Here is a 57,671-nt window from a genome sequence, read left to right as displayed (position 1 = left end):
AAGGGGAAGTTTTTAGAACTCAGTTAGAAGGCTTAGGGTGGAGTTATAAAGATGGGGTATATAGAAAAATAGTTAATGGTGATACATATACCCTAATGGTTCTAGATTATAAGAATAATATTGAGCTTGAGTTATATGTTGAGAAATAATTTAAATATTTTATTTGTATAGTTATAACTTTTGGATATTAAGCTATGATGTAATGTAGTTAGTGATTTAGAGAATTGAATATACATACAATATATTTAGCTGTTTTTGTTATCCCTAGTAAAATAACAGATAGCTGATTAACATCAATCAGCTATCTGTTATTTTTTATTTATTGTTGCATATATCGAATAACTCCTATTAAAATCTCCAGATTTTAACGAATTTATGAGTGTTTTATGATAAAATAAAAGGTATGAATACTTCAACAACTCGGTCTATTACCTACAATGGTGACACAATTGAATATGAGTTAACAATCAAGCGTGTAAAGAATATAAACATGCGTGTACACAAGGATGGTAGTGTCCATGTTTCGGCGAATGCTTATGTACCAGATCATCGCATCGATGCGTTTGTTATCGAAAATATACCTTTTATTGAGCGGGCTCGTTTTAAATTAGAAGCATTAACGGCACAACGGATAGAGGCATTACAATATGTAACGGGTGAAACCGTATCTATTTTGGGCATGCCTGTTACGCTAGAGGTGCTAGAAACATCTGGCAAACCGCATATCAAGTTTGATGGGTCTAATCGTATGGTGCTGTTCGTTAAATCTGGTTATACCTATGAAGACAAGCATAAATTAATGCAAACCTTTTGGCGCCAGCTAGGAGAAAAGGTGTTTACCCATTGGGCGAAGGTCGTATATCAACGCTTTCACCAGCAACATATTGATGTACCCATGCCAACGGTAAAGCAACAGCGCATGAAGAGTCGTTGGGGTTCTTGTACGCCATCAAAGCAGCTTATTAAGATGAATATGCGTTTATTAGAAGGGCCTCAGGCCTATATTGAATACGTTATGGTCCATGAGTTTGCCCATTTTAAATACTTGGATCATTCTAAGAACTTTCACAATTTAGTGGCTCAATTTTTACCAGATTGGAAAGCCCGTAAGAAATCATTAAATATCTATTTTGCACATAGACCGTAAGGAGGTGTACCATGAAGCCATTTGTACATTTACATAGTCATACGGAATTTAGTTTATTGGACGGCATCAGCCGTTTACCGGATATGGTGCGCCGCGCGAAGGAACTGGAACAACCCGCCCTTGCCATTACGGACCATGGCAATATGTATGCAGCCATCTATTTTTATAAAGAATGTGTGGCACAAGGCATCAAACCGATTATTGGGTGTGAAGTATATGTCACAGAAGGTAGCCGCCTTGATAAACCAGAAGGACGTAGCCGTGAGCGATTAAAACATCTTATTTTGCTAGCCGAAACGATGGAAGGCTATCGAAACCTTGTTAAAATCGTGTCGAAGGCCTCTACGGAAGGTTTTAATTATAAGCCCCGTGCTGACCATGATTTGTTGCGTCAATACAGCAAGGGCATTATTGCTCTTAGTGCGTGTATTCAAGGGGAAGTACCTCAATATATTCTCCAAGATAATATGGAAGGAGCTCGCCGTGCTGTTGAATGGTACATTGAAACCTTCGGTAAAGACAATTTCTTTTTAGAAATTCAAAATCACGGTTTACCTGAAGAGTTACGTGCTCAGCAAGTGCTATGCCAATTAGCTGACGAATATGGCCTAGGCATCGTGGCGTCCAATGATTTCCACTATGTTATGAAAGACGACGCTGATGCTCAGGATATCCGCGTTTGTATTCAAACGGGCCGACGTCGCGCCGAAGTAGATCGTTTGAAATTCCCTAATGATGAGTTTTATCTCAAATCTGGGGACGAGATGGCAGATCTCTTTGGACACATCCCTGGGGCCTTAGAAAACACATTAAAGATTGCAGACCGATGCAATGTAGAATTTAATTTTGATGAACATCATTTGCCGCACTTTGACGTGCCTGAAGGAGAAACGTCTAAGACCTATTTGCGCAAGGTTTGTGAACGAGAAATACCTCGTTTGTATGGCGATACATCAGAAGAACTTAAAAAACGCCTAGACTACGAACTCGATGTTATCGGGACGATGGGCTTTGAAGACTATTTCCTTATTGTATGGGACTATGTGCGCTATGCGCGTGAACACGATATCCTTGTAGGCCCAGGCCGTGGCTCTGCAGCCGGTTCTGTTGTAGCCTATTTACTAGGCATTACAGGGCTCGACCCATTACAATACGATTTGCTCTTTGAACGATTCCTAAATCCAGAACGGGTAAGCATGCCTGATATCGATATCGACTTCTGCTATGAAAAGCGGGGCGAAGCTATCGATTATGTAACTCGAAAATATGGACAGGCTCGTGTGTCTCAAATCATCACCTTTGGTACAGAAGCGGCCCGCGCCGTTATTCGTGACGTAGGTCGTGTGCTCGATTTACCATTAGCTGAGGTCAATCGCATTGCGAAGATGATACCTAATGAATTGGGCATCACCTTAGAAAAGGCCTTAAAGGGTAAAGATTTAAAAGCCTTATATGATACAGACCCTAATGTAAAAGAGCTATTTGATTTTGGCCAAAAGCTGGAGGGTATTGCTCGTAATTCGTCCACTCATGCAGCAGGCGTCGTAATTTCCGCAGATCCTCTAGATGACCATGTGCCTGTACAAAACTCTAATGAAGAAGGCTTTGTCACTCAATATGATAAGGATAATATCGAAGAATTAGGCCTGTTGAAGATGGACTTTTTGGGCCTCCGTACATTAACCGTTATGGGGGATGCCCTTAAGTTAATCAAGGCAAACCGAGGGATTGACCTTGATTTAGATGCCATCCCATTAGATGATAAAGCGGCTTGCGATATCTTGACTAAGGGCGATACATCCGGTGTATTCCAGCTTGAATCCGATGGGATTACCAAGCTCGTTATGGATTTGAAACCTGAGCATTTTGAGGATCTCATTCCTCTTGTTGCACTCTATCGTCCAGGTCCTTTGGGGTCTGGCATGGTGGCGGATTTTATCGATCGCCGTCATGGTAAAAAAGAGGTAACCTATTTACATCCGATTTTGGAACCGATTTTAAAAGATACGTTCGGCGTTATTCTCTATCAAGAACAGGTTATGCAAATTGCGTCTGCCATGGGTGGGTTCTCCCTGGGGCAAGCGGACTTGATGCGCCGTGCGATGGGTAAGAAAAAGGAATCTGTCCTCAAGGCGCAACGGGAATCCTTTATACAAGGTTCCATTAACAATGGCATCGAAGAGTCCATTGCAAACGAAGTATTTGACTTGCTCGTTTACTTCGCCGGTTATGGCTTTAATAAATCCCATAGTGCGGCCTATGCGTATATTGCGTACCAAACAGCGTATCTTAAGGCGCATTATTTTCCAGAATTTATGGCCGCTACCATGACAAGCTTTATGCAAAATATGGATAAGCTCACATACTATATCAATGCTTGTAAAAAACATAATGTGCAGGTCCTCGGTCCCGATGTAAACCATTCCTTGCGTAGCTTTGCCGTACAAGGTAATGCCATTCGCTTTGGTCTTGGGGGCATCAAGAACGTAGGGGATAATGCCATCGATCGACTCATCGCCGAACGTGAGGCCAATGGGCTCTATACGAGCATTACCGATTTTTGTCGCCGCGTAGATAGCAAGGTCGTTAATAAACGATTGCTAGAAAGCTTAATCCGCTGCGGTGCGATGGACGGATTCGAGGAGAACCGGAATCAGTTATTGCATATGTATGAAAGTGCACAGGCTGTAGGGGCTAAGCAGCAAAAGGATGCTGCCATGGGTACTATGAGTCTCTTTGGTGAAAGTACAGATGACGTCGATATGATTCCGGTACCGAATTTACCTGATTTATCGGAAGATGATAAATTGAAGGATGAAAAGGACTACACCGGGTTCTATATTACGGGCCATCCATTGCAAGGCTATAACAAGGAACTGAAAGGCCTATTTGAATTAGGGCAACTCCTTGAAAACCCAGAGCGTTTTGATGGTCAAACGATTACCTTTGGTGGTCTCATTGCTGAAAGAGGGGATAGACCTACAAAACGGGGCGATGTCATGAGTATTCTTCGCATCGAAGATTACTCTGGTTCGGCTCAAGTGGTGGCATTTCCGAAGGTATTTGCTCAGAGCCAACAATTCTTGGCTGTCGATATGGTCGTTAAGGTGCGAGGCCGTGTTGATGCGGATGAAAAGGGTGTGCAGATTATTGCTGATCGCATTGCACCGTTAAAGGTAAATTACAACAATGCACGACAAATCGCTATCCATATTCGAGGTGCCTATGATACGCCAGAGAATAGTAATGCGTTGAAGGAAATACTTTCACAAGCAGAAGGGCAAGTACCGACAGCATTATATTTACACAAACAACGAAAACGAATTAATTTATCACCTCAATTATGCTTTGCACCGACAGATGAAATCATCGCATGCATTGAAGCGGTATTAGGTGAAGGTGCCGTAGAGGTGCAATAGAGTATATTAAATACCATCCCATTTAGGAGGATATATGAAACGTACAAAAATCGTATGTACCGTAGGTCCGGGCACGGATAAATTCGGTATTTTAGAAGATATGATGCGCGCTGGCATGAATGTAGCTCGTTTTAACTTCTCTCATGGTTCGCATGAAGAGCAAGCGGAGCGCATGCAAATGGTGCGTGATGCGGCGATGATTGTCAATAAACCAATCGCATTATTGCTCGATACAAAGGGCCCTGAGGTTCGTCTTGGCCTATTTAAAGAGGGCAAGGTGTTCCTCGAAGCGGGGCAACAATTTACATTGACTACGGATGATGTAGAAGGCACGTCAGAGATTAGTGCTGTAAACCATAAAGGTTTAGTAGGCGACGTGCATGTTGGCGATACGGTTCTCTTAGCTGATGGCCTTGTTCGATTGACCATCGATGCTATCGAAGGTAATAACATCATTACCACCGTTCAAAATAGTGGCGAAATCGGCAATCGCAAACGGGTGGCCGTGCCAGGCGTAGCGCTTAGCTTGCCACCTGTATCCGAGCAAGATGAATTAGATTTGCGTTTTGGCTGTCAACAAGGCGTGGACTTTGTGGCCGCATCCTTTATGCAACGTGCTAAGGACGTGGTGGCCATTCGTCGCATCTTGGAATCTGAACAAAAGGATATTAAGATTATCGCCAAAATTGAAAATGCAGAAGGGGTTAATAATATCGATGAAATCCTCGATGTAGCGGATGGTCTTATGATTGCTCGTGGTGATTTGGGCGTAGAAATTCCTGCCGAAGAAGTACCGGTATTGCAAAAGATGATGATTGAAAAATGTAATCGTCTTGGTAAACCTGTTATTACGGCTACACAAATGTTGGAGTCTATGATTCAAAACCCTCGTCCAACTCGTGCCGAGGCGAGTGATGTGGCCAATGCCATCTTAGATGGCACCGATGCGATTATGTTGTCTGGCGAAACGGCTAATGGTTCATACCCTGTAGAAGCTGTTACAACGATGACACGCATTGCAGAGGTAACGGAGCAATCCGTCATTTATGATCATAAGAGCAGAACGCAGGAAAGCGATGATGTGACAACCACTGAGGCTGTATGTTTGGCCAGTGTGCGCGTTGCGAGTGATCTTGGGGCAGCAGCTATTTTGACATGCACCGAATCTGGGCATACTGCAATTAGTGTGGCTCGTCACCGTCCAGTTTGCAAAATTATCGCTATCACACCGCATGATGAAACAATTCGTCGCATGCAATTATGCTGGGGTGTTGAAGCCATCAAGGGCCGTGAAAATATCAACTCTGATGAGATGGTAAAACAGGCGATTACCGGTGCACTTGGGGCAAATGCCATCAATTCTGGTGATTTAGTTGTCGTTACCGCTGGCGTACCTTCTGGCTCTACAGGTACTACGAATATGATTCGCGTTCATATTGCAGGCAAGGTATTGTTGTCTGGCAATGGTATTTTGCGTAAATCCGCTACGGGTCGCGTATTTATTGCGGCTAATCATAAGAATGATTATGAAAGCTTCCAATCCGGCGATATTCTTGTAGTAGGGACTATGGAACCAGAATTGATGAATATTGCTAAACGCGCTGGCGGTATCATTTCTGTTGAAGATGGATACACATCGGATAGCGCTATTGCAGGTATTACGTATGGTATTCCTGTCATTTTAGGCGCCAAAGACGCTTATGACGTATTGCTTGAAGGCGCAGAGGTTACCATCGATGGTGAACGGGGCAAAGTCTTTGCAGGCATTGCGAATGCTAGATAAGCAATATATAATGTAATTAGGTTGGTCATAAAAAGGAGTACGACTATGGATGATAAAGAATGGCGTACCTTTGTAACCGTTGTAGATGAAGGTAATATAACAAAAGCAGCTGAAAAGTTATTTGTTTCACAACCTGCTTTGAGCTATCGACTGCGTCATTTAGAGGATAGTGTAGGATACTCCTTGTTGCTTCGCACCACAGAAGGTATTGCATTGACGCCACAAGGTGAAATCTATTATGACTATTGCAAACGCATGCTACATGATAGAGAGGCCTTAGACCATGCATTGACATCGTCTACTGGTAAGATTCAAGGTACCTTGAAGATTGCATCATCCATCAATTTTGCAGATTATGAATTACCAGCTTTGTTGAAATCGTTCCGCGAACAGTATCCAGATGTACATATTCAAGTTAAGACAGCTTTCAGCCATCAAGTTGTAAAGATGTTTAATACCGGTGATTGTATGGTGGCGTTTGCACGCGGTGGATATGAAGTATCAGGTAATTCAGAATTGTTATTGGAAGAACCGTATTGCTTGGTATATAAAGAGTTAGTACCACCAGAATCGTTAGAGAAGGTGCCCTTTATTCGATACCAAACTGATGCATCGGTAGCTAATATCATTGAAAAATGGTGTGCCGAGCATTTTGAAGAACCTCCTATTGTGGCGATGGACGTCAATTCCATGAGTACATGTCGTCATTTTGTGCGGGCCGGTCTAGGATGGTCTATTCTAACCTATATGGGGCTTGGATCTTGTAAAGACAAAGATATTTATGTTAGCCCATTGCGTAGCAAGGATGGCACGTATATTACGCGTGATACCAATATGGTATACACAAAAGAGTCGGCCAATTTAATTGCTGTCAAAACATTTATCGAGTACGTACGAGATTACTATAAAAAACACACTGTCGTAGACGATAGTATTTTTAGAGAATATAAATCATAACATGTAAGTGCATGTATACATCTTGTTAGAGGTGTATGCATGCATTTTTTTCATTTACACCTAAAAATCTATGAGAAAAATGCATAAAAAGTATGAATGACAGTTATAAAAATTTTTATGACCCCTATAAAGGTAATCTATTTTTCAGAAAATGATTATCAACGTATAATGAAATCATACTAAATACAAGAATTCATAAAGTAATAGTCGCGTATTACGAATTACTTGGGTAGTGTTAGGATGAACAGTATATGCCTATGTTTATAAGAAAGGAAAAAACATGGAAAGACTTGTAAAATTAGCCGTTATCGTGCTAATTCCAATTATCCTCTGGTTTACAACTCCACCAGCAGGACTATCTGCGGAAGCGTGGCGCCTATTTGGTTTCTACATCGCAGGTATCTTAGGTTTGATTTTAAAACCATATCCAATTCAAATTATTTTATTATCTGTATTAGCTGCTTCTGCCTTATTCATGGACAATGCAAAAGATATTTTGGTAGGTTATGGCTCCACAGCATTGTGGATGATCATTGCAGCCTTCTCCTTGAGCGTTGCATTTGGTAAAACTGGTCTTGGTCACCGTGTAGCGTACCACTTAATCCGTGCATTCGGTTCTACCGTATTGCGTTTAGGCTATGTAACAGCGCTTCTTGACTTAATCTTGTCTCCAGCAACACCTTCTAATACAGCACGTGCAGCTGGTATCGTATATCCTATTAACTTATCCATTGCAGAATCTATCGGTTCTTACCCTGGTGATACTGCAAAACGCGGCGGTTCCTTTATCTTGATGAATGGTTACTTCGTAACAAAGATTACGTCCTTTATGTTCTTAACAGCTATGGCTCCTAATGTGTTGGCACTGGATTTCGTTACTAAGATTACAGGCCTTACTATGAACTGGGTCGAATGGGCAGTGGCTTTGGCCATTCCTGGCCTTGTAATGTTGATTTTTGTTCCTCTTGTAGGCTACTGGATTGACCGTCCTGAAGCTGTAAAAATCGACAATAAGAAATTGGCAGACGAAGGCCTTGCAAAATTAGGGGCTATGAAAATGTCTGAAAAAATCTTGGCTGTTGTATTCATTCTTGCTCTTCTTGGTTGGGCATGGCCTTCTATTGGATATTTTTTCCCAGCTATCGCTTTTGATTTGAGTCCTACAGCAGTAGCATTAGTTGCTATGACTGTTGTTTTCTTATCCGGCATCATCACATGGGAAGATATGGTTCAAACAAAAGCTGTTTGGAACACATTCATCTGGTTCGGTGCTATCCTTGGTTTATCTACAGCTTTAACAAAAGCTAAATTCTTTGCTTGGCTTGCTACATTCATGCAAACCAACTTGGCACTCGATGTATCTCCACTTGTAGTAGTATTAATTCTTTCCGCTATCAGCGTTGTTATTCGTTACTTATTCGCTTCTAGTACCGCATATATCGCATCCATGCTTCCTGTATTCTTAACAGTAGGTATGGCAGCCGGTGTTAACCCTGTTATGTTTGGTTTAGTATTGCTTGCTACAAATGCATTTGGTGGTCTCGTAACTCACTACGGTGCATCCCCTGGTCCTATTATCTACTCTGCAGGTTATAATAACTTGAAAGAATGGTGGACTGCTGGTGGTATCTTAGCGGTATTAAGCTGGATCTTACTCTTTGTAATAGGTATCCCTTGGTGGACTTTCATTGGTATGATTTAATCACCATATAATTTTATAATCATCATTGTTTTTACGGCTTAGGCCAGACTTCGCGACGGTCTGGTCTTTGCCATTTGATATATTTTTTAGTGAAAGGATGTAACATGGCACAATTAGTGAAAGCTGCGCAAGCAGGCTTCGACGAAAAAAATGATGCATTAGTTACGGTAGAACCGATTGCTAGCGGCATCGAAATCGAATTGACTTCCAAAGTTATGCGTCAATATGGCGACCAAATTAAATCTGTTATCTTGAATACAGTTAAAGAAGCTGGTTTTGATGGCGTAAAAGTAACTGTACAAGATAAAAACGCTTGGGATTACACAATTAAAGCTCGCGTGTTGGGCGCATTAGAAAGGGGGAGCAAAGCATAATGGCTAACGATAAAACATTTCCAGAAGTAAAAACTAATCCGCTTACAGAAGCGGCTAAAAAACGCTTATCCCGTTCCATGATGTTCGTTCCTGGTAATACACCAAAAATGATTAACAGTGCTGATATCCACGGCTCTGACTCCATCATGATCGATATCGAAGATTCCGTGCCTATTACAGAAAAAGACACAGCTCGTCTTTTGACTGCAGAAGCATTGAAATCCCGTAAATTCCACGCTGAAACAGTTGTTCGTATCAACCATCCTACACAAACTCCTTATGGTTATGATGATCTTGATGTTATCGTTCCAGCTAAACCTGATATGATTCGTTTACCTAAAACTGAAGACGTATCCGAAGTTGAAATCGTAGCGAAGAAAATTGAAGAAGTGGAAAAAGCTAATGGCTGGCCAGAAGGTACAATCAACATTATCGTAGCTATTGAATCCGTTCGTGGCTTGTACAATGTTCGTGAAATCTGCCATGGTCCTCGCGTAGTTGCTATCGCTCTTGGCGCTGAAGACTACCGTGCCGATCTTCGCACAGGTAAACATAAACCAGCTGTTGAATTGTTGTTTGCTCGTCAAACAATCCTTCATGCAGCACGCGAAGCAGGTATCCGCGTAATCGATACTGTATTCTCTGACGTAAAAGACCCTCAAGGTTTCCGCGAAGAAGTTGAATTCATTAAAGCATTGGGTTATGACGGCAAATCTTGCATCCACCCAAGCCAAATCAAAATTATCCACGAAGTATTCACTCCTGATGAAAAAGAAATCGCTCATTCCGTTAAGGTATTGAACAGCTATGCTGATGCATTGCGCAACAATAAAGGCGTAATTTCCGTAGATGGTAAGATGATCGATGGTCCTATCGTAGTTCGTGCACAACGCGTAGTTGATAAAGCTCGTGCAGCAGGCATTAAAGTTGAATTAGAGGAAGGAGCAGAATACGATGTTAAATAAAGTAGGTCGCGATATCCCAACAAATATCCCAGCACTAGAAGGTCGCGAAGTATATCAAGGTGAATTCGCAATTGAACCTAAGGCAAAACGTGCAGGTAAACCTGTTCATATGAGCCGTGTTGGTACTAATAAAGTTCTTGCTTCCATCGATGAAGCAATCGAAAAAGCTGGCGTAAAAGATGGCATGACATTGTCCTTCCATCATCATTTGCGCAATGGCGACTATGTTATGAAAATGGTTATGGAACGCGTTCAAGCGAAAGGCATTAAAGATATTACAATCGCTTCTTCTTCCTTGTCTCCATGCCATGACTTCTTGGTAGAAATGATTCAAGACGGTACTGTTACAGCTCTCGAAACATCTGGTCTTCGCGATCGTCTTGGTAAATTCTTAACACAAAACCCTGGCGTATTAAAACGCCCTGTAGTCATTCGTCCTCATGGTGGCCGTGCTCGTGCTATCGAATCTGGCGAAGTTCATATCGACGTAGCTTTCATGGCTGCTCCTACAGCTGACCCTCGCGGCAATGCAACTGGTCGTATGGGTAAATCCGCATGTGGCGCACTTGGCTATGCTAAGGTTGACTCTCACTATGCAGATACAACTGTTATCATCACTGATAACTTGGTTGACTATGTACACAACTATGCCATCCCTCAAACAGATGTAGATTATGTTGTTCCTGTTGAAAGCATCGGCGATCCAGAAGGTATTGCTTCTGGTGCAATTGGCTTCACTAAGAACCCTATTCAAATTAAAATCGCTGAACTAGCTGGTGAATTCCTTGACCAAGCGGGTATCATCAAAGAAGGTTTCGTATTCCAATTGGGCGCTGGTGGTGCTCCATTGACTGTAGCAAAATTCATCGCTGAAAAACTTCGCAAACGCGGTGAAGCTGGTGGCTTTGCTATCGGTGGTGCTACTGGTATCTTAACTGGTATGCTTGAAGAAGGTTTGATCAAAGCTATCTATGATACTCAAACATTCGATACTACTGCAGCTGCATCATTGGATAAAAACCCTGCACATATCGAAATGTCTGCTTCCATGTACGCTAACCCATGGACAGACTGCACTACAAACTACCTAGACGTAGTATTCCTTGGTGCTACTGAAATCGACCTTGATTTCAACGTAAACGTAATGACAGACTCTAACGGTGTATTGATGGGCGCTTCTGGCGGTCACTCTGATACAGCAGCAGGTGCTAAATGCACGGTTATTACTTGCCCATTGATCCGTGGTCGCTTGCCAATGATCCGTGATAAAGTAGCAACTGTAATTACACCAGGCTCTTCCGTTGACGTACTCGTTACTGAATACGGTATTGCAATCAACCCAGCTCGTACTGATTTGATTGAACGCTTCAAAGATAGCAACTTGCCTATCTACACAATTGAAGAATTACAACAATTAGCATTCGACTTAGTTGGTAAACCACAAGATATTCCTGTATCTGACAAAGACGAAGACATCATCGCAATCGTAGAATACCGCGATGGCTCTATCATCGACGTGGTTCGTAAACCTCTATAATTGAGTTGGTGATGTGGAGCACGGTTAGATACTGTGCGGTTCCGCTGGTGGTATCACCATCCCACGCTGATTAAATAATACAAAGACCCTCTCCATGGTCCTAGGACTCACACATGCCTGAAGTTCCTCTACGGACCACGGAGAGGGTCTTTTTGTATTTTTATGAATTATAGGACTGTAGGGAGGGGGTAATGTGAGATTTTTACATATTAAATATGATGCTATGGGTGAAAATTTGGGCATTTATAAAGTTATAATATCTATATAAAAGAATGTGGTTATATATTAGGGGGATATCTATGTATCAATATAGGGCTAATGTAGAATTTGATATAGATGGATTAAAGGATTTTTATATAGATGACTTAATGGAGCAAGAATTAAATATTTACTTAATGGTTGAATGTTGGATTCGAGATTATATTGATATTAATGATATGTATATTAGAATGGTTGAAGATGGACATGAAATACTAGAATGGGAATCTTTTCTTCCGAGTGCATTATCATATCGTAGTTTATTTGTGGCTAGCAATTATAAACTTGGATATAAAAATCAGTGTATTGATTATTTATATGCAAGATTTAAACAAGTTGTTGAAGGGGAACTTATAAGAAATTCTTTAATAGATAGATTAGAAATTGAACGAGTATATCTATTACAAAACTCTATGCAAATTCTATTAAATTGTAATTATAACATTGATTTTGAGAAGTTTGTAAAACGATGGATGGCGATTTGTAGTACTGAATATCATCCTGTATACTATAAATTAAAAGGTAATGTATTTATTGTATGAAGTTTGTATTATTTAATTTGGAGGTTAATGCCATGGGAACTGTGTGGAGATTACAAACAAGAACAGATAGTAGCAGTGGAGAAAAAATTTCAAAGTATTGTTTAGATAATGATGTTGCTGCTTTAGGGTGGAGTATTAAGGATGACCACATAAAGAATTATAACCCTGAGGCTATAATTGAAATACAAGAAAAACGTAAAAATATAGAAGATATAAATCAGTATTATGATGTTGTTAGAACTTATGGTTTATATGGGATAAATCGTAAAAAACGGTTGATTGCTGTTGATATGCTAACGGAAGTTGAAAAGGGTGACTATATTTGGATGCGTGATAATGGTATTTATTATCTAGGGCATGTAACTGAAAAATCTGAGTATATTTATAACAGCGATGATGATGCATTAGATTTTGATGCTGCTAATCAAATTACAGAGGTTAAGTGGGAACGGATTGGTGATGAAAGCCAGGTACCAGGTGCAGTAGCAACAGCTTTTATTCGCGGTCGAACTATTCAACGTATAAATAAAGACTATATGTTTGAGTATGCTGAATATGCATTTTGGGGAAAACCTTTGATATTAGAGAATTCAAAAGAAGAATTTTTACAACAATTATTTTATGATTGTTTATCTCCAAATGATTGTGAGGATTTAGTTTGTTTATATTTATATGATCGTAAAGGTTATGTGACAATCCCATCTACGAATAAAATTGCAACTGAGCTATATGAATGTGTATTAGTAAATCCAGAAAATGGGATGCTTGCATATCCTCAAGTTAAAAAAGGAAATGTTGCTTTAGATTTTATTAAGTATATTGATTTGGTAGATGATCAGAAACGAAAAAAAGAAGTATATCTATTTACATCGGAAGGTGAGATAAAAAATTCCAATATTCAAAGTGATTCGATTCATATTATTGCTCCAAATGACTTATATCTATGGGTAAAGTCTAAGATGGAAAGTGTAAATTATCTAATCCCTGAAGGTATTGTAAAATGGTATAAATTAATACACTCGTCAGAACAATAGTTAAAAATTAGGAGAGAGCATATGAGCCAAGTATTTAAGCAGGATTTAACGGATACTTCAGATCGTCCTGGTGGTATCTTTTTTGTTGAGTTGCTGATGGCGGAGCATTGTGATATACTTGACCGTGAGCATATGGTTGAGGTATTTACAAAGCACTTAGGCACTGTAGATTGTTTTAGTTATGGGGCGGATTCAGCTGGTTTTGCACCTCAGAATTATAAGGTGCATTATGAGGATAATGATGCAGAGGTTCCTCCAACATTGATGATTACAAAATGTGAGAAAATTGATAAGCCTGTATTAGACGATTTTGATCGTAGTCAGGTATGGAATTGTCCCAATGTAGATGACTTGTTGGCAGAGTGCGAATATAGAGTATTTGCTACGGATATGTTAGCTGCTGGTTTAGAGTCAAAACAGCGTGCTGATATGCTCGTAAAGTATGTAGATGCTTTGTTAGAATTATATCCGGCTTGTAAGGCCGTTGTCTTTGGTCCATCTCGTAAGTTTTTAAGTCGTGAATCGATTGAAAATTATCCAGATAAGGCTGTAACTCGTTTTATTGATTATGCAGTTAATGTGCGATATTTTAACATTCAAGGTACAGAAGATATGATGGTTGACTCGGTGGGGATGAGCACCTTATTCTTGCCTGATGTACAGTATCACTTTCATGGTATGAATCCTGATGATGTAGTTATTCATGCATATAATATGCTGTATTTTATTTTAGAAAATGACAATCCTGTGGGTGATGGTGATACTATTAGCGGCCTAGAGAATGGAGAATTGGATTCAAATGTGCAATGGACATTGCATTATGAGGATTCTCTAATTCAACCGGTGAGAGCAGTGCTTGATGTAAATATGGGTGAATATGCTTCAGGAACTCGTTAGTCGTTAATTGATGAAAGGTGAGGGTATTATGAGTAATCAACGTGTTTTTGATATGGAACTTGTGAAAGTTGAAAGTTTGGAGAATGCTGTTAGGACGCCATTTTATCAAACTGATTCCACAGGTGGTTCAGTATGGGTTATTAAACCTGGTCAAACCTTACCAAAACATTATCATCATCACTCTGATGATATATGGGTTATATTGCAAGGCAAGGGTGTATTTTATCCAACACCTGATACAGAGGTGCCTTTTACAAAGGGGCAAGTTATAGTATCTAAAAAGGGTGAATGTCATGGTGCAAAAAATACTGGAACGGAAGATATTGTCTTTGTGAGTATCGTTGCTCCGGTGCCGTCTGATTATGATCCTGTTACTACTAATTAATATGAAAGTACTTTATAGTATTTTCTTATCTTGTGATAGAGATATATTCATACTATAAAGTGTTTTTTTAGGAGCGATAACAGAAAGTGGGTCACTAGTGAGGTAGAAGGACTCAAATTCTTTATGATTTGGTTTTATACAATGTGTTTTTATGGCGTTGAATAAGAATTTTTAGTATAATATATAGATAGATAACAAACTATATAAACTACAAATAGCAAGGAGGTTCTTATGAATCCATATATGACACAAACGCCAAATGCTAATGATGTAGCATTGGTAGAAAGTATTGTATCTCAACGGTTAAAGGGCTCTATTTTATGGATGGTTGTTGGTTTATTGACCACATTGGGTATTGGTATTGCGACGCTAATGAATCCGTCATGGGCGCGCTTTGCAGCTAGCAATTTTAATATTTTATTGATTGCAGAAGTAGCGGTGGTATTCTTGTTTAGCATGCGCACGTATAAGGCCAATGTTATGTCCCTATATGCGATGTTCTTCATCTATAGTGCATTGAATGGCGTTACCTTATCACTTGTTTCGTTAGCATATGGCATCATGGAAGCTACTGTACCAGCATTGATTGGAGCATTGGCGTTCTTCGTTGCCTTTTCTATTGTAGGCCTTACAACTAAGAAGAATTTAGCCGGATTAACACCGTACTTAGTGGCTGCTATATTTGGTATGATTATCGTAAGTCTTGTATTTATGGCAGCATCGTATTTTTCGATTCCATATCTTAGTTCCATTAGTTATAGTACAATTAGCTTGATTCTTGGCTACATTGGGGTCGTGGTATTTTCCATTTTTACGGCTGTTGATATGAACATGATTAAAAACAGTGTTACTCAATTGGCACTATCTGAAGATGAAACGATTTTAGATCGTATTGAAATTGCTGGTGCACTTAGCTTGTATCTCGATTTCATTAACTTGTTCTTATCTTTGTTGCGTATCTTTGGTAACAGACGCTAATATCTGAATAGTGTATGTGAAAGCACCTTATATACTGTTAGAAATCTTTATGGAGATTTTACATAACAGATATAAGGTGCTTTTTGTATGTTACATATTCTAATTCGTTATTCCTATATTCTATATAATATCATTGACAGAGGACATTTGTTTTTTTAATATATTATGGTACGTATCATATAGTAAGTAGAAAGGATTCATATGAACTCATCATCTGTACCAGAGCCTCAAAGTGGGGCCATCGATTTTAAGGATTTTACAAGGCGGCGTATGTTGCATGTCATCCTACCATTATTTATTGTTTCTATTATTGCCTTTTTAGACCGTGTAAATATCGCCTATGCAGGCTTGACCATGAAAGAGAATTTACCATGGTTAACACCAGAAATATTCGGTATGGGCGCAGGTATATTCTTTATTGGCTATGTTTTATTTGAAGTCCCTGCATCTCTGTTAGCAGCGAGATTTAATGCGATGCATTGGGTAGCGCGTATCATGTTTAGTTGGGGCATTGTGTGTGTCCTCATGACAACAATGACGACAGAGTGGGAGTTCTTCTTATATCGATTCCTGTTAGGTTTATGTGAAGCGTCATTATATCCAGTTATTTATTCCTTATTAATACCTAATTGGTTTTTACCGAGAGAGCGGGCAAAAGCGATTTCCTTAATGCTTACATCTCTGTTATTCTCCAATATTATTGGTGGTCCATTAGCCGGCGTATTGCTCGATACGACCTTCTTTGGTTTACACGGATGGCGCACATTGTTTATTGTAGAAGCAATACCAGCCGTTGTGTTTGCTTTCATTTTTGCATTCTGGATGAAAGAAAAACCAGAAGAGGCTGCTTGGGTAACTGCTGCGGAGAAAGCATATATCAAAGAAGAGCTTGCCAAGGAAGAAGCTGAAAAACAATCCGTAAAGAAATACACAATTTGGCAGGCCTTGAAAGATCCAAAGGTATTGCGATTAGCATTGATTTATTTCTTGTGGGTTATTGGGTTCTGGGGATTCAGTTTCTGGATGCCACAAGTGCTTAAAAGCTTATCTGGATGGCCACCAAGTGTTGTAGCGTGGTCGATTGCTATTCCAATGAGTGCCGCCTTATTGGTACAAGTGTTCTGTGGCTACTCCTCAGAGAAACGAAATGAAAAACGTTGGCATGTGGCGACCACATTATTTGTTGGTACCATAGGTTTTATTGCTACACCACATAGTCCATCACCTGAAATTAGCTTGTTATTCATCTGTTTAACGGCTGTAGGCGTATATGGCGGCATGGGCGTATGGTGGACAATGCCAACTACATTCTTATCGGGTGCAGCTGCAGCAGGCGCTATGGGACTTATTAATTCCTCTGGTAATGTAGGCGGTTGGGTAGGCCCTTATATGCTTGGTTTTATCAACGGACATACTGGTAGCTTTGCAATGGGCTACTATGTAATGGGCGCTTGTATGTTCCTCGCAGGTCTATTGATTTTAACATTACCAAAATCAATGGAACATAAGGATAACTAAATATAGAATTAATTGGCAAATAAAAAGAGCTATATCTTTAATACACTTATACACATGGTATCGGTGCTATCTATAGATATAGCTCTTTATTCTATTTCTTTACATCAGGCACTTTTCCAGGGTTCATATCTAGGTTGAGATCTGTCGATTTCAAAGGGTTAGGATTCCCGTCAGGAGGAATTACCTTGAGTTCTGGATGTAACCATTCTAATTGTTTGAGTTCCCAGTCATATCTGGCACCATCATTTTGTAATTGACGGATATATGTTTCTAGTTCCTCAATTTGATCGGCGTGTTTATTGGCCATACCTTCTAAAATATAAAGTCGACCAGCGACACTTTCGATAGAGGATCCATCATGATCTTCATCAACGCGCCATTGTAATTCTGATATTTGGATTTGCTGAATAATGATAACGGTGATTAGAATCAAAATAACAGCCCACATAGGCGTTTCTTTAGCTTTCAAAAGGGCCCGCAATTTTGCTGCGAGCCCAGATGGTTTATTCATTATTTGTGGCCCTCCAATTGTAGACCAGGTAATGGTAATTTGGAGTTAACGAAGTCTAACCACAAGCGAGAAGCATGGGAGAGGTAGTGACCTTTTTTCCAGATAACATATAATGTATGGATGATTTCTGGAACAAGAGGGCGTACTACAACCTTGGAACCAACCTCTGTATTTTCACCTACCTCAGGACAGAGGCGAGATGGTAGTAAGGCGATGGCAAGATCAGCACTAACAGTTTGTAACATGAGATCACGTTGGCTCGTTTCAAAAACGATATGAGGTTGGAAACCTGTGTGTTTACAAGCTTTGATAATTTCATCATGTAAATTGAAATCGTCTTTATGGAGAACGAAGGATTCCTCTGAAAGCATTTCTAAACGAATTTCCGGTTCTTTAGCTAGTGGACTAGTTTTAGGAAGGATTACGGACAATGGATCAGATGTAAGATAAAAAGCTTCAAATTCTTTAGGATTTGGTTTTGTACAGATGATACCAATATCGATTAGACCTTCTTGAACACTGATTTCAACCTTCTTAGAACCTTGTTCGTATAATTCTAAATCAATTTGTGGATATACCTTTTTAAATTCGCCTAATAATTGTGCAAAAATTGGTGCGTCCGTAATAGGAGGGATACCAATACGGATGGAATCTTGCTCCAAACGAAATTCGTTTTCAAAATCTGTTTTTAAATGTTCAAACATGAACACAACACGTTTTGCATGAGTTAAAAAGATGGTACCACCATCAGTGAGTTCTACGGATTTGGCATTACGCATGAAAAGGACAACGCCTAATTCATCTTCTAATGCTTTTATTGTGCGGCTAATCGCGGATTGTGAGATATGTAAATTTCTTGCTGCTTTACTAAAGCTCTTTTGATCAGCTACTTCTACGAAGTATTTTAAATGGTGAAAATCCATAACTAACCCCCTGTAAATAAAAGGATGTGATATAAAGGAAAACCTTAAATGAGAATAGTTATTACTAAAATGCAATCAGCTATTACATTAAGTAAAGTATGGATAGCGATATTGGCAAGGTACCAAGCGCTGTATGTATTGCTTTGATATAGCTCGCCACGTTATAATGAGTTTATAGGGCTATATCAAGTTATGATATTAGGAATTATGGTTGTGCCCACTACAAAATAGTTTGTACTTCATAATGCCATATTTATATATAACATATATATTATTGCATTATTTTTTCATGTACGCAAGTTTGTAATGGTTGTTATTCCTAAACATAATGATAGATTAAGCAAGTGTTCTATTTTTGCTAAATGCTTAAGGAGGCAATAATCACATGAGTCGTAAATTTAAAACTATGGACGGCAACCAAGCGGCTGCTCACGTTTCTTATGGTTTTACAGAAGTTGCTGCGATTTACCCAATCACACCATCTTCTCCAATGCCAGAACACATTGACGAATGGTCTGCTGCTGGTCGTAAAAACATCTTCGGTAACACTGTACAAGTTGTAGAAATGCAATCTGAAGCAGGTGCCGCTGCCGCATTCCACGGTTCCTTACAAGCTGGTGCATTGACAACAACTTTCACATCTTCCCAAGGTTTGTTATTGATGCTTCCTAACTTATACAAAGTAGCAGGCGAATTACTCCCAGGTGTATTCCAAGTAGCTGCTCGTGCATTAGCTGCACATGCATTGGCTATCTTCGGTGACCACCAAGACGTAATGGCTGCTCGTGCAGCTGGTTGCGCTATGCTAGCTGAATCCTCCGTACAAGAAGTAATGGACTTGTCTGCAGTTGCTCACTTGACTGCTATTAAAACTCGTGTACCTTTCATCAGCTTCTTCGACGGTTTCCGTACATCCCACGAAATTCAAAAAATCGAAATCTGGGACTATGAAGATTTGAAACCATTAGTTGATATGGAAGCAGTTCAAGCTTTCCGTAAAAACGCTTTGAACCCAGATGCTCCTGTAACTCGTGGTACTGCAGAAAACCCTGACGTATACTTCCAACATCGCGAAGCATCCAATAAATTCTATCTAAACGTTCCTGACGTTGTAGAACACTACATGAACGAAATCAACAAATTGGCTGGCACTAACTACCAATTGTTCAACTACCATGGTGCTCCTGATGCAACTGATGTAATCGTAACTATGGGTTCTTCCGCTCAAGTTGTACAATCCACTGTTGATTACCTCAACAAATTGGGTCGTAAAGTTGGTTTCATCAACGTTCACTTGTTCCGTCCATTCGCAACAGATCGTTTGTTGAAAGCACTTCCTCAAACTGTAGAACGCATTGCAGTTCTTGACCGTACAAAAGAACCAGGCGCTTTGGCTGAACCATTGTTCTTAGACGTTCAAGCAGCTGTAGTTGACGGTGGCCGTAACGTAAAAGTTATCGCTGGTCGTTATGGTTTGAGCTCCAAAGACGTTATCCCTGCAGACATCGTAGCTGTATTCGATAACTTAAACGCTGAAAATGGTAAGAAATTCTTCACATTGGGTATCAATGATGATGTTACATTCTTGTCCTTAGATCGTGCTGAAGGCGTAGAAGTTGAAACTCCTGGTTTGACTGAATGTAAATTCTGGGGCTTCGGTTCTGACGGTACTGTAGGTGCGAATAAATCCGCTATCAAAATCATCGGTGACCACACTGATATGTATGCTCAAGCATACTTCGATTACGACTCCAAAAAATCTGGTGGCGTAACAATGTCTCACCTTCGTTTTGGTAACAACCCAATCAACTTACCTTACTTGATTACTGAACCTCAATTCGTAGCATGTCATCGTCAATCCTATGTACATGAATACGACTTGATTCGCGGTATCAAAAAAGGCGGTACATTCTTGTTGAACTGTACTTGGTCCCCTGAAGAATTGAGCGAACATTTACCTGCTAAATTACGTCGTGAAATCGCAGAAAAAGAATTGAACTTCTACATCATCAACGCTGCGAAAATCGCTTCCGAAATCGGTTTGGGCGGTCGTATCAACATGGTAACTCAAGCTGCATTCTTCAAATTAACTGAAATCATCCCTGTAGATGATGCTATCAAATACTTGAAAGAATCCGTAGTAACTTCCTACGGTAAAAAAGGTCAAAACATCGTTGACATGAACAACGCTGCTATCGACCAAGGCGTTGGCGCACTTGTAAAAGTTGACGTTCCAGCTGACTGGAAAAACGCTGTTGATGAAGGCGGTCACGCAGTTAAACCTGGTTGCGAATCTTGCCCATCCTTCGTTCAAAACATTGCACAACCAATCAATGCACAAGCTGGTTATGATCTTCCTGTATCCACATTTGTTGGTTACGAAGATGGTACATTACCTGCTGGTACTGCTAAATACGAAAAACGTGGTCCTGCATTGTTCGTTCCAAAATGGTTACCAGAAAACTGTATCCAATGTAACCAATGTTCCTTCGTATGTCCACATGCTACAATTCGTCCAATCTTGGCAACTGAAGCAGAAGTGGCTGCGGCTCCAGAACATTTCGATACAATCCCTGCTATGGGCGCTAAAGATCTTCAATTCCGTATCGCAGTATCCCCATTAGACTGCTTGGGTTGCGGTAACTGTGTTGATATCTGTCCATCTCCAAAAGGCAAAGCTATCGTAATGACTTCCATCGACACTGAAATTGAACAAGCTGAAGCTTGGAATTACGGTGTTAACCTTCCTGTAAAAGAAAACCCTATGAAGAAAGAGACCCTTAAAGGTTCTCAATTCGAACAACCATTGTTCGAGTTCTCCGGTGCTTGCGCAGGTTGTGGTGAAACTCCTTACGCTAAATTGTTAACTCAATTATTCGGCGACCGCATGATGATTGCCAATGCAACTGGTTGTTCCTCCATCTGGGGTGCTTCCATGCCTGCATCTCCATACACAACTAACCAACAAGGTCAAGGTCCTTCTTGGGCTAACTCCTTGTTCGAGGACAATGCTGAGTATGGTTATGGTATGTACATCGGCGTTAAGAAAGTTCGTCAACAATTAGCAGAAGTGGCTGCGAAAGCTGCTGAAACTGCTACTGGCGAATTGAAAGAAGCTTTAGAACAATGGCTTGAATTCGCTAACCTTGGTGCGGCTACTCGTCAACGTTCCGAACGTTTAGTAGCAGCTATCGAAGCTGAAGGTGCTACAACTCCTGAGTTGAAAGAACTTCTTGAGAAAAAACAATTCTTGATCAAACGTTCCCACTGGATCTTCGGTGGTGACGGCTGGGCATACGATATCGGTTTCGGTGGTGTTGACCATGTATTAGCTTCTGGCGAAGACATCAACATCTTCGTATTCGATACTGAAGTATACTCCAACACTGGTGGTCAAGCTTCTAAATCCACTAACATTGCAGCAGTAGCTCAATTCGCGGCAGCTGGTAAACGTACTAAGAAAAAAGACCTTGGCATGATGGCTATGTCTTATGGTTATGTATACGTAGCACAAGTAGCTATGGGTGCAGATAAAAACCAATTGATGAAAGCTATCACAGAAGCTGAAGCATATCCAGGTCCATCCTTGATTATCGCTTACAGCCCATGTATTAACCATGGTATCAAAGCTGGTATGGGTAAAGCTCAAGAAGAACAACGCAAAGCAGTTGCTTGTGGTTACTGGGATCTTTACAGATACAATCCACAACTTAAAGAAGAAGGTAAAAACCCATTCTCCTTGGATTCTAAAGAAGGCAACTACGAAGAGTTCCAAAACTTCCTTAAAGGTGAAGTTCGTTACGCTTCCTTGGCTAAAGCAGCTCCAGACGTTGCAGAAGAATTGTTTGCTAAAACTGAACAAGACGCTAAAGAACGTCGCTTAAGCTATGTTCGCTTACAAAAAGGTTTCGAAGACATTAAATAATTAGTCTCTTCAAACGTCATATAATAATAGGCATCCTCTTATGAGGATGCCTATTTTGCGCTTATCATGCTTATCGATAAGGGATAAGGTGTATAAAATCCATGATTTTGGTATAATAAATAGTATATGTGTATTATCCATATGTTATTTATACGATACATGTGCATTTAAATATAGAGGACATTATGACTACAAATACAAATGACGTACAACAAATAATTTATAGTGAATTAGGATATAAATCGATGCCTTTCCCATATACGACCCCTGCTACGCTTGAAGCCTATGCAGGATTGCTTGGAGTTTCTGCGCCAAATCCAAAAACTGCAAGGGTATTAGAATTGGGTGCAACCTATGGTGGCAATATTATTTCTCAAGCCTTATTTAATCCTGAGGCGACATTTGTAGGTGTTGAACTTTCACAAGAACAAATTGAAAAGGGCAATGAAGTTATTGCCAATGCAGATCTAACAAATATTTCCTTGATTCAATCTGATATTGCATCTATTGGTAGTGAATTGGGGACATTTGATTACATTATTGCTCATGGTGTTTATTCCTGGGTGGATAATGATGTAAAGGATGCATTACTACGCCTTATTGATGAACATTTAGCAGAGGATGGTATCGCTTATGTGTCCTATAATACCTATCCAGGATGGCATACAATGGAAGAAGTCCGTCAATTGATGCTGTTTAGCAACCGTGATAAAGCACAATTTAACCATAAGGAAAAGGTACTTCATGGTAAAACAGTGGGAAGTATTGTAGGCAGCCAAATCTTAAAATACGATAATCTAAAAGAGCGAAATAGTAAGTTCTTAGGTGCCCTTCGTTCTGTTATGCAAAAGGACGATTACTATGTTGGTCATGACCATTTAGAACCTAATAATGATCCTGTATATTTCTATCAATTTAATGATCATTTAAAAGCGCATAATTTAGCATATTTATGTGATGCTGATTTAACATTATCCATGGTGCGTAGTTTTGATTCTGATATTGCAGATACATTAGAGAAACTTGCCCCGAATGATCATGTAGCTCAAGAACAGTATTTGGATTTTATGTTGGATACAACATTTAGAAAATCTATTATCTGTAAGGCTAATCACGGACAAACTGTATCCTATGATATGGGAACCCCTGAACTTGTAAATTCAGTACCTATGCGTACTATTATTAATAGTTTTACCTATACTATTCTCTTTGATGAAGAAGCTCTATCCATATTTGAGAATGATATTGTGCGCGATACATTCCGATCTATTATTAAAGACGGTGGCCAGTTCAATATGATTGAGGCGTTAGCGATTGTGAAAGCTGCTAATGATGCTGCCAAGGGTGATGATGAAAGTCTAGAAACTGCTGTTAATGCATTATATGTTGCTATGGCAGAACATATTGTACGAGGTGGCTTACGTTTCTTTAAACATCCATATGTAAAATCCTTCTATATGGAGGGGCAGTCCTTCGTACCTGCTAGATTTACAAAATTTGTGAAAGCCATTGTTGAAGGTGGTTCAGAGCTTATGTATGGTGCAACCTCCGATAATGATGCGGTAGACAATTTATCCGATGAAGATTTGATGTTTATGGAGATTCTAAATAAGCCAAAGGCAAAATCTACCATTATTAATACTATTAAAAAGAATATTTTCGGTGGTAATCAAGGTGGGCAAGCGAAAAATCAAACGGCTATGGCCGAGGCCTTTTATACTGAATTGACTAAACGTATGGAAACATTAGGATACTTAGAAAATAAAATTAAATAAGTAATATGTATAAAGACTAATTCTTACCATTAAGGATTGGTCTTTAATTTTTTATTTTTTATATTTTCAAATTATTTTATAAATATTACATTTAGTTATGATAAGTTGCTAAAAAAATATAGGAAATATGAAGAAATATATGAAAAATACATGAAGTAAAGATGACTTTTGTGATATACTTTATATGAGTGATTTTGTGTACATGTATATAAGATGTGGTTGTAATACACCATGTTTTATGTTGTTAGTAAAAGTATATTGTAAAAGGAGTTGTTCCCATGGCGTCTAAAAAGGCTGTGCTAGTATATATACTAGAAATCCTAAGAGATGAAACAGATGCAAATCATACGCTCTCCCAAGAAGAGATACGTAGCATCTTAGCAAAAAAATATGAATTGACGGTAGACCGTAAAACTTTGGGCCGTCATCTAAATGATTTATATGAATCTGATAATTTCAATATTAAGTGTGAAGAGTCTGCATTAGGTGCAGATGGCTCTATTCGCCGCACTAATTTTTATATGATTCATCCCTTTGAAGAAGCAGAATTACATCTGCTAATTGATGGCTTATTGGCATCTCGTCATATCAACCCTAATCAGCGCCAAGATTTAATTAACAAGGTTTCATCATTAGGTAGCCGTTACTTTAAATCTCATGGAGGGCAAATTAATAGCACTTCTGGCTATCTCATGAGAAGTCAGGAGTTATTCCTAAATATTGATCTCATTGAAAAAGCAGTTACGGAAGGGAGAAAGATTTCGTTAGTATACTATCAGCCTGATGTAGATAAAAAACTTCATCCAAATCTTGATGCAACAGGTAACGAACGAAATTACATTTTTAACCCATACCAATTAGTGGCCAGTCGTGGTCAATATTATTTGGTTGGAAATCACGATAACCACGATGATATGTCTACGCTTCGGGTGGATAGAATTGGACAGATTAATGTACTAGATATACGTCGTAAGCCATTGCGAGATATTCAAGGTTATCACAATCAAAATACCTTCAATGTGCAACAATACATGAATGAACATATTTATATGTTTGGTGGTGAATCAGTAACCGTATCCTTTGAAGCGAAGCGGAGTATTGTAAATCAAATCCTCGATTGGTTTGATGGAAATGTAACATTTACAAAGGTGACAGATCACAAGGTGGAATGTCGAGTTCATGTTAATCGAGAAGCATTTAAATATTGGGCACTACAATATATGCAAAGTGTGAAAGTGTTGTCACCTTCATCATTAGTGTTTGATGTACGTGAAGCTATTCGAGATGGATTAGCACAATATGTGTAAAAAAGGAGCTATTGAGTAATCAATAGCTCCTTTTGCATGCTCTTATAGAACATGCATTTTTTCTGCTTCTTTATAATCTTTTAATACAGAACGTGGAGGTAATTTGTCTAAGATGCTGACAATGTAAATCGCAATAGAGGAGAAAATAAATCCTGGTACGATTTCATAGAGGCCTAAGAAGGCAAATTGTTTCCAGATTAAAACGGTAAGACCACCTACAACGATGCCCGCAATACAACCACGGCGTGTCATGCGTTTCCAAAACAGGGAGAAGAGTATGGCCGGACCAAAAGCGGCACCAAAGCCAGCCCATGCATAAGCAACCATAGTCAAGATAAGACTATCAGGGTTTAATGCTAGGAAAATAGATACTGCAGCCACTAATAAAACAACGATACGACTTACAAGAACGAGTTCTTTATCGGATGCTGTTTTATGGATGATATTAGCATAAAAGTCATTAGAGATAGCAGAGGCTGTTACCAATAATTGTGCAGATGCAGTACTCATGATAGCTGCTAGTACAGCGGACCAGATAAGGCCAGCTACAAATGGTGTAAATAAACGTTCAGTCATAACGAGGAAGATTGTTTCTGCATCAGTGCCAACTAATCTTTCTGGTAACATATATACATTGCCGATGAGACCTACGAAGATGGCAGCTAATAAGGAGAGGATAACCCAAACCATAGCAATATTCGTTGATTTTTTTAATTCCTTAGCATCGGAAATGGCCATGAAACGTACTAAAATATGTGGCTGACCGAAATAGCCAAGGCCCCAACCTAGAGACGAAATAATACCGATAATGAGTGCAAACATATCGCTCGTATCACCAAATAGGTTTAAACCTTGTGGGAATTCGCTTTGAATCAGTTGCATCGTTTCAATCGGTCCGCCTAAGTACATGGCTGCAGTAATCGGTACTGCTAAGATAGCAAAGAACATCAAAGCACCTTGAATGCAATCTGTCCAGGATACGGCGAGGAAACCTCCAAGGAAGGTATAGAAAACTACGATGCCTGCTGTAATAAATAGGGACAATGTGTAGTCTAAACCAAAGATGGTGTTAAATAATTTACCACCTGCCACAAATCCAGAGGATGTGTAGATAAGGAAGAAGATTAATATAAACAATGCGGAAATAACAGCTACTGAATGAGATTGATCGTGGAAGCGATTCTTTAAATAATCCGGTAGCGTTAAGCTGTCACTAGCTACCTCGGTGTGGTTGCGCAGTCTACGGGATACGAATTTCCAGTTAGCCCAAGTCCCCAAGGTAAGACCTACGGCAATCCAAAGGCCTGAGATACCTGTCGTATAGGCTAAGCCAGGTACGCCCATAAGCATCCAACCACTCATGTCTGATGCCTCGGCACTTAATGCGGTAATCCAAGGGCCTAGCTGGCGACCGCCCAGTATATAGTCCCCAATACTATTAGATTTGCGATAGTAATAGACGCCAATGTACATCATCAGTCCCAAATACAAGGCAAAGGCGATTATAATCATTAAATTGTCTTGTGTCATGCCTATATAAAACCTCCTTAAGATTGTATCATCAAGATTGTATCATCACGTTAAAATACATAATAGTTATTGTACCATAAATTATGATTCTATAGGATAAAGAAATAAAGGAATTTATACAATGGTCATGTAAATTTTGCTAAAAATGAATGAGATAAATCGATGATATTAAATGTAAAATGACTAAAAAAATGATACAATATATAGATACAATAGTTTGTTTTCGGTAAATTCTATGCTACATTAAGTATATTTTTATAGTAACGATAGTGAAAGGAGGAATACGATGGTGACTAATAATCTACGTAACCGTGCCTTGCAATTATTGCAAACCTACTTTGGGTATACCTCTTTTCGCCCAGCTCAGGAGGCACCGGTAGCATCTTTATTACAAAATGAGGACGTAGTAGCTATTATGCCTACAGGCGCAGGGAAATCGATATGCTTTCAAATTCCAGCCCTCTGTAAATCGGGCATATCCATTGTGTTTTCACCCTTAATATCGCTTATGAAAGATCAAGTAGATAGCTTGGTGGATCAAAATATACCGGCTGCATTAATCAATAGTACACTAACGCAAACTGAATTTAATAAGACCATGTACGAGGTGCGTAGTGGAAAGATTAAATTACTATATATTGCACCAGAACGACTAGGATCTAATTTCTTTTGTAATGTATTACGCTCTATGCCGATTTCCCAAGTTATTGTCGATGAAGCACACTGTATTTCACAGTGGGGCCATGATTTTAGACCGTCCTACAGATTGATTGGCGATTGGCTATCTAGTTTGCCTAAACGTCCCGTAGTAGGGGCTTTCACAGCGACTGCTACGAAGGCAGTAGAAAATGATATTAAAAAATTATTAGGCTTAGATTGTGCAAATGTGTATGTTACGGGATTTGATAGACCTAATCTATCGTTTTCTGTAGTGCGTACACCTAAACGGATGGATTATATAGTAGATTATGTGCGTCGTCATAGCAATGAAAATGGGATTATCTATTGCTCTACTCGTAAAGATGTAGAGCGGGTCTATGATAATTTGACGCGTGCCGGCATCCAAACTGGATATTACCACGCCGGTTTATCTGATGAGATGCGCCAAGATATGCAGAATAAATATGCCTTTGACCAATTACAAGTTATGGTTGCGACGAATGCATTTGGCATGGGGATCGACAAGAGTAATGTGCGCTATGTGTTGCATTACCAAATGCCGCGTAATATGGAGTCCTATTATCAAGAGGCGGGACGTGCAGGGCGCGATGGTGCACCGGCGGAATGTATATTGCTCTATAGTGGGCAAGATGTGCGCGTTCATAAGTATTTGATTGAACAAGGTCATCTAGAACCACAGCGTGAGCAGGTAGAACTTAGAAAATTACAATCTATGATTGATTACTGTTTCTGTAGTACATGTCTAAGAAAATATATGCTCGCCTATTTTGGTGAAATCGTTCCGTGGCTCGAATGCAGTAACTGCAGTTCTTGTAATACAAAAGGGGAACGTGTTAATGTTACGAAAGAGGCGAAGGCCATTTTCCGTGCCATCATAGCTACGGAAGAGAGATATGGGGCCTCTATGATTTCCTCCATTGTGCGTGGTGAACGAACAGATCGAATTACACGAGCTAGACTCGATGCATTATCTGTATTTGGTTATTTATCAGATATAGGTGATAAGGAAATAAAAGGGCTGATTCAACAATTTGTAGCCTCTGGCTATTTGCGGAGCTCTACGGGGAAACACCCCATTTTATCTGTTACAGCTGGCGCAGAAGAGGTGTTAGCTGGACATAAAGAGGTAGAAGAGATTCGACAAGAGGTCATTGTACCTTCTCGTAAAACAAAGAAGTCTGCATCTATATCTCGCTCCGAAGTGCCACGGTCTGGCTCAGGTGGCTTATTTGAACATTTACGACAACATCGTAAACAACTAGCCTCACAGCTAGGGGTACCGCCATATATTATATTTCCAGATACGGTACTTATCGATTTAGCCAATGTACGACCAAGTACATTAGGTGAATTCGGCAATATAAAAGGCGTAGGGGAAGCAAAATTGAAAAAATATGGACTTTCATTTTTGGAGGTCATTGAACAATATAAGGGCTAATGATAAGGCGTTATTAGGGCGCATTATATTAAGGGAATGTTACATTCCGTTAGGGGGAACTATGAGCTTAGCAGATACACAATATCTCAATATTATTGAAAATATTTTAGATCATGGTATTTATGGTCAAAATCGAACTGGTATCGCTACCTATAAATTGCCACAACAAATCATGCAGTTTGATTTACAAGAGGAATTTCCAATTTTAACCACAAAATTTGTGGCTTTCAAAACGGCTGTGAAAGAATTGTTGTGGATTTGGCAGATGCAGTCTAATGATGTGCGTAAATTGCAAGACATGAATGTCCGCGTATGGGACGAATGGATGCGTGAAGATGGCACTATTGGCAAGGCATATGGATACCAAATCGCTAAATATAAACAATTGGATAATCTCATCAAAACCATAAAAGAAGATCCAGATAGTCGCCGCATGATTGTTACCTTGTGGAATATTGAGGATTTGCCAGATATGGCATTGCAACCTTGTGCGTATGAAACCTTGTGGGATGTAGGTAATGGTTATTTGAACTGTATGCTCATTCAACGCAGTGGCGATATGGGCCTCGGTGTTCCGTTTAATACGGCTCAATATGCAGCTCTTGTGTGTATGATTGCTCAAGTAACGGGCTTGAAACCGGGAAAATTCACACATGTTATTAATAATGCACATGTTTACGAAAATCATGTAGAAGCATTGCGTGAGCAGTTGGCTCGTCGTAATCAAGCGTTACCGGCACCGACAATTCATGTAAATCCAGACATCACCGATTTTTACGATTTTACACCAGAAGATATCGTGTTAGAAGGGTATGAACATTTAGGCAAATTGGCTATGACCGTAGCTGTTTAGGGGGATACTATGTTAGCACTTATCGTAGCGGTGGCACATCATCGCGTTATCGGCAAGGATAATTCTTTGATTTGGCATTTGCCGAATGATTTGAAATTCTTCAAGGAAAAAACGACAGGCCACGTTATTATTATGGGGCGTAAGACCTTTGAAAGCTTGCCTTTTTTGTTGCCCAATCGAGAGCATTGGGTGATTACAACAAATAAAGGTTTTAATGCACTGGAAGGGGTTCGTGTATTCTCCTCACCAGAGGCTGTTGTAGAGGCTGCAAAAAATCTTGATGTAGCCTATGTGATTGGGGGTGCCCAAATTTACGAAGCTTTTTTACCTTATGTAGATGTAATGCACATTACGGAGGTCGACCATGTATTTGAAGGGGATGCGCATTTCCCTGAATTCGATGCATCAGCTTTCACCATTACCTCTGTTGTAGCGGGGACTGTAGATGATAAAAATAAATACCCTCATCGATTTGTAACCTATGAAAGAAAAGGACATAACTAATGGAATCAATGTTTGCCATTATCGCAAAGGAATTAGGCGTTAAGACCGGTCAAGTAGAAGCTGCGGTTACTCTATTAGACGAAGGAAATACGGTGCCGTTTATCGCTCGTTACAGAAAGGAAGTAACAGGCGAACTACAAGATGAACAGCTGCGAACTGTTGAAGAACGTATTAAATATTTGCGCAATTTAGAAACACGACGCCAAGAAATCATCAATGCCATTACGGAACAAGACAAGATGACTGATGAATTGATGGCATCTTTGATGAAAGCTGTAAAATTACAAGAATTAGAAGATTTGTATTTACCATATCGACCTAAGAAACGGACACGGGCCATGATTGCCCGTGAACGAGGACTAGAGCCTTTAGCAGATATGATTTTGAATGATACGGTCACATCTGGTAACCCTCTAGATATCGCAAAGGAATATATTTCTGAAGAGGTGCCTACGCCAGAGGATGCCATTCAAGGTGCATCGGATATCGTTGCAGAAATCGTCAGCGATAGTGCTGATTTCCGTGCTACCCTTCGCAATCGTATGTGGAAGGAAGGTTTTATCCAAGCGGAACTCGTTGAGGATAATGAGCACAAGGACCAATTCCTTCAATATAATGAGTATGCTGAACCAGTACGTCAGATGCCGTCCCATCGTATCTTGGCGGTTAATCGAGGCGAAAAATTAGGGGCTCTTAAATTGGCTCTAACCGTACCTGATGAATCCTATATTCAATATATGGTGCATGGTATTACTAAAAATGAACAATCTATTTTTAGTGATGTGAAAGCTAGCGCCGTAGCAGATGCGTATAAACGCTTGATGTTCCCTGCTCTTGAACGGGATATTCGCAATGAATTAACCGAATCTGCTGATGAGCAAGCAATTAAGGTGTTTGGCGTAAATCTTAAAAACCTCTTATTGCAACCACCATTGGCAGGCCATGTCATTATGGGCCTTGATCCTGGGTATCGTACAGGTTGTAAGATGGCTATTATCGATGCACAAGGGAATGTACTCGATTATGGTGCTTACTATTTAACAAATAGTGAAAAACTAAAACAAGAAGCACAAAAGAAATTAGCTGAGAAAATTCGTAAATTTAATGTGACGCTCTTGTCTATCGGTAATGGTACGGCCTCTTATGAAACAGAACAATTTGCGTCTAAGATGATTGAAGAGGAAAAATTAGATTGCCATTACATCATTACGAATGAAGCGGGTGCATCTGTATATTCTGCATCAAAATTGGCTATTGATGAATTGCCAGATTTAGACGTAACGATTCGCGGCGCCGTATCTATTGCACGACGTGTACAAGATCCATTGGCAGAATCTGTTAAAATCGATCCTAAGTCTATTGGGGTTGGTCAATATCAACATGATGTTAACCAAAAACAATTAACTCATACATTGGATCAAGTTGTTGAATCTGTAGTTAACCATGTTGGGGTAGAGCTTAATACGGCATCTCCGGCGATTTTGCAGCATATCGCAGGTATTTCTGGTACGGTAGCAAAAAATATTGTAGCATTCCGTCAAGAAAATGGTGGGTTTACTAGTCGTAAGCAACTATTAAAGGTGCCACGCTTAGGTCCTGCAGCATTTACTCAGTGTGCCGGTTTCTTGCGATTAAATGGTGCAAGGAATCCATTGGATAATACATCTGTTCATCCTGAGTCTTATGAATTAGCGGAACGTATCATTGGCGAGCTAGGTTTTACATTAAAGGATTTACAAGATAAATCACAACTTGAAGCATTACAGGTCAAATTACCATTGGTTGATGTAGATAAGATGGCGCATAAGCTTGATGCGGGCGTTCCCACTGTACGAGATATTATCGCTGCCCTTGCTAAGCCAGGTCGTGACCCACGGGAAGATTTACCAGCACCTCTGACACGTAAACATGTAGTAAGTCTTGAGGATATCAAGGTTGGTACAGTTGTAAAAGGTACGGTACATAATGTGGTAGATTTTGGTGCCTTCATCGATTTTGGTTTAAAAACCAATGGTCTATTACATCGTAGCGAACTATGTAAGGCAAAACAACATCCTTCTGATGTACTTGCGGTAGGTGACATTATTGAGGCAGAAATTATTTCTGTTGACGTAAAGCGAAATCGTATCGGATTATCCGTCAAGTCATTGAGAAATAAAGACAAGAAAAAGGCGTAATCTCTTTGGGGTAATTCGTAAAAGTTTATATATGTCAAAAAGGTACATGATTAAAAGGAGCTCTTTAGGTAATAAAGATCTCCTTTTTTATAGTTAGAGTTATCGTAAAAAGTGATAAGCATATCGATTTTGATATAGATTAAAGCTATTGAGAATGCACTAAAATCGTTATATCGAAAATAATAAAATAGATTGAAATAATTAGATGTTAGGTGTATGATGAAGCCATAGAAAGTAATTAATAGTCATTATCCATTAAGGGAGGATACTATGAGTTTAAACATTAAAGAAAAATATGGTCTTTTGATTAATAATGAATGGGTACCAGCATCTGATGGTGCTGAGTTTGCCGTATATAATCCTGCAAATGGCGACCAACTCGCTATTTGTGCAGAGGCTACACAGGCCGATGTTGATAAAGCTGTAGAGGTTGCAACAGAGGCTTTCAAAACTTGGAAACATGTATCTCAAGTAGATCGTGCTGATTATTTATTGAAAATCGCAGATGCTATTGATGCGCATAAAGAACATTTGGCACAAGTTGAAACCTATGACAATGGTAAACCAATCCGTGAAACATTAAACGTGGATATTCCACTTGGTGCAGACCATTTCCGTTACTTCGCCGGCGTACTTCGCGCAGAAGAAGGTTCTGCACAAGTATTTGATGAAAATACATTGAGTCTTGTTGTGCGTGAACCAATTGGTGTAGTTGGTCAAGTGGTACCTTGGAACTTCCCGTTCCTAATGGCTGCTTGGAAATTGGCACCAGCTCTTGCGGCAGGTTGTACGGTTGTCATCAAACCTTCTAGTCATACATCTCTTAGCCTTTTAGTATTAGGCGATATTTTGAAAGAAATCTTGCCTCCAGGCGTTGTAAACATTATTACGGGTAAAGGTTCTAAATCTGGTCAGTACATCCTAGATCATCCTGGTTTCAGTAAACTTGCTTTCACAGGCTCTACAGAAGTAGGTCTTGATGTATATAAAGCGGCATCTGAACGCTTGATTCCAGCTACATTGGAATTAGGTGGTAAATCTGCGAATATCTTCTTTGACGATGCGAACTGGAAACAAGCTCTTGATGGGGCAATGCTCGGCATCCTCTTTAACCAAGGTCAAGTATGTTGCGCCGGTTCCCGTATTTTCGTACAAGATACAATTTATGATAAATTTGTAGCTGAACTTTCTAAATTATTTGATAAGGTAAAAGTTGGCTTGCCTTGGGATGAATCGACTCAACTGGGTTCCTTGATTTACGAAGATCAAGTTAAGAAAGTACTTAGCTATGTAGAACTAGCTAAAGAAGAAGGGGCTCGCGTCGTAGCAGGTGGTGTACGCGTTACCGATGGTGAACTTGGTAAAGGTTGTTTCGTAAGACCGACACTCATCGTGGATGCGACAAATGATATGCGCGTAGCTCGTGACGAAATCTTTGGTCCGGTGGCAGTAGTGATTAAATTCCATAGCGAAGACGAAGTAATCGAACAAGCCAATGATAGTCTATACGGTCTTGGTGGTGGCGTATTTACTCAAAACCTTAACCGTGCTATCCGTGTAGCTCGAGCAATCGAAACAGGTCGTATGTGGGTTAATACATATAACTCCATCCCAGCAGGCGCACCATTCGGTGGTTACAAACAATCTGGTATCGGCCGTGAAACTCACAAAGTTATCTTGGAACACTACACTCAAATGAAAAACATCATTGTAAATTTGAGCGATAAACCATCTGGTTTCTATGATTTAGATTAATAATTTAATAGCTTCTCCTTTTACTTATATTTGATAAGAAGGCACCTCGAAGAGGTGCCTTTTTTGCATTATCATACTATTACTTAATTTTATTCTACTTAGTGTTTCTGAGAATTAAAAACGTAGAAGGTTTCTGTAAGATTAAGTTGTCTAAGCTAGATATAACATTAAAAAAATAAACAATATTTAATATTTTGTTGCGAAAAAAGTTAATATTAATATATAATTACATATAGAAAGGAGAGGGATTTATGAGAGTTGTACGTATTGCAGCAGGTTGTGTTGGCTTGCTGACCACATTTGGTACATTGCCTAGCATGGCAGCCGATGTATCTACACCTTTTATACAACAAGAAGCGGCCCGAGCCGATGCTTCGTTGCGTCAACGCGCAGAAGCACCAATGACTGGGGCCGCTTCGTTGCGTTCAGAATCAGCGTATGTTGGTCTTAGTAGTGCTCCTATGAAGGCATTACCAAAGGAAGCGATTGCATTTCCTATAGACCATATTGTTATTACATCGTCAGAACCTGTATTTAGTAAATATAAGAACCGTTTAGAGGCGTATGAGCATAATCGAATCGGGTCAGACGGGGTTACATTCCTTCAAAAGTAATTACAAGAACAATTATTAGCAGATGGATATGTCACAAGCCAAGTGGTTGTACCTAATCAAGATTTACATTCAGGGTCATTAACCTTTGAGATTTTACCAGGATATGTTGAAGATATTGTTCTTACAAATCCAAATGTACGAACGAATTGGCGGAGTGCATTCCCTGTACGACCAGGTTATGTATTACGACGTCAAGCGTTAGAACAAGGGATTGATCAGATGCGTAGCGTACCTGGTCAAGATATAAAGATGACGATTGAACCAGGTACCAAGCCGTTACACTCTATTGTTAAGCTTACGGTAGAACAAAAAGGATTTGTGCATGGCTCATTTATCTTAGATAATTCAGGATATAAAGCTACAGGAGAGTATCAAGGTACTGTATTTTTATCGTTTAGTCAATTGCTGGGGCTTAATGATACATTAACAGCTAATTTCACTAAAGATATAAGTCGTCATGATGATGGCCATGGGTCAAAGCAATATGCAGTTAATTATACGATTCCAGATGGCAATCGTACGTATAGATTATCTACATATAAGTATAGCTATAGTCAATTGGTATTTATGCCAAACGCATTTCGCTCGGCTGGTACCACACAAGGTACAGAGGTGTCGGTAGAGCAGGTTCTAAATAGAACTAGTCGTTCGAAAACATCAGTTATTGCTAAGGTTAATCATAAGTCTCGTCATAATTATCTGGATGATGTAGAAATTGGTGTTCAAGAACAACATACCACATCGGTAGAATTAGGGTTATCTCATCGCCAATATAGAGGCAATACAGTAAGTGATATGTATGTATTTTATCGTCAAGGCATTAAAGGATTAGGTGCTAAGGTACGAAGTTGGGAAGGTTTGGCAGATAATCCAACTACACTATATAAAATGGCTGGGGTTGAAGGGCAGATTCAAACGGGAGTACGAATCGGTCATAAGCAAGGTATATTCTCGATGCGTTTTAGAAGTCAATTTACGAATCAGCGCTTATTTACTACGGATCAGTTTAGTATTGGTGGACGGTATTCGGTACGTGGATTTAGTGGTGAAGAAACATTACGAGGGGACTCTGGGTACTACGTACAAAGTGAATGGTCATTACCATTTAGAAAACAACAGATTACACCTTATATAGGAATAGATATTGGTCATGTATGGGGACCATCTACAGAAACTCAACTAGGTAATACATTGATTGGTGGTGTCGTTGGTGTACGAGGCACTGTTGGTGAAGCTGTTAATTATGATGTATCACTAGGGACGCCAATTAAGAAACCAGAAGGATTTGATACAGATACTCGTGTTTGGGCGTTTAGAGGAAGTTATCAATTTTAAGTGTTGTACATAGAGAGTTATATAGATACATAATACATATTGTTTTATATACTTAGGAGAGATACATAATATGAATATTAGAAAACATACGGCAATGGCCATCTTTGCTGCATTGCTTGCCACAAATTCTGCCCCATGGATTCCAATGGCGTTAGCCAATCCTGTTGTACCTGCTCAAGGTGCATTAGGACCAAAAACAGAAGAGGCTCGTAATGGTATGACTGTAGTCAATATCAATACGCCTAATGATAAAGGGCTATCCCATAACCAATATGATGCATTTAATGTAGATCATAAAGGGCTTATTTTAAATAATGCCAATCGTCCTGTGAATACGGAGCTGGCAGGTTACATTATGGGAAATCCGAATCTAGTCGGACCTACAGCGAATACAATTTTAAATGAAGTAACGGGTACGGGTGCAACATCTATGAATGGGGCTCTTGAAGTGGCCGGCAATAAGGCCCATGTTATCATTGCGAATCCGAATGGTATTTCTGTCAATAATGGCACCTTTATCAATGCTAACAGTGCTACATTAACAACGGGGAACCCAATTATCAATAACGGTAGTATTACAGGCTATCAAGTACAACAAGGTAGTATCACCGTAGGGGAAAAAGGCCTTAATGCATCGAAAACAGCACGCACAGATTTGTTAGCAGAGGCTGTTCAGCTGAATGGTAAAGTTTGGGCGAAAGATGCTCAAGTTGTGACGGGGAAGAATGCTGTTTCGGTAGATTCTTCTGGTAAAGTTACGAATGTTCACAAAACTGGTGAATCTAGTCAAGTTGGCCTTGATGTAGCTGCTATTGGTGGTATGTATGCCAATAGCATGTATTTAGTTGGCACCAATGATGGCTTTGGTGTGAATAATCAAGGTGTATTATCTGCACAAAATAAGTTAACCGTAGATAGTACTGGCAAATTGCAAAATACCGGTACTATCGCTGCTACAGAAGCAGATATTACTACAAAAAGTTTTGAGCAGATGAATCGTGGTAAATTGTATGTGGATACCGCTAAGATTACTACCGATTCTGTTATTCAAAAGGGTAATACAGAGACTAAAGATGCCCCTGTTATGATTGCCCAAAAAGATCTATCTATAGCGACAAACTCTATTGTTAATACAGATGGTAGTGTGATTAAAGCTGAGGGACAACTACAACTTGGCAAAACGATGAATTCTACAGGAACTGTATCTGGTAAGATAGATAGTATTGTAAATACAGCGTCTACCATTGAATTTGGTCAAGGTGGTGCATTATATGCTAAATCTGTAGATAATAAAAATGGTGGGATTACCCTTAAACGTGTAGTGGTAGGTGGAAAAGAGCATATTAAAAACGAAGTAGCACCATCTGGTAGCATTAAGCGATACCAATTATCGGAAGAACGAATCTATTTAGATCATGAGCAAATTCCAAAAGATAAGGTTGTTATTCATACTCGTGAGAATCTTCAACTTTCTATAAATGGTGAATATCATGAGGATTGGACTAAGTATGAATATGATCGTACTCGTGAAAAAGATGTGGTAGATACATCTAATCCTGGGCGGATTATTTCCGGTGGGGATTTACATATGGATGTCGATCATATGACGAATGAATCTAGTCAAATTAGTGCTGCTGGAGATATCACTGGTACAGTAGGTCAGTATGAACAAAGTAACCCTAAGGGTAATGAATATATTACTGAAGATGGTACAGCAACATCATATAGTCGTCGGAGGAGACGTGGACGGGATACGACTAATATACGAACGGCTGACTATAAGAATACGATAGTCAACCCTACAGATATCCCTGTTGCCGTATATGGTAGTCATGTTGAAAATAGTACAAGTGATGCTACAGTAGATGCATCTTTATTAAATAGTATGAGTCAGTTATCGACGAACCCTAATACTACCTATGTGATTGAAACCGATCCAAACTTCACAAATCGTCGTAACTTCTTATCTTCTGATTACGTATTATCTCGACTTAAATTAGACCCTATGAATATACAAAAACGATTGGGTGATGGCTATTATGAGCAACAGCTCGTTATGCAAGAGATTATGCGTCAAACCGGTAAAAGTAGACTGCAATCTGGTCTTTCAGCAGAGGAACAATATCGCCAATTGATGGATGCAGGGATTAGTGTAACAAAATCTCAATCTATTGCATTAGGTAGAGGCTTAACAGAGGCTGAGCAAAAGAATCTTAAAGAGGATGTAGTACTCCTAGTTAGTAAGGCTGTTGTATTGCCAAATGGTAAAACAGAAACTGTACTAGTACCGACTCTATATTTAGCCCCAAATACAAAACGGGTAGAAGGTGCAGCTAACTTACAGGCTCAATCCATTAACCTTTCCGTTGATACTATGCATAATAGTGGTAGTATTGTGGCAGACAAGGATATAACTATTACTGGCAACACCATTCACAATGATAATGGTCTTATTAAAGGTAACACTACTACGGTTACAGCGAATGACGAAGTTCGTAATACACAAGGGACTATTATGGGCAACGATACAGTCTCTGTGTATGCTAAAAAAGACGTCATTAATGAAGGCGGTACCATTACACAAACTAATGCAGCTGGTTCCACAAAGGTTAGTGCTGGACGCGATGTAATGAATACAGGCGTACAGTATAAGGCAGCTAATAGCAAAGTTGAGTGGGATAGTCGAAATAATCGACGTGAAACGATAACCGGTGTAGATCAAGGTCGTATTGGTGGTGCTGGTGAAACAACAGTAGTTGCAGGCCGAGATGTATCTATGGCGGCAGGTGTTATTACCTCTGATGTAAATACGCATGTAGCGGCCGGCCATAATGTAACGATGAAAGCCATGAATGCTACACATGAACTGGAAGAACATCGTTTTGACAAGGGCAAATCTGGTGGTGGGCATTCTCAAACTACGGAGTCTCATGATCTTGTTAACGCACAATCATCTGTTGGGAGTAGCATTGAAGGTAAGAACGTTTCTGTCAATGCCTCTGATACAGTACAACTTGAAGGTAGTCAACTATTAGCAGCAGATACAGTGCAAGTATCTGGTAATACGTTTGAACTAAATACAGCGAAGGCAAATAGTACAGTCAATCATGTATACCTAGATAAAAAGAAAAGTTTAGTAAAACGTGAAAGCACCAATGCGGTAGATGATGTAACTACAACATCTGTAACAGGTTCTACGTTAAGTGGTAAAACTGTAACTATTACTAGTGCTCAAGATGTAACTGGTCAATCTGCTCAAATTATGGGTGAGAATGCCGTATCTGTTACCGCTGGTGGTAAGGTAGAGTTGGGCGCAGATAAAGTGATTACAGATGGTACTAGTGTATATCGTCATAAGAAATCGGGTTTGCTTGGTAGTACAGGAATAGGCTTTACTATAGGCAAAGAAAAACACAATATAGATGAAGTTAACCATAAAGAAACTACTGTACGAAATACAATTGCCAGCACGAAAGGTACTGTTACTGTCAAAGCGAATGATACCGTTCATCTCACAAGCACTGATATTGTTGCTAAAGACGGTGCTGCGTTAGAAGGTTCTGCCGTTACATTGGATGGAAATATAGATCACAACCATATGTCTCATGATGAACGCTATAAGAAGACGGGTCTTACCGTATCGTTGGGCGGTGCAGTAGCGAATACGCTTACTAATGCGACTCGTACTATAAAACAAGCGGGTGGCCGTGATGATAAGCGTTTAGCTGCACTTGAACTCAATGAAGCACGTCAACAATTGCAAGATGGATATGAAGCGGTAGACACAGCTTTACATGGAGCTAAAATACGAGATGCCGTAACAGGTAAAGTTGAGAAAGTAGATGGTAAAGCTAAACGAGGCGCTAAAAATATTGATGATGCTGTAAATCTCTCTGTAAGTATTGGTAGCACTTCTAGAAAACAAGGACAAGTAGTAGATACAAATACGTATCAAGGTGGTACTCTTGTTAGCGACAGTACTGTACGTATTACAGCTCGTGATGCTGAGCAAAGTGGTATTTATGTAACTGGTGAAACGGTACAAGCTAAAAACCTAGTATTAGATAGTGCTAGTGATATCAACCTTGTAGCCGGTAAAAATACTGTAGATGTTAAGAATACCTATAAAAGCTCTGGTTGGAGTATCGGTGCGGGGATTAGTTTAACTGGTGGAGGACTTCTTGATATTAATGCAAGCGGTCATATGGCTCGTCAAAATGGAGATACTCACCAAGAAAGTTATGTACCAACTAAGATTAAAGCAGTCGAATTAGCACAGCTTAAAGCAAAACGTGACACAAATATGATTGGTTCTACCGTATCTGGTAAAAAGGTAGACGTAGATACAGGCCGTGATTTACATATTCAAAGCTTACAAGATGTAGATAACTTTAAAGAACACAGTAAGTCGGCTGGCTTCTCTGTTTCCTCTAAACCTAATTTCAAGAATCCAACAGGTAGTATCAATGCTAGTGTAGGACGAATTGATAGCAAATGGAAAAGCGTAACAAAACAAGCTGGAATTTATGCTGGAGAAGATGGCTATGATATTAATGTAGGGAATGGTACTACATTAGAAGGTGCTGTCATTAAAAGTGAAGCTCCAAAAGCTAAGAATACATTGACTACTAAATCTCTTGAGATGAAAGATATCCAAAATGAAGCTGAGTATACCTATAGCAATAATGGGATCGGCTATAACTACTATGGTAGTAAAAAGAAACTCGAAGAGATGAAAGCCAATGATAAAAAAGGGTATGATAAGATTTATAACAGTATTGGTCTAGTTCCAAACTTAGGTGTAGGATCTAAAGGTAAAGCAAGCTCTACTACTCAATCTGCTATTTCTGATGGTATACTAATAGTAGATGGTAAAGAAATTGATACTAAGACGATTAATACCAATACAGAGAATACGCTACATCAACTAGATAAAATTTTTGATAAAAAGAAAATTGAAGAGCGTCAGGAACTAGCACGTTTATTTGCTAAAAATGCATTTGAAGAAGTACATCGCCTAAGTGATAAATATCATTGGAAAGAAGGCGGTCCAGAAAAAGTAGCTTTGCATGCTGCAATAGGTGAGATTACTGCGCAATTGGCAGGTAATCCAAATGGTTCCGGTGCTATGTCGGCAGGGATTAATCAATTAGCTATTAAGAGCATTATTGATAAAGTAGGAAGAAAGCATCCTGATCAAGCACAGCTTATTAGTGCTGCTTTAGGATCGATAGTTAATAAAGTTACAAATAAGCCGGGGATTACAGGTGGAGCAGTAGCCTCTAATGCTACTAAGTGGAATGATACAAGTTACGAACCACAATTTGAAGGGGTTTATAAAGTAGAGGATGGCTATCTATATCAAATTGTATTTGGTAAGTGGCGTTTGTTAGGTACAAAAGCGGGGTTAGAATTTGGAGCAAAGTTCTGGGTTCCAAGAAATGATGGGTCTGGGTTAGGTGATTGGTATATTCGTGGAGACGACATTCATTATCCAGATGAATATATGGAAGCATCAATTACTGGCACTATTATTGCTCCTTTTCGTGATCCTGAAGGTAGACCTTATGGCATGTATACAACTGAGTTGAGAGGCCCTCATGTTGGAAACTATGTTAATAAAGCAGGAAAAGCTTATCTTCAAGCTGCGACACTTAGTATTTCTGGAAATCCAACATTATATGATATTGAAAATGCATCTACAGAGGAAGAACAAAAAAAAGATGCGTTTGAATTTGTTAAAGACTTATTTTCTAGAAACAAACAAATGATTAAAGGACAGTATAAACCATGATTCATTTAGATTATCTATTAATTATAGGGATATTGCTTAGTGTTTTACTATTTCTTTTGGTTGGCGTTTTCTATTATAGAAAATGTAAATTTTTAAAGGGAATAAATATTTGGTTCTTAATAATACTTAGTGTTCTGTTGAGTTATTTATTATATCCCTTATATGAACTGACAGATTATAGAGAAGAGTTTACCTCAATAGTCATTATTGCAGCGATAATCATTAAAATAATTATCAATTTATCTATATTTATGATAGCTGATAGAATAACAAGAAAATGGATTTCTAAATTACTATTAATTCTATGGGTTGTTCTTGTTGAATGCTTGTATACTCCTATTAATTTATCATATATTATCTTGCTATGTATATCAGGTGGAATTGTTTTAATGGAATACTTTCTTGGGAGAAGAAAGCATATTTGATTTAGATTTAGAATTACTTTAGACGGCAACGAAAGTTATACAAAAAAATCACCTTGCTTAAGTATAATGTAGGTGTTCAAGCCGCATTATATGCAAAAGAAAGGTGATTTTATATGGCAACAAAGACACAGGGCCTTGCGCACACAAAATGGTTATGCAAATACCACATAGTATTTATATCTAAGTAGTTATATATAATCAATAGAAATAGTTTACATGAAATACTGAGGCGTTTATGTGAATATAAGGGCATCAAGATTATAGGGGGAGCTTTTGGCAGATCATGTACATATGCTAGTATTATTCCCACCTAAAATAGTAATTTCATCTTTTATGGGATATTTAAGGGGTAAAAGTGTACCTATGATGTTCGATAAACACGCAAACTTAAAGTATAAATTTGGAAATAGACACTTTTGGTCTGAGGGGTATTATATAAGTACGGTAGGTTTAAATGAAGCTCCCGTAAAAAATATATACGTGAGCAAGAGTTACATGACCAAATGAAAGATAAACTTTGTGTAAAAGACTATGAGGTCCCTTTTAAGGGTAGCAAGTAATACGTATCCCCTTTATGGGGACCGTTACGAGTCAATAGCTATGCGACTTGAACGTAGTGAAAGCCAGCGCCTTTAGACGCTGGCCTAGTAATACGGGCTTATAGCCCGTGAGCAAAACACCCCTTTTACGGGTGGTTATAATTCATTATAATTTTGTTTCCATAGCATTAGAAGACATTTTTTATGATGTAGTTGATGACGATGAGTGGAACGATACTAACTACTAAGGTTATTGCTGTATCGCGTACAGACATATTGTATTCTGCAATACATAGTTTTAATAAAGCAAATGCGGTCCACCCATAAACTAAAACATTTAAGATGAATATAACTGTTCTTACTAGACCATATGGGAATGTGGCAGTATAGATGCCTATCATGAACGGCATGAGCACGATATTTTGAACTAACACAAGTAGAGCATATACGCTTACACCATACATGAATTGTTTAATTGTATCTGGTAAGTTTACGTTTACTGTAGGATATGTACGCTGACAGTAAAAATTAAAGATATAGCTTGCTAGTAGAGCAGGGATGATAGCTTTCAAAAGTCCTTTAAATATAAGACCCAATAAGGTAGTGAATGAAAAAATGGTAAAGAATTTATAGCCTACAATGCTTGTTGTAATGCAAGCTAAGATATAGGTTAATATTGCCATTGCCAGATACGTAATAATACCCATTGGTAGAGCTTCACTGAGGGTGCCCGTGTTTTTGAGTTCATTGCTACCTTTTTCAGGGGATAAGGTGAGTGTTAATAGATGTGTCCAATTGATTCCGTTCATAATTTCCTCTCTCTCTAAATTAAAATGAATATATATACTGATTATTATAATCAGGTATATGTATATTAAATGAAAGAGAAGCAATCGTTTTATGAAAATCCTTTTAAAGCACTATTTAGTTTTGTTGACGTTAAATATTTTTAAATGTTCTGGCAGGGTAGGTGAACCATCAGCTGATTTTACTTCTACACGAATATTCATTGTTGTGTTGAACTGAGGATACATATTTTTACATTCCTCACAAAGTTGATTGATGCGAAGAAAGAGGTTTTGAATATCATGATTGTGGACCGCATCATATGGAATAGTGAGGCTGAAACTCCAAGCATCTTCTCCAAAAAGGTATCTCTTATAAGATACATAGTTTAATTCTTCATCGGTGAGATATTTTTGAAATAAAGGGTATATGGTTACCAAAGGAATATTTGTATAAATGAATTTATCTGTAATAGGGAGGCCGCCACCATCGTAATTTACATTTTCTTCCTGTATTAATATAGGTAGATTTGGATAGGCGTCGAAGGTTGCGGTCCAGGTGTGGTTAATGTGTTTTTCTATGGTGTAAGGCATATGAGGGTAGTTTTGAGATATATATTCTTTTACTTCCTCAGTAGAATAGTGTGTGAATAGGTGGCATCCAGATGTGGTGAGTAGTATAGCGAGAAACACCATAGTTGTAAAGGCTTTATGCTGTATTTTCATTTCAATGGATCTCCTTCGATTATAAAGGCGTATTCATTACAATAGTATTATACTTAACATAATTTCTTTATTAATATTGGGATAAACGGAATACTTTTCTATACTCTTCCGGTGCATCAGAACCATCAGACGGTTTTATGATGACTCTAATATATATTTTTTCTTTGAAATCTGGATATGTTGCAGCATATTCTTTGCAGAATTGATCCATTCGATTGTAAAAATTTGTTACATCATGGTTTTCTATGGCTGAATAGGGGATAGGCATTTCAATATACAAAGTAGATGTATCGTATGTAGCATAGGATAATTCTTCTGTTGTTAGATAGTTTTTCATTAATGGGAATGCAGTTATTAACGGGATATTGGTTATCAGTATTCGCTCAACTTGTGGCACAACAGGTGCAGAGGTGTGCAAGACTTCAGATATTTCAATGGGCATTTGTGGATATTTGTCAAAGATGATTTGCCATGTATTGCCCCTTCGTGACTCTAGGTGATAGGTCAGATTAGGATAGTTCTTATTTATATATTGGTGTACCTCATCCTCACTGTAATGGGAGAGAAGATGACAACCTGTTGTCATTATGAGAGAGAATATAATTAATGGTAATAATACAAATCGTTTAAGAGTAAGTGGTTTCATTGTATGTTCCTTTTATAATGCTCTTGAATGTTCAGTAAAATTGTAATATCTTAAAAGGCATTGCTTTATTATTGGCGGAATTTTGGGGTATATTATATTAATTATATTATACCTAAATTATATGTTTACTCATATAGTTGATTAGTATAAGCGGATATATGTATTAGAAAATAGTTTGATGTAATAGCTTTCACCCTCGAAATATGATATACTATTCTAACGCGCATAATTCGTGCGCGATAGGAGGAAACACATTTAGATGTTAGAAAAATTTGAACAATTAATGATTAGCGAACCTGTTCTACGTGCGTTAAACGATATGGGCTTTGAAGAGCCTACGCCAATTCAACAGGAAGCTATCCCAGTAGCCATGAGCGGTAAAGACATGATCGGTCAAGCTCAAACAGGTACTGGTAAGACAGCGGCCTTTGGCCTACCTGTATTGGAACGCGTAGACGGCAGTAATCGTCACGTTCAAGTAGTGATTTTGTCCCCTACACGAGAATTAGCTATTCAAGTAGCAGAAGAGCTTAATAAAATGGCTCAGTATACGGATATTACGGCATTGCCTATTTATGGTGGCCAAGATATTAACCGTCAATTCCGTGCATTGAAAAAGAATCCGCAAATCATTGTTGCCACACCAGGCCGATTGATGGACCATATGGATCGCGGTTCTATTAAATTTGAAGACGTTAAGATTGTCGTTCTTGATGAAGCTGATGAAATGTTGAACATGGGCTTTGTAGACGACATCAACAAAATTTTAGGGGCTATCCCAGAAAATCACCAAACATTGCTATTCTCTGCAACAATGCCTAAGGCGATTCGCGAGTTAGCAGAAACATACCTTACAGAGCCAACGTTGATTCGTATGAAACCTACGCAAGTAACGATGGATCTTATCGAACAATACTATATCGAGGTACAAGATCGTCAAAAATTTGATGTGTTGTGCCGTTTGTTCGACTTACAAGCGCCAGAGTTGGCTATCATCTTTACACGTACGAAACGTCGTGTTGATGAAGTAACAGAAGCTCTTAAAAAACGTGGCTATATGGCGGAAGGTATCCATGGTGATTTATCACAACAAAAACGTGATAGTGTAATTCGTCAATTCCGAGAAGGTACAATTGACATTCTTGTAGCTACTGATGTGGCTGCTCGTGGCCTTGATATTTCCGGCGTATCTCATGTATATAACTATGATTTGCCACAAGATCCTGAAAGCTATACGCATCGCGTAGGTCGTACAGGCCGTGCTGGTAAGGCAGGCGAAGCATATACATTTGTTATCCCTCGTGAAATTGAACACCTTCATGCTATTGAACGCTTAACGAAACGCAAAATTGCGAAGCGTCGTGCGCCGTCCTTAGGTGAAGTTTTGGAAGGCCAACAACGTATTGCTGTTGAAAGTTTAGTTGAAATGGCAGGCAATGTAGAAGAGTTGGCGCCATTTAAAGTAAGTGCTGAAGAGTTGCTGAATGATACTGATTCTGTTACATTGTTGGCAGCGGCTCTTAAGTTGTTAACTAAAGAACCAGATACAACACCTGTCAATATTACGGAAGAAAAACCTTTACGCGTGCGTCGCCGCCGTGAAGGTGTTCGAGGTGATCGCCGTCGTCGTGATGGTGACCGTCGCAGAGATGGGGAACGCCGCCGTGACGGAGATCGTCGTCGTGAAGATCGTCCTCGTCGCAATCGCGATGAACGTAGAGGTGAGCGTCGTGATAGCCGTCGCCGTGATGACCGTCGTAGTGAACGTCCTAAAGCAGATCGTAAACCACGTCATCAAGGTGAAGGATTTAAACCATATTTTAAAGACTAATTACAGTGTGAATTTGGTTTCATACAGAGCTTGAATACAGATTAATAGTAAATATGAGTTATGAGAAACGTGGGTTGTATAAATCCACGTTTTTTATTGCTTAAAATCTACTGGAATGGTACAATAAATAATAATTATTATTTGAAAATGGACGATAGAGTACCAATATGTTTCCAAGTGGAGAAAGGTAGATTATTATGGATATCGCACAAATTTTGCGAAGCGAAGGGTTTAAGGTAACTCCTCAACGAATTGCAATTTATGATGCTTTGCGTGGTCACCACAATCATCCAACGGCAGAGATGATTTATCATAGATTGCGTCCTATGCATCCAAGCATGAGTTTAGCAACAGTATACAAAACAATGGAAATTTTTGAAAAAATTGGCCTTGTTAAAGTGTTAGAAGTAGGCGATGAACGAGCTCATTACGATTGGGATACGACTGCGCATGCTCACATTCGCTGTGTTCGTTGTAACAAAGTAGAAGATATGATGAATGTCGATCTTCATGCTATTTCCGATATTGCTGGAAAAGCTAGTGCTTATCAAATTACAGGACAACAAATTACATTCGAAGGCGTATGCCCAGAATGTGCAAAAAAAGAAAGTCACTAACAGATGCCCCCTGCGTATAAGATGCAGGGGGTTTTTGAGTAAAAATAGAGTGGAAGGGAAATTTAATGTTTATTATAGGTTCACATTTATCAATATCAAAAGGGTATTTACATATGGGAAAGGAAGCCACCAAAATTGGTGGCAATACATTCCAATACTTTACGCGCAATCCTCGTGGTGGTAGCATGCGTGCTCTCGATGTGGAGGATATGAATAGCCTTAGTGCGTATATGAAAGAACATAACTTTGGTACCTTGTTAGCCCATGCACCTTACACGTATAATCCATGTGCAGCAAAGGAAGATTTGCGCGCTTTTGCAAAACAAGCCATGACAGAAGACTTAGAACGCATGGAATATTTACCAGGCCAGATGTATAACTTTCATCCCGGCAGTCATGTAAAGCAAGGTGTTGACCAAGGTATCGAATACATCGTGGAGTGCTTGAATGAAATCTTATTCCCAGGCATGAAAACAACGGTTCTTTTAGAGGTTATGGCTGGTAAGGGAACGGAAATTGGCTCTCGTTTTGAAGAAATTGCTCGTATTATTGACGGTGTAAAATTAAAAGAGTACATGGGTGTTTGTGTAGATACTTGCCATATTCACGAAGGTGGTTATGACATCGTTAATAATTTAGATGGTGTTATCGACGAGTTCAATCGTATTGTTGGTCTTGACCGTTTGAAAGCTATTCACTTGAATGATTCAAAAAATCCTATGGGGGCACATAAAGATCGTCATGAAAAAATTGGGGAAGGTCATATCGGTATCGATGCAATTGCCCGCATTGTAACACATCCTAAATTGACGAATTTGCCATTCTACTTGGAAACGCCAAATGAATTAGATGGTTATGCTAAAGAAATTGCTATGTTGCGCTCTATCGTAGAGAATCAATAATTAAGCAAAACTGTAAATTTAGTTATATAATAATTGGTATAAACCAAATTTATATAAGGTATAGGGAGAACTGGAAAGGGGGATGAAATGCGTTTTTTACATACTGCAGACTGGCATTTAGGGCGTATATTTTATGGTCAGTATTTAACGGAAGACCAAGCTCCTGTATTGGAGCATCAGTTCTTTTCTATTTTGAAAGACGAAAAAATCGATGGCATATTGCTTGCAGGGGATGTATTTGATCGGGCGGTACCACCTATAGAAGCCATTGAATTATGGGACTCTATCATTACTCGTCTCGCTATGGATTATAAGATGCCACTCTTTGTAGTAAGTGGCAATCACGATGGGGCAGAGCGCCTCGAAGTGGGACGTGCTATGTTGGGCCAATCTGGCATTCATATTTGGGGTTCACCTCATCATGCGTTACGTCCCTTTGAATTTGAAAGCTCCGATGGTAAGGTAGCCATTTGCCCCATGCCCTTTAGTGAGCCTCGTCGTATAGGTGACGCTTTGGGACTGAACTCCAGTGAATCAAAACCAGTTGATGCGGATATGACTGATGATACTTTATTTTCCTATGTAGATGATAAGGATCAAGAAGAGGTCGCACTTAATTTACATAATTATGACCAAATGTATCAGGCTTGGAGTGATTATCTATATAAACAAGTGCCAAAACGGATGCGTAGCATTGCCATTAGTCACGCCTTTGTAATGGGGGGCGAAGTAGGTGGTTCGGAACGAACATTGTCTGTAGGTGGTAGTGAACAGGTGAGCCCTCACGTTTTTAAAAACTTTCACTATACAGCTCTTGGACATTTACATGGACCGCAACGGATGGGGGCAGACCATATTCGCTATAGCGGATCGCCTTTAAAATATTCCTTTGATGAACATGAGCAGAAGAAATCTTTTACTATTATTGATATGGATACAAACGGGAAGGTAGATATTAGTACCATTCCTGTAGAGCCAAAGAGAGATGTAGTTATTTTAGAAGGTTATTTTGAAGATTTACTAAATAATAAGGAATTACAGGCTAAGCATAAAGACGATTATGTGCAGGCTCGATTGCTCGATACGATGCCTATAATGGATGGGATGGCCAAATTGCGCCAAGTGTATCGTTGCTGTATGACGATTGACCTAGTAGGTCGTGTGGCAGCGCCTATGGCTGACATGGGGGATTCCGTATTTAAAGAGCTAAATGAACGTCAATTGTTTAATCAGTTTGCAGAAACCGTGTGGAAAGAGCCATTAACAGAGGCGGAACAGTCATATATCGACTCTGTGTGGGACCGAATTATCAAGGAGGACTAGATGAAGCCTATATCTTTAACTATAGAAGCCTTTGGTCCGTATCGAGATTCGGTTACCTTGGATTTTAGTGCACTCCAAGACCATTCCATGTTCCTTATCTCTGGTCCCACGGGGGCAGGTAAAACATCTATATTAGACGCCATGGTATATGCCTTGTATGGCGAGCCAAGTGGAGAAGTGCGGAAAACCGATGCTATCCGCAGCGATTTTGCGGAACCTGAGCGCATGACGCGTGTAGATTTTTCCTTTGCTATCGGAGATGCTCAATACCGTGTTGAAAGACTACCAAAACAGATGGTAGCCAAAAAACGCGGTACAGGTATGCGCGAACAGAACGCTAGTGCCACTGTCTATGAAATGAAAGCTGGTGAGTGGAAGGTTATCGCCACCTCTGCGGCTGCCATTCGTGATACGATTCAACGAATCATAGGTTTTCGTAAGGATCAATTTTTACAAGTGGTTCTATTGCCACAAGGGGAATTCAGAAAACTCCTTGTCGCCTCTACAAATGAGCGGGAGGAATTACTACATACTCTGTTTAGAACAGAGTTATATCGAAAGCTACAAGAGGCTCTTAAATCAGCTTATGATGACGAAAAAGCTGGCATTGAAGAAAATCTGATGAAACAAACGGCGTTGATACAGTCTATTCCTCACGATGAAGAGACTCCAGTGCTAACTGTCGAACATGTACGTGAACTATTATCTAATCGAGTACCACATCGTGATGTACTTGTAGTAGAACGAGATAGGGCTGTTAATGAGGTAGAACGATTTAATGCCTTGCGTAAGGAGTGGGCCCTATATAATCAAGCGCAACAATCTCTAGCACAGGCTACATCCCAATTAGATTTGGTGAAAACTAAAGAACCTGAGCGCACACATTTGAGTGAAAAGGTTCAATTCCTCAATTCCTTATCTCCAGTTCATGCATTGTATCAACAATACATTGATAAACAGTCTAGTTTAACAACATTAAAACGGGCACTGTCCGATGCAGAAAAAAGTGTGGACACTGCTACTCAACATGAGACTAACTGTATAGAGGTTCATGAAGCGTTAGAATCTCAAGATGAAACGATACAATCTAAGAGGATTACTTTGGCTCAACTCCAACAACAGTCTGAAAAGTTTGACGAGTTAGGATTGTTGAAAAAAAAGATGTCTACACTACGTGGTAATGTAAAACAATTGGATAGTAAAAAAAGTGAAGCGAACCTAGAGATACAACGCCAGCTCATCAAACAGATAGAAGTAGATGTTGAGGGTTTACGTAAACGGTTTCAAGAGAATAGTACACTACTGGAGCAGGTTCCTGTTATTCAAGAACAGCTTAATCATGTGCACAGATATTCTGAGTTGGTAGAAGAAATTAGTCAGGTTCAAAAAGAAATCGACATTAAGGATGAGACCTTAGCAGCTCTTGATAAAACAGTGAAAGAGGCGAAGGTACATTTAGAGCGGCTAGAGCATTTAATGCAAGAAGGGCGCGCGTATGAACTGGTTCCTTTCGTGAAAGAAGATGAGCCTTGCCCAGTATGTGGCTCTACAGAACATCCTCATTTAGCAACTAAGCCAGAATTATATCCTACTAAGGATGAGGTTGAAGCTGCTCGAGGTATTCGTGATAAAGCGTTACAACAACAAGCGAATGAAGTTGGTCGAAGGGATGCGTTAGTGGGGCGGATGCATGAATTATCTAACCATATGGACGCACAAGTTTCGATTCTTCAGTCCTCTATAGATGGTTTTTCTAAGGAAAACTTTGTATCGCTTCAACAAGTTCTGTTATCTCAAATGGAACGATTCAAAACGTTACGTGGTGAATCTGAACAGCTAGGTAAGACTATTTCTGATGCGGAGCGTAGGTTAAGCACCGCTAAGGATACGTTGGCTAAATCAGAACTTGCGCATAATGAATTGCTTAAAGCATTGCATGAACTAGAGATTAGTATCAGTTCTGTACAAGCAAAAATAGATTCCTTATCAGAGTCGTTGCCTACTACGGATATAGAGTTGTGGCGTAAGCAAGTGACATTCTTAGCATCAGAAATTAAAGAGTATGATGCGCAGTTAACAGTGATTACAAAACAATTAGAGGAGGCTCGAGGGCAGCTAAGTGCTAAACGAGGTCGACTAGAAATCTTATCTTCTCAAGTAAAAGAAGAACAAAAGAATCTTGATTCGCTTCATAGGGAATATATACAGTCATTGCAATCTATATCGTTAAGTGAAATTGATTTTGTAGAAGCATTGAGTGACTTTAATGCGTTAGAGGATTCTAAATCTAAGTTATATGACTTGGAAGAGGCCTTTAGTACAGCACAAGCTGTATATGATGCGGCACTAAAGACTACGGAGACTGTGGTTAAACCTAGCGATACTGTTTCGGATGAAGTATATGATGCAGCGGTAGAACGTCGTGATACATTGGTGGGCCATTTAGCGGCTTGGGATAAAGAAACACAGCATATAGAAACTACACTTGCTTCACTAGAGGAAATTGAATCGGCTATGGGTGAGGCCCGAGAGAAGGTAGCCTTCTTAAGTCGATTGAATGATCTCGCTAATGGGGGGGAACAAGGTTTTAAAAATGTCACCTTTGAGCGCTATGTATTGGGGGCCATTTTAGATGAGGTTGTTTATGCAGCCAATTTACGTCTTCAAAAGATGAGCCGTAGCCGTTACTCTTTGGAGCGTTCAGACTATACTGGTGGCGGCCGTGGTAAGCAAGGCCTTGATTTGGCCGTAATGGACGCTTTCACAGGACAATCTAGACCTGCGAATACCTTGTCTGGTGGTGAAACCTTTTTGGCCTCTATGGCACTTGCCTTAGGTCTTGCCGACGTGATTCAAAGTTATGCCGGTGGTATTCATATGGATACGATGTTCATTGATGAAGGATTTGGTACGCTTGACCCTGATACATTGGAGCTCGCTATGGAAACATTGGTACAACTACAATCATCGGGGCGCCTCATCGGTATGATTTCTCATGTACCGGAATTGAAAACTCGTATACCTGCTCATTTAGAGGTCACACGTGGTGATGATGGCAGTACGGCAAAATTTGTGATTAACTAGCTATACATTTACAAAATGTGATACTATTAAAAGAGGATAATTCCTACAAAAACATACTGTATTTATAAAAGGAGGTCCTATGAAGTTTTCATTTGCTCATAATAATATAAATGTTAAGGATCTTGATAAGAGTTTAGCCTTCTATAAAGAGGCCTTACTGCTTGAAGAGGCTCGTCGCTTGGAAGACCCAAGCGGTGCTTTTACCCTTGTATATTTAAAAAGTCCATATACGGCACATGAATTAGAACTTACATGGTTGCGCGATTGGGATCGCCCTTATAATTTAGGGGATAATGAATTCCACTTGGCATTTTATGTAGATGACTACGAAGCAGCTCTAAAAAAACATAAAGAGATGGGTGTTGTAGCCTATGAAAATGCCGACATGGGTATTTATTTTATCGCTGATCCTGATGGATATTGGACAGAAATCATTCCGGCGGGTAAATATTAATGGAATATATGTTAACTCGTTTAGAGTGGTTGGTTGGGCCTGATAAAATCCAAACATTAAAGGATACATCTATTGCGCTCTTTGGTGTTGGTGGTGTCGGCGGTGGGGCCATCGAGGCTCTAGTACGTGCTGGTGTAGGGCGCATCGTTATTATTGATGGTGATTCCATTGCACCTAGCAATTTGAATCGTCAAATGATTACGACACACGATACCATTGGAGAACGTAAGGTTGAGGTCGCAAAGGCGCGAGCTCTTTCCATTAATCCTGATGTAGTGATAGAAACTCACGATATTATGTATACTGAGGAGAACTATCCTGGATTTATTCAAAGCTTGAACGTTGATTATGTGATCGATGCCATTGATATGGTAACGGCAAAACTCAATATTGTCGAGGTTTGCCAACGTGAAAGCATCCCTGTTATTTCCTGTATGGGCGGCGGTAATCGCTTTTACCCAGAAAAACTTATGATTGCAGATATCAATAAGTCTCATACATGCCCGTTGGCACGCGTTATGCGCCGGGAACTCAAGAAACGGGGTATAAAAAAACAATTAGTTTTATTTTCTACAGAAAAACCGACAAAGCCACAGTTCTGCGGCGAAGCAACGAGCCCAGGAACATGTAGTTTTGTGCCACCAGTGGCAGGTTTTATATTAGCAGCACATGTGTTGCGTACAATTTTGGAGGTACCTAAACAATGAAACAAGCAAAAATCCATATGGCTGACGGCGGCGATATCGTAATTGAATTATTTGATAAAGAAGCTCCTGGCACAGTACAAAACTTTGTAGACTTAATCAACAAAGGCTTCTACAACGGACTTCGCTTCCACCGTGTAATCCCTGGCTTCGTAGCACAAGGTGGTTGTCCTAATGGTAACGGTACAGGTGGCCCAGGCTATACAATTAAAGACGAATTAGTTGGCAATCCACATAAACATGAACGTGGTGCATTGTCCATGGCTCACCGTGGTCCTAACACTGGCGGCAGCCAATTCTTTATCGTATATGAACCACAACCTCATTTAGATGGTGTTCATACAGTATTTGGTAAAGTAATCGAAGGTATGGACGTAGTTGATGGTATCCACCAAGGTGCTATCATGGAAACTGTGGAAGTAATCGAAGGTTAATCTTATGAATGATGTATCTATTAAACATCCAGAATGGCTATATATCGATGTAAATGGTAAAACATCATATGGGTATGACCAAGAGTGGTTCACTGATGAGTGGCAACGCTTGTCTGGTTGTGGTCCTACATCGGCATCACAAGTATTGGGCTATTCATTATTTAGGGATGGCTTATTAGATCTGGAAACCACATCCGATAAAACGCTAGCTTTAGAACGGATGAACTTAGTTTGGAAATATGTAAAGCCACGCTTTGGTGGTGGCGTATATAAAACACAATGGATGGAACGCGGTCTTACTCGTTTGCTCGAGGATAAAGGCTTATCTTATGATGTACATATGTTGAATGTGTCACCTTTTTCGGCATCTCGTATTGAAATAGACGCAGCAGCCCAATTTATTCATAATGGATTATCACAAGATGTTCCAGTAGCCTTTTTAAATCGTCACAAGGGGAAAGAAAAGGCCCTTTATACCTGGCATTGGGTTCCTATTTATAAGTTGTTTATAGATGGTGATGATATTCGTTGTGGCATTTTTGATGAAGGAGAGATTCGTGATTTCTCTTTGGTTAATTGGTTGCAAGATACTATTCTTGGTGGTGGATTTTGTTATATAACCAAGAAATAAGTGTAGGGTTATAAGAGCGATGGTGAAAGCTGTCGCTCTACCTATATAGATAGGAGGCTATTATGAGTCAATGGATTACCGAGGAGCAAACTCCTCATTTACGCCTTAGTGCAGAGGCTGAAGAAGTACTATATTCTGGCGAATCTGAATTCCAAAAAATTGAAGTCTTTAAATCTAAAGAGTATGGCATGATGCTCGCTTTAGATGGTGTGTTCCAAACATCTGAACGAGAAGAGTTTATTTATCACGAAATGATGAGCCATGTTCCTTTATTTTTACATCCAAATCCTGAACGCGTATTGATTATCGGCGGTGGAGATGGGGGCGTAGCTAGAGAATGTGTACGCCATGATTGTGTAAAAGAAGTGACTATGGTAGAAATCGATGGTAAAGTTGTAGAGCTCGCTAAACAATACTTACCAACTATTGCGGAAGCAATGATTGAAAAACACCCTAAGTTAACTGTAAAAATTGGCGATGGTATTGGTTTTATGGCAGAAGCAGAAGATTATTATGATGTAATTATCGTAGATTGCTCTGATCCAATCGGTCCTGGTGAAGGTCTCTTTACTGAAGAGTTCTATAAGAATACATTGAAAGCCCTCAAGGCTGATGGTCTATTTGTACAACAAACAGAATCCCCTATGTTGCATCAACCGTTAGTGGAAAAAGTATTTGGTTATGTAAATAATCACTTCCCAATTGCTCGTCTATATACAGCTTTTATTCCATTGTATCCAGCAGGTATGCATTGCTTTACATTGGGATCCAAAACATTTGATCCATTAACATGGACTCCGAACCGTGAGCAAAACTTTGAAACTAAGTACTATAATAAAGAAATTCAAAAAGCTGCTTTTGCATTGCCAAATTTTGTAAAAAACTATTTGCCAAAAAAATAAATAGTATGTATAATAGGAAAGCACCATTCGTTAAAAATCTATTTAACGGTGGTACTTCCTTTTTATTAAGGATATATAAAAGGGTTTTGTATAAGAAGTATGCAACGAATTGACTTCAAAACTAAAGGATAAATGAAGTTAAAAAAAGTTGTTGACACAAGCTTTTAAAACAGATATAATTCTCTTTGTTACGAAGACGATGTCTTCAGTACCTACAAGGTGGTGGGTATGGTGAAGCGGTTAACACGGCGGATTGTGGCTCCGTTACGCGTGGGTTCGATCCCCACTACTCACCCCATAACCTACACATCGTAATCACTGTAGGGGTGTCGCCAAGTGGTAAGGCAACGGACTTTGACTCCGTTATGCGCTGGTTCGATCCCAGCCACCCCTGCCAACATGACTCACTAGCTCAGTTGGCAGAGCACCTGACTTTTAATCAGGGTGTCCCGCGTTCGAGTCGCGGGTGAGTCACCAAATTAAAACTCACAAACGAAAGTTTGTGAGTTTTCTATCTCTAATTTTAGGAAATTTGGTTATGATGGTAAGTATATTGTGGTAACACAGTTAGTCAAAATAAAACAAAACTTCTTAAAAAAGTGGTTGACGTTTTAAATGATGACTGATATACTTTAAAAAGTCGTTAGGACCGAGTAAGTTCTAATGTACAGATCTTTGAAAACTGAACAATGATAGGTAATCAATCATATGATTGAACATATGCCAGAGTGCGGGTTTTGACTAAGTCAAAACCAACCATAATTCAAAGTTACATACATGTAACGACAACACATAATGAGCTATTCAAATAGCTTCAAGATATCTTGGAGAGTTTGATCCTGGCTCAGGACGAACGCTGGCGGCGTGCTTAACACATGCAAGTCGAACGAAGAGACTTGGAAGCTTGCTTCTAAGAATCTTAGTGGCGAACGGGTGAGTAACGCGTAATCAACCTACCCTTCAGAGGGGGACAACAGTTGGAAACGACTGCTAATACCGCATACGATCCAATCTCGGCATCGAGGATGGATGAAAGGTGGCCTCTATTTA

The 57,671-nt window shown here is 39.4% G+C and carries 42 protein-coding genes, 3 tRNA genes, 1 rRNA gene and 2 pseudogenes (1 of these 48 running past the window's edge); 42 read left to right on the top strand and 6 right to left on the bottom strand.

The window, feature by feature from the left end; genetic code table 11:
• The 15 genes from VEI_RS07430 to VEI_RS07360 form a co-directional block, all read left to right on the top strand.
• Positions 1-149, top strand: partial view of a hypothetical protein gene (locus VEI_RS07430; RefSeq protein WP_038122491.1) — the 3' end only. The gene continues 241 nt to the left of window position 1, outside the view; 149 of the gene's 390 nt are visible here — the last part of the coding sequence; its start codon lies off the left edge, out of view; its stop codon occupies positions 147-149.
• Positions 150-379: 230 nt separating this feature from the next.
• The gene (locus VEI_RS07425; RefSeq protein ID WP_059363889.1) at positions 380-1,147 is read left to right on the top strand and encodes a M48 family metallopeptidase; all 768 of its coding nucleotides are present in this window, start codon (positions 380-382) and stop codon (positions 1,145-1,147) included.
• Between the two features lie 11 nt (positions 1,148-1,158).
• Positions 1,159-4,566 (top strand): DNA polymerase III subunit alpha, encoded by a 3,408-nt coding sequence (locus tag VEI_RS07420; RefSeq protein ID WP_059363886.1) that lies wholly within the window; start codon positions 1,159-1,161, stop codon positions 4,564-4,566.
• Between the two features lie 34 nt (positions 4,567-4,600).
• Positions 4,601-6,349 (top strand): pyruvate kinase, encoded by a 1,749-nt coding sequence (gene pyk / locus VEI_RS07415; RefSeq protein ID WP_059363884.1) that lies wholly within the window; start codon positions 4,601-4,603, stop codon positions 6,347-6,349.
• Positions 6,350-6,394: 45 nt separating this feature from the next.
• On the top strand, positions 6,395-7,306 hold the full coding sequence (locus tag VEI_RS07410) for a LysR family transcriptional regulator (protein ID WP_059363882.1): 912 nt from the start codon (positions 6,395-6,397) through the stop codon (positions 7,304-7,306).
• Between the two features lie 280 nt (positions 7,307-7,586).
• Positions 7,587-9,008, top strand: a complete 1,422-nt coding sequence (locus VEI_RS07405; protein WP_005379349.1) for a DASS family sodium-coupled anion symporter — start codon at positions 7,587-7,589, stop codon at positions 9,006-9,008.
• A 104-nt stretch (positions 9,009-9,112) separates the two neighbouring features.
• On the top strand, positions 9,113-9,382 hold the full coding sequence (gene citD, locus VEI_RS07400) for a citrate lyase acyl carrier protein (RefSeq protein ID WP_005379312.1): 270 nt from the start codon (positions 9,113-9,115) through the stop codon (positions 9,380-9,382).
• The gene (locus tag VEI_RS07395; protein ID WP_059363880.1) at positions 9,382-10,347 is read left to right on the top strand and encodes an HpcH/HpaI aldolase/citrate lyase family protein; all 966 of its coding nucleotides are present in this window, start codon (positions 9,382-9,384) and stop codon (positions 10,345-10,347) included. The genes citD and VEI_RS07395 overlap by 1 nt, the downstream gene beginning before the upstream one ends.
• Positions 10,337-11,884 carry a citrate lyase subunit alpha gene (gene citF, locus VEI_RS07390; RefSeq protein WP_059363878.1) on the top strand — a complete coding sequence of 516 codons (1,548 nt, stop codon included), beginning with the start codon at positions 10,337-10,339 and terminating at the stop codon, positions 11,882-11,884. The genes VEI_RS07395 and citF overlap by 11 nt, the downstream gene beginning before the upstream one ends.
• A gap of 299 nt (positions 11,885-12,183) precedes the next feature.
• Positions 12,184-12,684: a hypothetical protein gene (locus VEI_RS07385; protein ID WP_059363876.1), complete on the top strand. Its 501-nt coding sequence runs from the start codon at positions 12,184-12,186 to the stop codon at positions 12,682-12,684.
• Between the two features lie 32 nt (positions 12,685-12,716).
• On the top strand, positions 12,717-13,718 hold the full coding sequence (locus tag VEI_RS07380; protein ID WP_059363875.1) for a hypothetical protein: 1,002 nt from the start codon (positions 12,717-12,719) through the stop codon (positions 13,716-13,718).
• 21 nt (positions 13,719-13,739) lie between these two features.
• Positions 13,740-14,615, top strand: a complete 876-nt coding sequence (locus VEI_RS07375; RefSeq protein WP_059363873.1) for a DUF4261 domain-containing protein — start codon at positions 13,740-13,742, stop codon at positions 14,613-14,615.
• Positions 14,616-14,643: 28 nt separating this feature from the next.
• Complete coding sequence (locus VEI_RS07370) at positions 14,644-15,000, top strand: cupin domain-containing protein (RefSeq protein ID WP_005379354.1); 357 nt, start codon at positions 14,644-14,646, stop codon at positions 14,998-15,000.
• A gap of 231 nt (positions 15,001-15,231) precedes the next feature.
• Positions 15,232-15,978: a Bax inhibitor-1/YccA family protein gene (locus VEI_RS07365; protein ID WP_005378409.1), complete on the top strand. Its 747-nt coding sequence runs from the start codon at positions 15,232-15,234 to the stop codon at positions 15,976-15,978.
• A gap of 201 nt (positions 15,979-16,179) precedes the next feature.
• Positions 16,180-17,496, top strand: coding sequence for an MFS transporter (locus VEI_RS07360; RefSeq protein WP_059363871.1), 1,317 nt, complete (start codon positions 16,180-16,182; stop codon positions 17,494-17,496).
• A 91-nt stretch (positions 17,497-17,587) separates the two neighbouring features.
• Here VEI_RS07360 and VEI_RS07355 read toward each other — a convergent pair whose 3' ends face one another.
• Together VEI_RS07355 and VEI_RS07350 are read right to left on the bottom strand one after the other, a co-directional pair.
• Positions 17,588-18,007, bottom strand: a complete 420-nt coding sequence (locus tag VEI_RS07355) for a hypothetical protein (protein WP_059363868.1) — start codon at positions 18,005-18,007, stop codon at positions 17,588-17,590.
• A complete protein-coding gene (locus VEI_RS07350; protein WP_059363866.1) occupies positions 18,007-18,930 on the bottom strand; it encodes a LysR family transcriptional regulator in 924 nt (307 codons plus the stop codon). The genes VEI_RS07355 and VEI_RS07350 overlap by 1 nt, the downstream gene beginning before the upstream one ends.
• Before the next feature lie 385 nt (positions 18,931-19,315).
• Between VEI_RS07350 and nifJ the strand changes: the two genes are divergently transcribed.
• From nifJ to VEI_RS07335, 3 genes are all read left to right on the top strand, one after another.
• Positions 19,316-22,855 carry a pyruvate:ferredoxin (flavodoxin) oxidoreductase gene (gene nifJ, locus VEI_RS07345; RefSeq protein ID WP_059363864.1) on the top strand — a complete coding sequence of 1,180 codons (3,540 nt, stop codon included), beginning with the start codon at positions 19,316-19,318 and terminating at the stop codon, positions 22,853-22,855.
• 185 nt (positions 22,856-23,040) lie between these two features.
• Positions 23,041-24,630: a class I SAM-dependent methyltransferase gene (locus VEI_RS07340; protein WP_059363863.1), complete on the top strand. Its 1,590-nt coding sequence runs from the start codon at positions 23,041-23,043 to the stop codon at positions 24,628-24,630.
• A gap of 278 nt (positions 24,631-24,908) precedes the next feature.
• Positions 24,909-25,937, top strand: a complete 1,029-nt coding sequence (locus tag VEI_RS07335; protein ID WP_059363861.1) for a helix-turn-helix transcriptional regulator — start codon at positions 24,909-24,911, stop codon at positions 25,935-25,937.
• 42 nt (positions 25,938-25,979) lie between these two features.
• Here the strand turns inward: VEI_RS07335 and putP are convergent, their stop codons facing one another.
• Positions 25,980-27,467, bottom strand: coding sequence for a sodium/proline symporter PutP (gene putP / locus VEI_RS07330; protein WP_059363859.1), 1,488 nt, complete (start codon positions 27,465-27,467; stop codon positions 25,980-25,982).
• Positions 27,468-27,753: 286 nt separating this feature from the next.
• Here putP and recQ point away from each other — a divergent pair, with 286 nt between their 5' ends.
• The 10 genes and pseudogenes from recQ (at position 27,754) to tnpA (ending at position 43,603) form a co-directional block, all read left to right on the top strand.
• Positions 27,754-29,586, top strand: coding sequence for a DNA helicase RecQ (gene recQ, locus VEI_RS07325; RefSeq protein WP_059363856.1), 1,833 nt, complete (start codon positions 27,754-27,756; stop codon positions 29,584-29,586).
• 61 nt (positions 29,587-29,647) lie between these two features.
• Positions 29,648-30,439 (top strand): thymidylate synthase, encoded by a 792-nt coding sequence (locus VEI_RS07320; RefSeq protein WP_059363851.1) that lies wholly within the window; start codon positions 29,648-29,650, stop codon positions 30,437-30,439.
• 9 nt (positions 30,440-30,448) lie between these two features.
• Positions 30,449-30,943: a dihydrofolate reductase gene (locus VEI_RS07315; protein ID WP_059363846.1), complete on the top strand. Its 495-nt coding sequence runs from the start codon at positions 30,449-30,451 to the stop codon at positions 30,941-30,943.
• Positions 30,943-33,120 (top strand): Tex family protein, encoded by a 2,178-nt coding sequence (locus VEI_RS07310; protein WP_059363844.1) that lies wholly within the window; start codon positions 30,943-30,945, stop codon positions 33,118-33,120. The genes VEI_RS07315 and VEI_RS07310 overlap by 1 nt, the downstream gene beginning before the upstream one ends.
• A 270-nt stretch (positions 33,121-33,390) precedes the next feature.
• The gene (locus tag VEI_RS07305) at positions 33,391-34,875 is read left to right on the top strand and encodes an aldehyde dehydrogenase family protein (RefSeq protein ID WP_059363843.1); all 1,485 of its coding nucleotides are present in this window, start codon (positions 33,391-33,393) and stop codon (positions 34,873-34,875) included.
• Positions 34,876-35,126: 251 nt separating this feature from the next.
• Complete coding sequence (locus VEI_RS10505) at positions 35,127-35,489, top strand: hypothetical protein (RefSeq protein WP_223209347.1); 363 nt, start codon at positions 35,127-35,129, stop codon at positions 35,487-35,489.
• A gap of 12 nt (positions 35,490-35,501) precedes the next feature.
• Positions 35,502-35,741: pseudogene (locus tag VEI_RS10555) on the top strand (POTRA domain-containing protein); the annotation flags it as partial.
• Positions 35,739-36,824: a ShlB/FhaC/HecB family hemolysin secretion/activation protein gene (locus tag VEI_RS07300; RefSeq protein WP_256359135.1), complete on the top strand. Its 1,086-nt coding sequence runs from the start codon at positions 35,739-35,741 to the stop codon at positions 36,822-36,824. The pseudogene VEI_RS10555 and the gene VEI_RS07300, both read left to right, overlap by 3 nt.
• 70 nt (positions 36,825-36,894) lie before the next feature.
• Positions 36,895-42,618, top strand: a complete 5,724-nt coding sequence (locus VEI_RS07295; protein ID WP_223209345.1) for a two-partner secretion domain-containing protein — start codon at positions 36,895-36,897, stop codon at positions 42,616-42,618.
• 538 nt (positions 42,619-43,156) lie between these two features.
• Positions 43,157-43,603 (top strand): annotated as a pseudogene (gene tnpA, locus VEI_RS10230) (IS200/IS605 family transposase).
• 167 nt (positions 43,604-43,770) lie between these two features.
• On the opposite strand, the gene VEI_RS07280 reads toward tnpA, so the two are convergent.
• From VEI_RS07280 to VEI_RS07270, 3 genes are all read right to left on the bottom strand, one after another.
• Positions 43,771-44,391: a hypothetical protein gene (locus tag VEI_RS07280; protein WP_059363834.1), complete on the bottom strand. Its 621-nt coding sequence runs from the start codon at positions 44,389-44,391 to the stop codon at positions 43,771-43,773.
• 111 nt (positions 44,392-44,502) lie between these two features.
• Entirely contained in the window at positions 44,503-45,093 is a 591-nt protein-coding gene (locus VEI_RS07275) for a hypothetical protein (protein ID WP_059363829.1), read from the bottom strand.
• 70 nt (positions 45,094-45,163) lie between these two features.
• The gene (locus VEI_RS07270) at positions 45,164-45,739 is read right to left on the bottom strand and encodes a hypothetical protein (protein WP_059363825.1); all 576 of its coding nucleotides are present in this window, start codon (positions 45,737-45,739) and stop codon (positions 45,164-45,166) included.
• 259 nt (positions 45,740-45,998) lie between these two features.
• Here VEI_RS07270 and VEI_RS07265 point away from each other — a divergent pair, with 259 nt between their 5' ends.
• The 14 genes from VEI_RS07265 to VEI_RS07200 form a co-directional block, all read left to right on the top strand.
• The gene (locus VEI_RS07265) at positions 45,999-47,570 is read left to right on the top strand and encodes a DEAD/DEAH box helicase (RefSeq protein WP_059363819.1); all 1,572 of its coding nucleotides are present in this window, start codon (positions 45,999-46,001) and stop codon (positions 47,568-47,570) included.
• 197 nt (positions 47,571-47,767) lie between these two features.
• On the top strand, positions 47,768-48,187 hold the full coding sequence (locus VEI_RS07260; RefSeq protein WP_059363815.1) for a Fur family transcriptional regulator: 420 nt from the start codon (positions 47,768-47,770) through the stop codon (positions 48,185-48,187).
• A 65-nt stretch (positions 48,188-48,252) separates the two neighbouring features.
• On the top strand, positions 48,253-49,089 hold the full coding sequence (locus VEI_RS07255) for a deoxyribonuclease IV (RefSeq protein ID WP_059363813.1): 837 nt from the start codon (positions 48,253-48,255) through the stop codon (positions 49,087-49,089).
• An 87-nt stretch (positions 49,090-49,176) separates the two neighbouring features.
• Positions 49,177-50,412, top strand: coding sequence for an exonuclease SbcCD subunit D (locus tag VEI_RS07250; RefSeq protein ID WP_059363811.1), 1,236 nt, complete (start codon positions 49,177-49,179; stop codon positions 50,410-50,412).
• Positions 50,413-53,496 carry an AAA family ATPase gene (locus VEI_RS07245; RefSeq protein WP_059363809.1) on the top strand — a complete coding sequence of 1,028 codons (3,084 nt, stop codon included), beginning with the start codon at positions 50,413-50,415 and terminating at the stop codon, positions 53,494-53,496.
• 79 nt (positions 53,497-53,575) lie between these two features.
• Positions 53,576-53,950 carry a VOC family protein gene (locus VEI_RS07240; RefSeq protein WP_005380323.1) on the top strand — a complete coding sequence of 125 codons (375 nt, stop codon included), beginning with the start codon at positions 53,576-53,578 and terminating at the stop codon, positions 53,948-53,950.
• Entirely contained in the window at positions 53,950-54,657 is a 708-nt protein-coding gene (locus tag VEI_RS07235) for a tRNA threonylcarbamoyladenosine dehydratase (RefSeq protein ID WP_059363807.1), read from the top strand. The genes VEI_RS07240 and VEI_RS07235 overlap by 1 nt, the downstream gene beginning before the upstream one ends.
• Positions 54,654-55,088, top strand: a complete 435-nt coding sequence (locus VEI_RS07230; RefSeq protein ID WP_059363803.1) for a peptidylprolyl isomerase — start codon at positions 54,654-54,656, stop codon at positions 55,086-55,088. The genes VEI_RS07235 and VEI_RS07230 overlap by 4 nt, the downstream gene beginning before the upstream one ends.
• Before the next feature lie 4 nt (positions 55,089-55,092).
• Positions 55,093-55,719, top strand: coding sequence for a hypothetical protein (locus VEI_RS07225; protein WP_059363802.1), 627 nt, complete (start codon positions 55,093-55,095; stop codon positions 55,717-55,719).
• 62 nt (positions 55,720-55,781) lie between these two features.
• Entirely contained in the window at positions 55,782-56,621 is an 840-nt protein-coding gene (gene speE / locus VEI_RS07220) for a polyamine aminopropyltransferase (RefSeq protein WP_059363800.1), read from the top strand.
• Between the two features lie 222 nt (positions 56,622-56,843).
• Positions 56,844-56,919 (top strand) — tRNA-His (locus tag VEI_RS07215).
• Positions 56,920-56,943: 24 nt separating this feature from the next.
• Positions 56,944-57,018, top strand: a tRNA-Gln gene (locus VEI_RS07210).
• 4 nt (positions 57,019-57,022) lie between these two features.
• Positions 57,023-57,098, top strand: a tRNA-Lys gene (locus tag VEI_RS07205).
• A gap of 344 nt (positions 57,099-57,442) precedes the next feature.
• Positions 57,443-57,671: ribosomal RNA gene (locus VEI_RS07200) — 16S ribosomal RNA — on the top strand; the annotation flags it as partial.

This window comes from Veillonella tobetsuensis (assembly GCF_001078375.1).
GTDB lineage: Bacteria > Bacillota > Negativicutes > Veillonellales > Veillonellaceae > Veillonella > Veillonella tobetsuensis.
Note: the sequence above shows the minus strand (reverse complement) of the source record. Positions and strands in the feature narration are given on the sequence as shown.

Bases quoted from the DNA above. Each gene is read 5' to 3' on its own strand.
- VEI_RS07420 (WP_059363886.1), top strand. From the start codon at position 1,159: ATGAAGCCATTTGTACATTTACATAGTCATACGGAATTTAGTTTATTG.
- pyk (WP_059363884.1), top strand. From the start codon at position 4,601: ATGAAACGTACAAAAATCGTATGTACCGTAGGTCCGGGCACGGATAAA.
- VEI_RS07410 (WP_059363882.1), top strand. From the start codon at position 6,395: ATGGATGATAAAGAATGGCGTACCTTTGTAACCGTTGTAGATGAAGGT.
- VEI_RS07405 (WP_005379349.1), top strand. From the start codon at position 7,587: ATGGAAAGACTTGTAAAATTAGCCGTTATCGTGCTAATTCCAATTATC.
- citD (WP_005379312.1), top strand. From the start codon at position 9,113: ATGGCACAATTAGTGAAAGCTGCGCAAGCAGGCTTCGACGAAAAAAAT.
- VEI_RS07395 (WP_059363880.1), top strand. From the start codon at position 9,382: ATGGCTAACGATAAAACATTTCCAGAAGTAAAAACTAATCCGCTTACA.
- citF (WP_059363878.1), top strand. From the start codon at position 10,337: ATGTTAAATAAAGTAGGTCGCGATATCCCAACAAATATCCCAGCACTA.
- VEI_RS07385 (WP_059363876.1), top strand. From the start codon at position 12,184: ATGTATCAATATAGGGCTAATGTAGAATTTGATATAGATGGATTAAAG.
- VEI_RS07380 (WP_059363875.1), top strand. From the start codon at position 12,717: ATGGGAACTGTGTGGAGATTACAAACAAGAACAGATAGTAGCAGTGGA.
- VEI_RS07375 (WP_059363873.1), top strand. From the start codon at position 13,740: ATGAGCCAAGTATTTAAGCAGGATTTAACGGATACTTCAGATCGTCCT.
- VEI_RS07370 (WP_005379354.1), top strand. From the start codon at position 14,644: ATGAGTAATCAACGTGTTTTTGATATGGAACTTGTGAAAGTTGAAAGT.
- VEI_RS07365 (WP_005378409.1), top strand. From the start codon at position 15,232: ATGAATCCATATATGACACAAACGCCAAATGCTAATGATGTAGCATTG.
- VEI_RS07360 (WP_059363871.1), top strand. From the start codon at position 16,180: ATGAACTCATCATCTGTACCAGAGCCTCAAAGTGGGGCCATCGATTTT.
- VEI_RS07355 (WP_059363868.1), bottom strand. From the start codon at position 18,007: ATGAATAAACCATCTGGGCTCGCAGCAAAATTGCGGGCCCTTTTGAAA.
- VEI_RS07350 (WP_059363866.1), bottom strand. From the start codon at position 18,930: ATGGATTTTCACCATTTAAAATACTTCGTAGAAGTAGCTGATCAAAAG.
- nifJ (WP_059363864.1), top strand. From the start codon at position 19,316: ATGAGTCGTAAATTTAAAACTATGGACGGCAACCAAGCGGCTGCTCAC.
- VEI_RS07340 (WP_059363863.1), top strand. From the start codon at position 23,041: ATGACTACAAATACAAATGACGTACAACAAATAATTTATAGTGAATTA.
- VEI_RS07335 (WP_059363861.1), top strand. From the start codon at position 24,909: ATGGCGTCTAAAAAGGCTGTGCTAGTATATATACTAGAAATCCTAAGA.
- putP (WP_059363859.1), bottom strand. From the start codon at position 27,467: ATGACACAAGACAATTTAATGATTATAATCGCCTTTGCCTTGTATTTG.
- recQ (WP_059363856.1), top strand. From the start codon at position 27,754: ATGGTGACTAATAATCTACGTAACCGTGCCTTGCAATTATTGCAAACC.
- VEI_RS07320 (WP_059363851.1), top strand. From the start codon at position 29,648: ATGAGCTTAGCAGATACACAATATCTCAATATTATTGAAAATATTTTA.
- VEI_RS07315 (WP_059363846.1), top strand. From the start codon at position 30,449: ATGTTAGCACTTATCGTAGCGGTGGCACATCATCGCGTTATCGGCAAG.
- VEI_RS07310 (WP_059363844.1), top strand. From the start codon at position 30,943: ATGGAATCAATGTTTGCCATTATCGCAAAGGAATTAGGCGTTAAGACC.
- VEI_RS07305 (WP_059363843.1), top strand. From the start codon at position 33,391: ATGAGTTTAAACATTAAAGAAAAATATGGTCTTTTGATTAATAATGAA.
- VEI_RS10505 (WP_223209347.1), top strand. From the start codon at position 35,127: ATGAGAGTTGTACGTATTGCAGCAGGTTGTGTTGGCTTGCTGACCACA.
- VEI_RS07300 (WP_256359135.1), top strand. From the start codon at position 35,739: ATGACGATTGAACCAGGTACCAAGCCGTTACACTCTATTGTTAAGCTT.
- VEI_RS07295 (WP_223209345.1), top strand. From the start codon at position 36,895: ATGAATATTAGAAAACATACGGCAATGGCCATCTTTGCTGCATTGCTT.
- VEI_RS07280 (WP_059363834.1), bottom strand. From the start codon at position 44,391: ATGAACGGAATCAATTGGACACATCTATTAACACTCACCTTATCCCCT.
- VEI_RS07275 (WP_059363829.1), bottom strand. From the start codon at position 45,093: ATGAAAATACAGCATAAAGCCTTTACAACTATGGTGTTTCTCGCTATA.
- VEI_RS07270 (WP_059363825.1), bottom strand. From the start codon at position 45,739: ATGAAACCACTTACTCTTAAACGATTTGTATTATTACCATTAATTATA.
- VEI_RS07265 (WP_059363819.1), top strand. From the start codon at position 45,999: ATGTTAGAAAAATTTGAACAATTAATGATTAGCGAACCTGTTCTACGT.
- VEI_RS07260 (WP_059363815.1), top strand. From the start codon at position 47,768: ATGGATATCGCACAAATTTTGCGAAGCGAAGGGTTTAAGGTAACTCCT.
- VEI_RS07255 (WP_059363813.1), top strand. From the start codon at position 48,253: ATGTTTATTATAGGTTCACATTTATCAATATCAAAAGGGTATTTACAT.
- VEI_RS07250 (WP_059363811.1), top strand. From the start codon at position 49,177: ATGCGTTTTTTACATACTGCAGACTGGCATTTAGGGCGTATATTTTAT.
- VEI_RS07245 (WP_059363809.1), top strand. From the start codon at position 50,413: ATGAAGCCTATATCTTTAACTATAGAAGCCTTTGGTCCGTATCGAGAT.
- VEI_RS07240 (WP_005380323.1), top strand. From the start codon at position 53,576: ATGAAGTTTTCATTTGCTCATAATAATATAAATGTTAAGGATCTTGAT.
- VEI_RS07235 (WP_059363807.1), top strand. From the start codon at position 53,950: ATGGAATATATGTTAACTCGTTTAGAGTGGTTGGTTGGGCCTGATAAA.
- VEI_RS07230 (WP_059363803.1), top strand. From the start codon at position 54,654: ATGAAACAAGCAAAAATCCATATGGCTGACGGCGGCGATATCGTAATT.
- VEI_RS07225 (WP_059363802.1), top strand. From the start codon at position 55,093: ATGAATGATGTATCTATTAAACATCCAGAATGGCTATATATCGATGTA.
- speE (WP_059363800.1), top strand. From the start codon at position 55,782: ATGAGTCAATGGATTACCGAGGAGCAAACTCCTCATTTACGCCTTAGT.